We start from the raw sequence: 47,101 nt of genomic DNA, 5'->3' as shown, positions 1-47,101 counted from the left end.
GATGGGCAGGGAACGGTTGATTCAGTACATACAACACGACGGAAAACGAAAAATCTCGGTAGCGGTTGAAAACGACCGTCCCACGCTCCAATCGAAGTGGAGCGTGGGACGGATTTTTTTCTTGGAAAAGGGAATTGCGGTCAGAGCAGACCTGCCAACAGGCTCTTGAGATAGGAATCTGAGACATTGGCGAGTTCGCCCTTGTCGTAAATAGTGAGCAGGGTGATTTCGAGGTGGTCGTGTGTCGCAAACACATGGTAGGCTATCACCCTTGCACTACCGTCATACGCTTTCCTCAAATTCTCTGATGAAATCGTCAGCCTTTTGCATTTTCATGCCTTTATCTTTCGCAGCCTTCAATTCGGCGACTGCGCGTGTCTGCCGGGGGCCGCCAATTTTCTGCAAATATGCCACTTTTCCCTGTTAGTTCCAAATCTCCACCGTTGGATTTTCGTTTCCGTCGTGTGTGTCAGTATGTCAAAGAGTGCTGGTATTCCAGCGGGCGGCCTTGTAGCCGCCCGGAGTAAACCGAATGAATCAAATCATCGGATTATTCTGCCACAGGGCGGGCAGAGTACCCGTACGCCCGAAAAAAGTAGAACTTCGGAACCGCGTTCATAAGGCTGAAGCTCATGCAGCAACCGGTGTTCGTTCTGTACGAAACGGCCGTCCAATACATTCCGGGGCCAGTGTACACCGAACCGTTGAGGTAATCGAGCATACCGAAAGCGGGGAAATATACGGTGGCATCAGGACTGGTAATCTTGTTGTTGAAATTCCAGCCATAATCCCATGCGCCGTTGGTATTCACTGAAGTTGGTATATTTTCATCGGTGAGGCAGAAGGTGAAGGCGTTGGATGCGGGCATCTTGAAGCCGGCAGGACAAGGGTCGTAGATGGTCTTGACGACGGTGTTGTCGTTGTGCCCCATTTGGGTTAGGTCCATCGACCAAAGATTGAGATAAGTGTAGCCCGTGGGAGGAACACCTGACCAACGGTTGCCATTCGTGTAGAATGTCCCGGGATGCTGGATGCCGTTCTGGATGGACATGTTATTGCCGCCGTTCCCGGTGTAGGAGCCATCGCTCACAGTCCCAGCATCGGGCATGGCATCCTTGCGCCCGAACTGGTAATAAGTGGCGGAAATCCTCTTGACGTTATTGGGATTCTGAGTGATGTCGATATAGGCAAACCGCTTTGTGCCATTGTTGGCTACGGTCTGCTCCACCTTGACACGGGCCACACGTGGCTTGTCGTAGGTTGTCGCATCCCACTTGCGGTAAGTAAAACCGAGCGTCTGCTTGGTGAAGTAGTAATCGAATCCTTGGAAATTGGTACATTTCACGGTTTCCAAAACATCGTCGTGGTCGAACCACAGGTGCCACGACCACATGATGGTTCCGCTTGCGTTCTTGACGGCGACAACAGCGTTGCCGTTACGGATTTTGTTGGCCGGCACATGGAAGTTGAGGTAAGAGTCCTGGCCATTGTTGGTTACGGACAAGCCGTCCACGATTCCGGCTTGGTCGGTCCATACGATAGCGGCCTGTGTGGCAGGGTCCGCAGCATTCTGCACGTTGATGTAAGGCGAATGGATGTCTGCATTGTTGTGATCCTTGAAGTTGCGCAGGAAGAGATGTTCGTATAACGTGCCTGGTGCTTGCCTGATATAGGCATGCTTGTTGTCCTTCCCGTCCGTGATGGCGTTGCCGTAGACCAGTGGAATCTTGTAGTGGCCCGGGGCCGAGATGAGGTAGGAGTTGGCCGTGTTGCGCTTCGCCGTGGGATTGCCCTTGAAGTCGTGCATGGACAGGTCGTAGTAGCCGTCGGGGCCGGTTTTGGCCGTGGCCTCGCGCAACACCTTGTTGTAGGACTCCATTTTGTCGATTATCGGTGCAGCCTGGATCGTGGCCTTGCCGGTTTCTGGGCTCCATGCAGAGCCGTCGCCCTCCTCCGCGGTCAGGGCGGTGAGCCATGCGGGCTTGGCGGTGGTTTCGGGGCCGAATGTTGCGCCGCCGTCGGCACTCTCCTGATAGCCCACGACTTTCCACTTCACGGGCTGGCGTGTGCCCGAGGTCTCGCGGTAGCTCTGTATGCCGTAGTTGCCGGTCTGGGTGTCGGTGTACTCTGCGGCATTGGGGATGGGGGTGATGGTGAGCTGGTATTCCCACGAGGAGTTCTTCTGCGAGAGGGCGTAGGTCTTCGTGGTGCCGGGCTTCCACCTGCCCGAGAGGTCGGCCTCGATGGGTGTGGAGTTGTCTGAGAAGTAAACTTTCACCTTCACGCCCGTGAGCTCCTGCGGAATCATGTAGAACGTGTAGTTGTCGTTGTTGATGCCTGTGATGAGTTGGTTGGGAGACTGCGAGGTGCTCACGTTCACCGTGCCGTCTCCACCGAGGGTAAAGGTGGCCGTGGAGGCGTCGAGGCTGCTCCAGGTGCCGGTGCTGTTGCCGTCGGTGGGCAGGACGTAGCGGCCCTTGTTCCTGGCGCCGATGATCTCTATCTTGCTGATCCGCTTGTTGTACGAGAGGTTCTGTCCCACCTTGAAGCGCACGGCGGTGAGGGCGTGGCGGAACTTGAGGTCGGTCCGCGGGGCCACGTCGGGCGTGTCGTAATGCACGAGGCCCGAGCAGGCTGTCATGAGGTCTTTCTGGTTCTTCACGTTCGGCTCCACCTCGAAGTCCACGTAAGGCGTGCCGGCGTAGGTGTCGGGCGAGATCTTGAGCTTGGCGTAGCTTGCGGCCTCGCGCGGGGCAATGGCGAAAAACTTGGCGTAGGGCCGGATGATCCACCAGTAGATGGGACTCACGAGGGTGCCGTCGGGCCGCGTGTCCTTGTCGTGGAACCATGGCAGCTGGCCGATGTCGGTGGCCGAAGTGCCGCGGTAGCCGATGGTGGTGAAGTTGCCCAGCGTGGCCAGTGTGGTGACGTTGGCGCGGGTGGCCGGGCCGTCCGTGCTGCCGTTGTCCGGGGCCTCTGTGCCCTCTGCGGCATTAGCGGTGCCCGTGGGGTTGAAGATGCCGGGTGTGGTGGTCTCGATGAGGCAGAGGTCGGCCCCGGCGGCTCCCTGCACGGCGAGCTTCTGCGTGGTAAGGTCTGCGGGCGTGAGGTTCATCATGCCCAGTTGCTCGCTGAACGCCGCGCGCGTCACGGGCACGCCCGGCATGGCTTTGGCGGCGGTCTGCGCGTCGTCCTGCGCTTCGCTCACGTTGAAGGCCACGGCGGCGTTCCTGTCGCCCTCCTCGCCCAGGTTCTTGCCCAAGTCCTCGTTGGCGCACGAGCCGAGGAAGAACCCGCCGAAACCTGTGAGCCCCGCGAGGCACACACTCATGAACGCCGCCCTGCGGGCCCTGCGCTCCAGATATTCCTTGAATCTTATCATGGTTGTTGCTTGTTGTTTAATCGTTGTCTACTTGTCAGCTTGCTTGCTGACTCACTTGCTTGTTTTCTTAATGGTCTGCTTGTCTTAAGAGTGGCTCCGTTCCTGCTTCTCCTTTTCTCCGCGTCTCTGTGTGGGAGCTACACGAGTATGGCTCACGCAGAGGCGCAGAGGAAAGGAGGGATCGCGACAGCACCTTTTACTCTTTTACTTTTATCACTCTTCCCACGCGTCCCATCTGTTGATCCGTTTGGCTCCGGAGATTTCCGTGTCGTCATCATCCTCTACAAGGTCTTCGATGCTGACGCTGCCTTTGTTGCCTACGGGGCCTCCTCCACCAGGCTGAACCGCCGGGCTACCGGCAAGGATGGTGTTTTCGTTCTCCACGGCGATGATTTCGCAGTTGGGGCAGACATAGGGTTGCCTGTGCTTGTCTTGCTCTTTTTTTGTTTTCATGTTTATACGCTTCATTTTAGTTTGGATTTAACTTGCTTTTTGAGTGCTTAAAAGCTGCTTATTTCCGTTTTCGCTCTGCTGCGAAAAGGGCACGAAAAGTGGGGCAAAGGAAACTCCGGGGAGTCCTTTGCCTATTGGGGTTGCGCGAGGTTCGCCTCGCGCGCGTACGCGTGTATGTTTTAGAGAGAGGTTACGCCAGTGGCTTGAGAGAGAGAGAGAGAGAGAGAGAGAGTAGCAAATTATTTGGAACTACCAAACAATTCGACGAAAAATTTGCAGGAAATTTTGCGATTCCCTGCGCCTCTTCAGCTCTGTTGTATCTCTTAATGGTGTACATGTTTTGCGACAAATGCGGTGCAAAGGTAGTGAAAGTTTGCGGAACGGGCAAAAGAAAGTTGAAATAATCACGAAAATGACATCTTTTGATTAACTTTACAGCGCAAATCACTTATTCAACAAACAGAAATGAAACGAAACAATCTACTCTTCCTTGCACACCTCGTCTGCATGTTCATATCGGGAGTCCCGGCAAGGGCGCAGGGCACGGCTGCTGTGGCGCGCCCTACGTCTTATCTTCCCTCAGGGCTCGACATTGTGTGCATCAACGGCCGGCAGCGCTACACGCGGGCCCTCTATGGCGGCCCCACCGTCTTCCGACTGGAGACGAGCGACAGGCCGGTTTTCGCCACCTATTATAATAAGGGAGGTCATCGGCACATCGATTTTGCACTTCGTGTGGGAACGGCGAAACTGCCACTCGACTCCACGGCATGGTGCGAGGCCCGCTATCAGGGTGGCCGGCGCACTTATCGGCTGCGTGACCCACAATGGGGCGGGGGAGAGCTGCACGTCACGGCTCTGGCCGATGCCGACCGCGAAGGAGCCGTGTGGCAGCTATGGGCCACGGGGTTTGCCGCGCCGGTGACGGTGGAGGCTCGGCTGTCGGCCACCCGGGTGCAGAAGTTCCGTCGGGCCGGAGACATCGGCGGGTTTGATCGGGACGACGCTTTCGAGGCCGCACCGCCCGTTTTGCAAACCGTCAGTCTGGCACCATCTGCAGACCAGCCGGCCTATGTGGCCCTCGACACCACGGCCCTCACCGTGACCGACCAGCCGGCATTGGCCCGGCGTTACGACCGGGCCGAGCGTCACAGACAGGCACTTGCGAGCCGCGTCGTCGTTTCCACGCCCGATGTTTGGCTCAATCCCGTGGGCGGAATCCTCACGACGGCGGCCGACGGGGCCTGGGACGGACAGACGTGGCTTCACGGAGCCGTGGGCTGGCGGTCGCAGTTGCCCGGATGGCGTGGGGCTTATGCGGGCGACTTCCTGGGCTGGTCCGAACGGCAGCAAAGTCATTTTGAGGCCTATGCCCGCAGTCAGGTCACGGGCGTGCCCGCCGTGCTGCCCCATCTGCCGGACACGGCCAACCGGCTGGCCCGCGGGGCATACCGATGGGGCACGCCGATGTACTCGGACGGCTATATCTGCCGCACACCGGAAAACAACCACCAGTTTCACCACTACGACATGAATCTTGTCTACATCGACGAACTGCTGTGGCACTTTCAGTTCGATGCCGACACGGCGATGATGCGCCGGTTCTGGCCCGTCATCCGGCGGCATCTGGATTGGGAGAAACGCACATGGGACCCCGACGGCGACCATCTTTATGATGCCTATTGCTGCATCTGGGCCAGCGATGCCCTGCAATACAACAGCGGAGCAGTGACCCATGCCTCGGCCTACAACTACCGGGCCAACCGGCTGGCTGCACGCATCGCCGAACTTGTCGGCGAAGACCCGGAGCCTTATCGGCATGAGGCACAGGCCATTCTGCAGGCCATGAACTCCCGCTTGTGGATGGAGCCACAGGGACACTGGGCCGAGTTTCAGGACATGATGGGGCACAGGCTGGTGCACCCGGACGCCGCCCTGTGGACCATCTACACCGCCGTGGACAGCCGGGCCTGCACGCCCGGTCAGGCTTGGCGTGCCATGCAGTATGTGGATCGTCACATCCCTCACATTCCTTTTACTTATCAAGGCCAGCCGTATGCCACGCTGAGCACCAGCGACTGGGGCCCCTACGAGTGGAGCCTGAACAATGTGGCCATGGCCGAAGTGATGCACACCGCCTTGGCCTATTATGAGGCGGGACGGCCCGAGACGGCCACACGACTGCTGCGGAGCAATATCGTCGACTTCATGTATGCCGGAAAGTCGCCGGGCAACCTGGGGCAGCTCTCGGCCCTCGACCGCAATACGGGTGAGGGCTACCGTGACTTTGCCGACGTGACGGGCATCTGCAGCAGGGCCGTCGTGGGCGGTCTCTTTGGCATTACGCCCCAGGCTCTCGACGGGCAATGTGTCATTCGGCCCGGTTTCCCGGCCGAATGGGACAGCGCTGCCATCCATACGCCCTACCTGGACTACCGATTTGAGCGGCGGGATGGGCACGACATCTATACCATGAGTCAACGTTTTGCCCGGCCGCTTCAAATGGTGATCCGGCAGAATCTGGGCGGCGGTCGTTGCCGCGATGTGGCGGGTACGACCGACAGCGTGCAGACCATCACCCTGACATCGGTGCCCGCCGATTCCCTGCACGAGCCCTCAGACACGTGGCCGCAGCCCCTGCCGGAAGCCAGCGGCACGGCTTTTTGCGTGGACAGTGCAGCCCAATTCGCCCCAGTGCGCCTCACCCGCTACTTCAATGCCAATGTGACCGACATTTTCCGCAACAGTTATCTCTCGCCACGATCGCCCTATACGACGCTCGCCCTGCCCACGCAGGGCATCGGCGACTGGTGCTCCACCCTGCGCATGGCCGACATCGACGACTCTGGTCTGCGCACACTGGCCGGCCCACAGGGGCGGGTCATGCTGGCCGGAGTGCCATTTGCCACGCCGGCCCAGGGGCGCAACATCATATTTGCCAGTTTGTGGGACAATTATCCCGACAGTGTAACCGTACCGTTACATGGGCACGCCAACCAAGTTCTGCTGCTGATGGTCGGCTCCACCAACCCCATGCAGTATGCCATGGTGCAGGGCATCGTGCGTGTCGGCTATACCGACGGAACCGCAGACACGCTGGTGTTGCGTAGCCCGGACAACTGGTGCCCCATAGAACAGGATTTTGATGACGACGGTTTGGCTTTCCGTCTGCCCAAGCCTCGGCCGCTGCGTCTCTCGCTCCAGACAGGCCGGGTGAGCCGCACATTGGCCATCTCGCAAATCAAGGAATCGGCGCAGCCTGGTGATACGACGGGCATCAGGCATTCTTCTGCCGACCTGCCCAGTGGCAAGAAGCCCGTGCTCGACATTCCCGGCGGGGCTGCCCAGCTTCTCAGTCTTCCGCTCAATGCCCGCAAGAAACTCCGCAGCCTCACCGTCACCGCCGTGGCCAACGATGTGGTATTGGGGCTCATGGCCCTTACGCTGCAACGCTGATTAAATCATGAAGACGGTGGGGAACCGGCTTTTAGTTGAACGTCAGCCGGAAAGTGGTAAGGCAACGGTCGGGGATGCTGATGAGCACTACAGAACCATTGCTCACGCGCATGATTTGCCGCGAAATGGAGAGCCCGATGCCGCTTCCCTCGTTTTTCGTAGTAAAGAAAGGTATAAAGATATGTGACGCCACTTCTTCCGGAATCTGCGGACCGTCATTGCTGATGTCTATGACCACCGATTCCTGTGCATTGCTGTAGGCATGCAGCCAAATGTTGCCGCCCGGGCCCAAGGCCTGGGCGGCGTTTTTCATGATGTTGGTGACCACGCGTGTGATAAGCCCCTCGTCGGCATAGACCAGCAGCTCCTTGGGTTCCACCTGAATGTGTATCCGGGCATCGTGCTTGAGCAGCGGTTGCGTCAGCCGGGCCATGCGTTCCAGGAATGGCTCTACATAGAACAATGTAGGGGTGGGCGTAGGCACGTGGGTAAACTTGCGATAGTTCTCCACGAAAGCCATCAGCTCTTTGCTGGTTTGGTTGATGACGTGCAGCCCCTCGTGCTGCTCTCCCGTCGACTTGCGCAGCAGGGTGTCACTCAGTGAGATGATGGGGGTCACGGTATTCATTATTTCATGGGTGAGCACACGTGTGAGCTTCACCCAGCTGTCTATCTCCTGGTTGGCCAGTTCTCCGTGAATGTCGCTGAACCCAATGATGGTGACCCGACGGCCTCGGAGCATCGTGTGCGACTGGCGAATGGAAAATCCTGCCAGCTGCTCCCGAATCTGCTGAATATGAGAGACAGTCTCTCTCTGCAGCAATGTTAGCGCGGCCCTGTTGCTGCGCAGTACGATGCCACGCTCATCGTCCATGACGAGGATGCCAGTATCCACGCTGTTGAGAATCAGTTCAAAATATTTCTCATGTTCAATCTGCTGCTCGCGCGCATGCTGCAAGATGGTTTTGATGCGGTTGAGCGAGGTGTTGAGCAGTTGTTCGTCGGCCTGTCTCTTGTCTTCGGGGAACCGAAAAGTATAGTCGCCGTTGTCCAGTGCGTCGAACATGAAAGCCACCTTGCGGATATTTCGCCGGTACCGTCTCAGCAACCGCACATATCCGACCAGCATCACGACGAGTACCACAATCAGCCATCCCTCCATCTCCATCATCTTTACCTCTATCCAAATTTTGAATTTAGAATTCTAAATTTTGAATTACAAACCGTATCTCTTGATTTTGTTATAGAGGGTCTGGCGCGAGATGCCCAGCTGTATGGCCACTTGCGAAAGATTGCTCTCGCAAGTGCGTATGGCCTTCTCAATGAGCAGTCGCTCCATTTCGTCGAGTGTCTGTGCCTCCTCCCTCGGGTCTCGTTCTTGTCGGGCCGTGTCACCGCTGATGTCGCCGGCATCCACCATCTGCCCGCTGCTTAGAATCACGGCCCGCTCGATGGCATGCTGCAATTCGCGGATGTTGCCATACCAGGGCAGCATGGCTATTTTTTGTTCGGCTGCAGACGAGAACGTCTTGCCTTGTTTGTCATACCGATCGGCATACTGGTTCAGAAAGAGTCGGGCCAATGGAATGAGATCGGGCTGCCGTTCGCGCAAGGGAGGCAGGTGCAAGTGAATGGTGTTGATGCGATAGAGCAGATCTTCGCGAAAACTTCCTTCGGATACCATCTTGGACAGATCGCGATTGGTGGCACAGACCAGCCGCACGTCAATGGCAATGGGTTTCGATCCGCCTACACGCACAATGCTCCTCCGTTGCAGGGCTGTGAGCAATTTGGCTTGCAGCCCATAACTCAGGTTGCCTATCTCGTCAAGGAAGAGTGTCCCGCCTTCGGCCAGTTCAAACTTGCCGGGGCGGTCGGTCTTGGCATCGGTGAAAGCCCCTTTGACATGCCCGAAAAGTTCGCTCTCGAACAAGGTTTCCGTGATGGCACCCATGTCGATGGGCATGAGCTGGGCTTCGTGGCGGTATGACAGTCGATGAATTTCTCGGGCCAGCACTTCCTTGCCCGTCCCGTTCTCGCCTGTGATGAGGATATTGGCATCGGTGGCTGCCACTTTCTCGACCATCGTGCGCAGTTCGTGCATGGCCGGCGATTCGCCCCAGAACATGCCGTTGTCCGTCTGTTTCCTGTCCGTGGCATTCTGTTTCCGACCTTTCTGTGTCTTGCGATAGGCATTGACAAGCGTTTCGATGAGCTTGTCGTTTTCAAAGGGCTTGACGATGAAGTCGGCCGCCCCCTCCTTAATCCCTGATACGGCGAGCTCGATGTCAGCATAAGCCGTGAAGAGCACCACCTCTGTTGCAGGGCGCAGCCGCTTGATCTCGCGAAGCCAGAACAGCCCTTCGTTGCCATTATTGATGCCGCTGCGAAAGTTCATGTCGAGCAATACCACGTCGGGCTGGTCTTCGCGCAGTCGGGCTGGAATATGGTTGGGACTGGCTATTGCCACCACGTGGGCAAAGACACCGGCCACAAGCATTTTTACCGATGCAAGTACGTTACGGTTGTCGTCTACAATCAGAAGGGTTCCTTGGTTCATGATTTCTACTTTGCAACAAAAATAGCCATTATTTGTTGAACAGACAAACAAAGGGTATGCTTTTTTGCATACACGTCCGGCCGCCGGCGCGCTATCCCGTATTGTCCGAATCATCTGCATTGTCCAATACTTGGACGGGAGTGTCTAATTCTTGGACATCCCCTGCAACCATCCTTTTTTAATAACCGTCTATGTTACAGCGATATAGTTTTTTGGCATGGCATTGGCCCTGTAAATCGTGTATGAACAGAATATTTCAACTTTTCCTATTGTCCACCGTCCACATGCCGGTTGTTGCCCAGAGTTCTGTCTGGACCATGGAGCGTTGCGTCGGCTATGCGGTGGAGCATGGCATCGACCTGCACCGGCAACGGGTGGAGACTGAACAGAGTCATTACGATGTCCGCATGGCACGGCTGGAGCTGTTGCCCACGATAGCCGCCGAGACGACAGGGCAATACAGTTGGGGCCGCAACATTGATCCGGAAACCAACACCTACAACACCATTACCACATTCAATAACTATTATAATGTAGGGGCTGTGCTCAATCTTTTTGATGGCGGACAGGCCATCAAGGCCCTGCGTCGTGCCCGCCTTGCCCGTGCCCAAGCCGAAACCACTCTGCAAAAACTGGCCGCCGACAAGGCTATTAACGTAATGGCTCGATTCGTGGAGGCCGTGTACAGCCGTTGTTGTGTGGCTTTGGCCAGCCGCAAGCTGGCCGACAGCCATGCCTTGTTGGCCAAGACGCGCCGCCTTTTTGAGTTGGGCGAGAAGAGCCGACCCGATGTGGTGCAGATGGAGAGCCATGTAGCCGATGACGACTACCAGTTGCTCCATCAGCAGAATGTGGCCCGTCAGGCTCTGCTGGCCTTGAAAGCGGAAATGAATTACCCCACGGCCGATTCCCTGTGTCTCGACACCACGGTTGCCACAGCCTTGTCTTCCGCTTCCCTGTCATCGACAATTGCTGGGGCTGAAAGGCTCTATAGCTCTTTTGAAAGCCAGTCTCCCGCCGTGAGGGCTGCCCAGCTCTCTGTAGAACAATCCCGATACGACAGGCTCATCTGTCGTGCGCAGCAGCTACCCTTGCTGAAAGTGGGAGCTGGCTTGTCGACCAATTATTACCGTAATCTCTCTCAGGAAAGTGGCAGTGCGAACCCATTCGGCCGGCAGTTTCACAACAACTTGGGCGAATATGTCTACCTGTCGCTTTCCATTCCTATCTTCGCCCCCGGTCGGTGGCGTTCGGCCCGGCGGGCCAAGACCGACTGGATGAAAGCACGGCTCAACCTTGTCGAGGTGCAACGGCAACTGCACGACGACATAGCCAAGGCCGTGATGGATCGCGATGGTTATTGCCGTGAAATGAGACAGATGGAGCGCAAGGTGGTGGCCGACAGTCTGGCCCATTACCTCTGCTGTCGCAAGTATGAGGAGGGCATGCTCTCCACTTTCGACCTCCACACGGCAGCCCAAACCCTGCAGGAAAGTCGCATTCGGCTGCTGCAGATGCAACTGATGCTTGTCTTGAAACAGAAACTTGTCAATTATTATCAAGGAGAACCGCTATGGACATCCAAATAAAACAAAAGAAATTTCTCATTCCCCGTAAGTATTGGGCTTGGATAGCGGGAGGAAGCCTGCTGGCCGCCATCCTGCTTTGGCTGGCTTTTTCCAACTTTGCATCCACTCTGCGCGTAGACCGGCGCGGACTCACGCTCGGCAATGTACAGCGAGGACAGTTCGATGACTATGTGTCTGTCGATGGCAACGTGGTGCCTATCCAAGTGGTACAAATCAGTCCAGAGGAGGGGGGCATCGTTACCGAGAAAGTGATCGATGAGGGAGCACGCGTCCACAAGGGAGACATCATCGTTCGACTGAGCAACAGCAATCTTGACCTTGAGATTCTCAATGCCGAGAGCGAACTGGCCGAGAAACAGGACATGCTGCGCAACACTCAGATTTCGATGGAACAAGACCAGCTTAACAACCGCAACGAGGCGGCGCAGCTGGCCATGGATCTGCAAGCCAAGCATCGTGCCTACAGCCATCAAGAAGCCCTGCAGCAGGAGCAGCTCAACTCGCGTGAAGACTATCTCCGTGCCCAGGAGGATTACGATCTGGCTGTGAAGAAGAACCGTCTCATCCAGCAGCGACTTCAAAAGAGTCAACAGTTACGCCGGACACAGATGGATCAGATGGCCGACAACCTCAACTCCATGCAGCGCAATGTGCAGCTCGTGCGTGCCCGCAAGGCGCGTCTCGACGTACGTTCCACCATCGATGGCGAGGTGGGGCTGCTCGATGTGGAACTGGGACAGAGCATCATGCCAGGGCAGAAAATAGGAGTCATCAACGATTTGAGCGACTACAAGGTGGAGGCTCAGGTCGACGAGCACTATATCGACCGTGTGCGCAGTGGCCTCACTGCTGTCTTCGAGCAGAACGGTCGCAAGTATCAGCTTGCCGTCCGAAAGGTTTATCCCGAGGTGCGCGACGGTCGTTTTCGCATCGATTTTGTGTTTCATGGCTCCCGCCCAGCCAACATTCGCACCGGCCAGACCTATTACATTGACTTGCAACTGGGCGAGGCCAAGCCTGCCGTTCTCATCCCTAAGGGCACTTTCTACAGCGTCACCGGAGGCCAATGGATATTCGTTCTCGACAAGAGTGGGCGCAAGGCCTACCGCCGCAAGATTGTCATCGGCCGGCAAAATCCACAATATTATGAAGTCATCGAAGGTCTGGAGCCTGGCGAACGTGTTATCGTGAGTGGGTACGAGGGCTATAAGGACAACGAAGTGTTGGTACTGGAGTGAGGCAACTCCTCTAAAATAGAAGATAGCATAAAACAATAGAACGACATACGGAAGATGAAAAAGCGTATCATCCACTTACTGACGGCCATGATGGCCCTGCTTGCTGCAACCACGTCGTGGGCCGTAGACACCCCCACGCCCCTTGCACCGGCACACAGAATAAGAGGCACGGTGACCGATGGACGCGAGCCGCTCGCGGGAGCCTTGGTGCGGCTCATACGTCCGGACTCAACTTTGGTCACAGGCATTGCGGCCAATGCCGACGGTACATTCAGTCTGCGCGACTTGGACAAAGGCAACTATCTGTTGTCCATATCGTGCCTTGGCTACGAAACGGTGACACTGTCCCTGCACAATGTGGAGAGCGATGTGAACATCGGGCAAGTGGCTCTCTCCATGGAGGGCAAGATGCTGAACGATGTCGAGGTCACCGCCTCGCGGCAGGTCAACAAGATAGACCGCCAATTGCTTATTCCCTCGAAAGCACAGATTGCGAGTTCAAACAACGGCGTGTCGCTGCTTCAGCGTATGCAGCTCGATCGTATTCAGGTGGATGCCCTCAAAGGTAGCATCACCACCACGCTCGGCGAAGCCGTTCAGCTGCGCATCAATGGCGTACAGGCCACCATCAAGGAGGTGCAGGCATTGCAGCCTTGCGACGTGCTCCGTATCGAATATCACGACATGCCGGGTCTGCGTTATGGCAATGCAGCTGCCGTGCTCGACTACATCGTGAAACACAAGACGGCGGGCGGCAGCTTCTCTGCCAGTGGCAGACAGGGTGTTTCTTTGCCCGAAGCCGGAGATTACCAGACCAATGGCAGCTGGCACAACGGCCGGTCGGAAGTAAAGGCTTCCGGCAACTGGAGTCGGCGATGGCTGAAATGGACGCGCGAGAACTACGAAACCTTTGTCTATCCCACGGACACCTTATATAATCAGGAACTCGGAGAACCCACCCCTGTGGGCTACGACAATGTCGATTTGTCCGCTGCATATATCCACACCGGCGAGAAAAACATGGTGAGTATCACCCTCCGCGACCAACTCGACAACAACCCCGACGAGATGTCAAGCCGCGTCAGTACGCTGCATCAGGGCGGCAAGACCTACCATGTGAACGACCATCTCTCCACCTGGTCCAACAGCCCCTCGCTCGACCTGTACTGGCAGACCGACCTGCCCCGCAACCAGCATCTTTATTTCGACCTCGTGGGCACCTACATCGACAGCCGCAGCGATCGTGACTACACGATGGGCACCAGTGCCAACGACATCTCGTCTGCCATCACCAGCCACACGCGTGGAGACAAATATTCGCTCATCGGCGAGGCCATCTACGAGAAGTTCTGGGGCAACAGCAAACTCTCGTTCGGACTGAAACACACCTGGCAACATGTGCGCAACAGCTATGCTGGAAGCGTGGAGGCCAATGTGCGCATGCACACAGACGACACCTACGGCTACGGCGAGTACCAGCGGCAGCTCGGCTCACTTACGTGGAATGTGGGATTGGGCCTCACCCGTTCTGCCTACAATCAGGAGGGAAACAAGCGCACCACCTATGTGCCGCGTCCCAACTGGATGCTTGCTTATGGCATCGGCAAGCACGTATACCTGAAATACCACGGCTATGTCTCGTCCTATTCGCCCTCGCTTTCCGATTTGAACGACGTTTCCCAACCCATTGATGCCTACCAGATTCAGCGTGGCAACCCCCACCTGAAGACTGTTACGTTCGTCTCCAACGACCTCATGATTAGCTGGAACACGCCGCATTTCCGTCTTATGGCGGGTGGGCGTTACAGCTATGACCATCGGCCCATGATGGCATCGACGTACGATGAGGGTGGCACTTTTGTCCGCACTACGGAAAACCAGCTCGGTTTCCACCGTTTGCAAACGCAGCTTTCCCTCACCTACAAACCTTGGAAAGACGGGCTTTCCATCCGGCTCACGCCGTTCTTCAACCGATACGTCAGCCTTGGACATGCCTACACCCACACCTACAGCAACTGGGGACTGCGTGGATACATCACCGCCATATACAGGCATTGGGTGGCAGAAATGTCTTTCCGCACCCGCTACAAATCGCTCTGGGGCGAGACCATCACCGACACAGAAAATGGGCACAACCTTGCCTTGGGCTACAACCCCGGTCGGTGGAGCATCAGTCTGGAAGTTTACAATCCTTTCTCCAACCACTATTCGCTGACCAATGTCGACCTCTCCCGTCTTGCTCCGGCACGCAAGGTGACACGTTCCAAGGACTTCTGCCACCTCTTTTTTGTCAATGCATCGCTCAATCTCGACTTCGGCAAGAAGCATGAAGGGAAGCAGAAGCGCATCAGCAACCGTGATGAAGACACCGGCGTGATGATAGGAAAGAAATAATTTCTCTGTATTTTCCAAACAACCCATTTCCCATGAAGACTTTTGAGACCATACATAGAGGACTTTCCTCCTATCTCATTTTTCTTTCGCGCAACAAGGCCTACACGGCCATCAACGTTTTTGGCCTGAGCTTGTCCTTGCTTTTCGTGTTGCTCATCGGCGTGTACACCTGGCAGGAGAGCCGGGTGGACCGCCAGTTCACCAAGGCCGACCGCATTTATATCTATGGCTTGGAGATGCACGCCCAGGGCGTGTCAGAGCTGTACACTGGTGGCAACTGGCGGTTGCAGAAGTATTTTCGCAGCCGTTATCCCGAGATTGAGAGTTCGTGTGCCTTGGCCAATTACTATCAGGGCGTGGTTACGCGTCAGGGCGACATGCCCACCAACTGCCTGACGTCATTTACAGACAGCACTTTCTTCGACATGTTCGACGTGACATTCGTTTTGGGCGACCGTCGCCGGGCCCTTGCCGACCGTGCCTCTGTCGTGCTCACCACCGACATGGCCACGCGTCTCTTCGGATCTCCGGAGGCTGCGATCAACCGCAAGGTGTTGTTTCGCGACGACAAGGTCTTCCGCGTGACTGGCGTGGTGCGGGGAAAAGAGAACACGTGCCTGAAGCCGGCCGATGCCTTCATCCGTTTTGAAAACATCGAATCTATCAATTCTTCCATGTTCAACGAGCGGTTGAGCAATGCCACCGGAGCACAGCTTTTCTTCCTTGTGCGCCCTGGTTCCAACTTCACGCAGAAAGAGAACGACATGGACGAGTACCAGAAGAAGTTCTTTTGGATATTCCAATCAGACGACATGCCTGTCTATACTAAGTTCGTTCCTCTCAACCGTTACTATTTCTCGGGGATTCAGGGTGAAATGGAGAACACGCTGAGGCAGGGTGACAGCAAGCTCGTGCACACGCTCTTCCTGGTTGGGCTTGTCATCCTGCTGTTCTCCGTGTTCAATTATATCAACCTCACCAATGCCCAGTCGTCCTATCGGGCCCGCGAGATGGCTATGCTGAGGCTGCTTGGCTCGCAGCGCATCGACATCGTGGTGCGCCTCATTCTGGAGAGCATCATACTCTGCACGCTCTCGATGGCTGTAGCCCTGCTGCTGGCTTGGGCCGCTACACCTTATGTGGCCCGGCTGCTCGACACCACGCTTCTGCTTTCCGTCCTGTTCCATCCCGTTACGCTGTTGCTGCTTGTGGCCTTTGTGTTGCTGCTGGGACTGCTGGCCGGACTCATCCCCGCCACCATGCTGTCGGCCAGCAAGCCCATCGATGTGGTGCGGGGAACTTTCCGATTCCGCAGCCACCAATGGCTGGGCAAGGCATTCATTGTGGTACAGAGCACGGTGACGATAGTGCTCATAGCCACAGCTTTCATCATGTCGGGCGAGATCAGACACCTCATCGCCATTCCCCGCGGCTACAACACACAGGGGCTGATGGAGGTCTACGTCATGGACGATTCCACCAAGATGGCAGCTTGGTACGACGGTCTGAAGCAGTTGTCCTGTGTGCAGAACCTGACCACTTGTTGCGGAACGCCTCATAGTGGCGGCAACAACATCACGTTCAACTTCAACGGAAAGACGCTCTCCACCCAGTGGCTTGTCGGCGACGAACAGTATATGAAGATTTTCGGACTGACGCTGAAGTCGAGCACCGGCCTACGCGGCAGGAATGGCGAATACTATGTGAACCGGCGTATGCTGGCTGACGAGGGTCTGCCGCTGACGAGCAAGTTTTTCTATCAGTGGGCCGACAAGCACGGAGTGGGCGAGCGTGAGACCCTGAGCGGTATATTTCGAGATTTCAACATCCGCGGACTCGGATCGCGCCAGCACCCCATGGTAGTCAAAATTGCCCGGCGGGGCAGCTTCCAACCATGGGCCACAGTCATCCAGATACAGGGCGACCCCGTAGAGGCCTACCAGCAGGTGCAGCAACTTTTCAAGCGTATTTTTCATGAAGAACTTGATCTTGACGAGCCTTACCTCGACCAGAAAATCGCCGCCGAATACAAATCGGAGACGCGCATTGCCACCATTGTGCGCCTGTTTGCCCTCATCGCGGTTGTCATTTCCCTGTTGGGCTTGGTGGCCATGTCCACCTATCACATTCAGCAACACCGTCGCGAACTGGCTGTCCGCAAGGTGTTTGGTTCGTCGGGTCGTCAGGTTCGCATGCGGCTCGTCACCTCTTTCCTCGCCTATGTGGGCATGGCTTTCGTGATTGCTGTGCCTGTCGTTTGGTATTTCATGGCCGACTGGCTGAGCCGTTATCCCTACCGCATCACCTGGTGGCCCTGGCTTCCCGTGGCCGGGCTCATCGTCTTGGCCGTCAGTTTCTGTGCCGTGGCGATTCAAAGTTGGGCGGCCAGTAATGAGAATCCGGTGAACGTCATCAAGGAAAACCAGTAAATCCTACTGCAATCATGAACACATACAACGAATTACGCTCGGCCATACTCAACCTGCCCCGCCGTGGCCAGCACAATGTGGCCAAGATAGTCTGCCTGGCTTTGGGCTTGGCTATGAGTGCCGTTATCATTGCCGAAGTCTATTACGAGCAGACTTTCGACCAGTGTTATCCCGATTATCAGTGCATCTGCCGCGTGCAGGAGAGGTTTCGTCTGAACCAAGGCGAGCTTATGGAAAGCGCCAACACCTCAGGAGGCGTGGGCCCACTCATGCAGAAAACCATTCCGCAGGTAGAGTTGGCGACGCGTACCAATGTCATCGTGGGAAACGAAGAGCTCGTCCTTGACAGCATGGACCGCATCAAAGCCAGCATCTATACGGCCGACAGTTGCTTCTTCCGCATGTTCCCCACCCGGATATTGGAGGGCGATGCCGTAAAGGCTCTCACGGCTCCAGGCTGTTGTGCCGTGAGCCGTTCCACAGCCGAGCGGCTGGGAGGCCGCGTGGTGGGCCGCAGCATCTCTCCCGGACAATTCCCCCGACTGCGGTTTACCATCGTGGCCGTGTACGAGGATTATCCTCACAACTCCACGTTCCATGATTTCGATGTCATAGGAGCCATGAGCACCCAGCGCAATTTCGTTTACGACGGGCAGGACAATCTTGTGGGCAACGATCGTTACCAGAGCTTCGTGCGGCTGTCCAAAGGCACCTCGCCCGGCAGTCTCGCCAAGTCCATCCAGGCCATGATGAAAACACATTATCCCATGGAAGACCTCAAGAAAGCCGGTTGCTGGATGACGTATCTGCTCACGCCCATCAGCACCTATTACACCAGTCAGCCCAACGTGCACCAGATGTTCTGGATTCTTTCGCTGCTGGCCGGCGTGCTGCTGGTCACCTCCGTGCTCAACTATGTGCTCATCGTGGTGGGCAATCTCATTACCCGTACTCGCGAAATGGCCGTGCGCAAGTGCTTCGGTGCCGGCCGCGGCATTGTCTACAGCCTCACTTTCCATGAGGCGGCCCTTCACTTGTTACTGGCCGTGCTGCTGGCTGCCGCACTGCTGTGGGCCTGTCACGGCACCATCGAGCAACTGCTCTCGGCCCCGCTTTCCGTACTCATCTTCAACCGTGGGGCATGGATATTGGCCGCCCTTGCCCTGCTGGTGCTCGTCGTTGGCGGCTGGGTACCGGGTTGGCTCTACAACCACATGCCCGTGACTGCTGCCTTTCGCGGCTATGCCACGGCACGCCATCGCTGGAAGGTGCTCCTGCTCGGCGTGGAGTTTGCGGGTGTGGGATTCCTGCTGTCCCTGCTCTTGGTTACCGGCCGCCAGTACCAGTTGCTCACGGGTTACGACTTGGGTTATCGCTGCAACGACGTGAGTATGGTGAACATCAGTGCCTTCTCGGCAGCCGAGAAACGGACGGCCGCCGCCGAGGCGGCCCGGGTGCCGGGCATCCGGCAAGTGTCGGTATGCCACGATTTGCCCCTCTACAGCCATTCGGGCAACAACGTGTCGCTGCCCGGCCAGGACGACCAACTGTTCAATATAGCTGATTTCTATACCGTGGGCGACCACTACTTCGAGCTCATGGAGATACCTGTCGTTGCGGGCCGCACGTTCACCCAAGGGGGCGACAGCCTGCGCGAGGTGATGGTGAGCGAGTCGTTTGCACGCCAAATGCGGAAACTCTGCAAGTGGAAGAGCGTGGTGGGGCGCCAGGTAGTCATCAGCGAGCACAGCGAAAACGGCCGTCCGCTCACCATCATCGGCGTGTACCGCGACGTGCATGTGGGCAATGCCACCAGCAATGCAGTCAACCGTCCCTCGGCCATGTTCTATGGACGCGCCGACCATGTCATGACGCAGACACTGCTCCTGCGGCTCGACCATGCGGACACGGAGACGCTGACAGCCCTGCACGACCGGCTGCAACGCTTCTTTCCCGGCAAGACCATTCTGGTGGAGAACGTGGAAAACCTGCGCAACAATGCCTATGCGCCCCAGCTCCATTTCCGCAACGGAGTCATGACGGCAGGGTTTGTCACCCTGCTCATCGCCTTGGTCGGCCTGGTGGGATACGTGACCGACGAGGTGAACCACCGCCACAAGGAGATAGCCCTGCGCAAAGTGAACGGTGCCCAAGGCCGCGACATCCTGCGGCTCTTCGAGCGCGGCATCATGCTCACGGCCGTGCCTGCCGTGGTGGTGGGCGCGACGGGGGCCGCCTATGTGGCTGCCCAGTGGATTCAGCTCTTCGACAACCGCATCACGCTCTCGCCGGGGCTGTTCGTCGGCGCCGCCCTGTCGGTGCTGGTCATTGTGGCCATCGTGGTGGCCCTGAACTGCCGCCGGGTGGCCTGGGGCAACCCTGCGGTGTTCCTCCAGCAGGAATAGCCGTGCCTCTCCACGCCGGCAGTCGGGCTGAACAGGCTGCCATTGAAGCGGCAAACAACAACAAGACAACACTAACAACAACCAAAATGATAGAAGTAGAGAATCTCAGCAAGTCGTTTCGCACGGAAGAAGTGGAGACGATTGCACTCAACCAGGTGTCGTTCCGCGTGGACGACGGAGAGTTTGTAGCCGTGATGGGGCCTTCCGGTTGCGGCAAATCCACACTGCTCAACATCCTCGGACTGCTCGACAATCCCACGAGCGGGGCCTACCGGCTCGACGGCACCGAGGTGGGCGGACTGAAAGAAAAGGAGCGCACCGACGTGCGCAAGGGCAAGATTGGCTTTGTGTTCCAGAGTTTCAATCTCATTGACGAGCTCAACGTCGAGGAGAACATCGGACTGCCGCTCACTTATCTTGGCGTGCCCCGCAACGAGCGGCGGGAGCGCGTCCGGGCCATGATGAAGCGCATGGACATCAGCCATCGCGCCAAGCATTTCCCCCACCAGCTCTCGGGCGGACAGCAGCAGCGCGTGGCCATTGCGCGGGCGGTGGTCTTCGGCCCCAAGCTCATTCTGGCCGACGAGCCTACCGGCAATCTCGACTCGAAGAACGGAGCGGAGGTGATGCAGCTGCTCACCGAGCTCAATACCGAGGGCACCACCATCGTCATGGTGACTCACAACGAGCACGACGCCCAGCGGGCCCATCGCATCATCCGCCTGTTCGACGGCCGGATTGTGGGTTGAGGCTGCCGCGTGCCGCATGCCGATGGGAGTGGGAGCGCGTGTCCCGAACCCCCGAGGGCATGGTGTTGAATTTGACGACAACGGAAACAACAAACATCAACATGAAACCGTATGGGTCGGCCTATGTGCCGATCCATACGGTTGGAACAAGCGTTTGTCAGTGCAAGGGGCTTGGGGAATGTCTCACTGGGGCATGCTTGTACATACGGGGCAGGGGAGTACATTAAAATTCTGGCTATATGTTTGGCCGACATCCTGCCGCAATTGATAGGCCCCATAGCCTAAACAGGGAGTTAAAGATTGGTTAAATAAAACACAAGGCTTTGTAGTTGCCCTCTATTTTATCTACCTTTGCAACAACAAATTCATATAGTGATAACAGCATAATCGAGGTTTTAAAGGAAAGACAGCCTTTGCCTTGTTTTAATTTATCCACTGACAAAAGAAAGATAACATGACGAAAGAAAAGTTTTTTGGAACTATGGGATGGATCGGTATGGCGACATCGGTATTAATGTACATCTTTTATTTTCCACAAATAGAAAACAACTTAGCCGGGCACAAAGGTACTTTCATTCAGCCATTTATGGCAGGCGTCAACTGTACACTGTGGGTTGCTTATGGACTCTTTAAGGAGAAGCGCGACCTTCCCCTTGCCATAGCCAACACTCCTGGCATCATATTCGGCTTCGTTGCTGCTTTCACAGCATTGTAACCCCGATACGTTCAAGCGCAATTACAAGGCCCCGTGTTGCGCATGGACGTTTTTTTTGAGGATTTCGTCTTCCCTGTCGTATATCGTTGTCGATGCCGTTTGCTATAAACGTTTTGCCTTTCTGGCATTTAGTAGACGGCAAAGGCAAGCACAGCACCTATGGAGCGAAGTGATTAAGGAAAGTTAAACCCCGAGCTTCCTTCGTTTTTTCGTGCAAGGTTTCGGCCTGTTTCTCCTTATTTATATAGCGTAACCTAAAAAGTACGAACCATGAAGGTATTCTCAAAATCAATGATGGGGAGCATGGTGGCCTTGGCCACCATCGCTCTTTTCGGCGCCTGCCTCACCGATGAAAACGACAAACCACAACTCATCATCGACCCTATCGAGCCCTATGTCGTGCTGGATACGGCGGGTGTGGCGAGCATCCCCCATCTGGAATCCTATTCGGAAGAGGAGTTTCGACAACACATCGTGGGGCGTTGCTGGTATTGCGAGGCGACATACGAGATAAACGACAAGGGCGTAGCCTTCGCAATGAACATCTGGGAGAACATGATCGGCATGGGCCCCACACACTATTATTTCGACGCCGACTCGGTGACCATGTTCTACTACGACGACGCACACGCCAACATCAACTTGGGGCGGCGTACCAAAAAATATGCCTACAGCTATCGTGCAGCCGACAATGGCGTCTACATCAATGGCTATAGGCAATGGCAGATTGCTCCTCCGGCAAAGGGGGACAACGCGTATTTAAGTGCTGTCGACTTTATCGGCACGCGCTCGGACCACAGCCTTTCGTATGGCTGGAGCGCGTATCGGTTGTTGAGTGCGCGCGAGGTGCACGCGCTGTGTAGAGATTATGGCCTCACGGCCAAGCCCTGAACTCAGTCGAGCACCGTGCCGCGGGTCAGGGCATACCTGCCCGCACCCGTGAAGCAGAGGGCCAGCTCACCCGTAAAGTGCCTTGTGCATGCCATGAAAAAGCATGAGCACGCCTATGCCCAGCCGGAGAACCAGCAGTCCCAAGTCGGGATTGCACATGAAATCTTTGTCTAAATTCATCATCTTGCTTGTTTTTGCGCCTCTCGCGAGGCTGATTATTGAAAAGTGTACCACTCGAAGTGGGGTGCAAAAATAATGAAAAAGAGACGACGAAGCAAGAGATTCGGCGAAAAGATGGGGTGGTTTTTTATTTTGTAACATTTACAAAACAAAAAGTCTCCAAATCGTTTTGAATCTGAAAAAAATCGCTTATCTTTGCAGCGTTGAAGGGTTGTCGTGTCTGCTGGAACGCCAGCCGGACAAGCGACCATCCCAACAACGACAAGCGAACAAGAACATATTATTTTTAAAAATTACACAAAAAGATTATGAAGAAGTACGTATGCGACGTGTGTGGCTGGGTGTACGACCCCGCAGTGGGCGACCCCGACAATGGTGTTGAACCCGGAACGGCCTTTGAAGACCTGCCCGAAGATTGGGTGTGCCCCGAGTGCGGAGTGGGCAAGGAGGACTTCAGCCCCGTTGAAGACTAAGCCCCTTTTTATATGACAACAGCCCGCCTGGCTTTCGAAGAGCCAGGCGGGCTGTTGCGTTGATACGCTACCGTGTGGGCGACAAACGTGCAGACGGCGTGCGACGACACCGTAAACGCGTCGCGATCAGCCCGTAATCGCAACGCGTTTGCGGCGTTTTCGCGGGGCCGTTGCGCCGTGAAGGCAAAGCCCTTGCTGCGGAATGGTTGCCACTCTACTCGGCCAAGAGGCGCTCGGCCATGGCTCGTCCGAGTGCCTCGCACTGGGCCGTGGTCTCCGGCGAGAGCGACTGCTTCATCTCTACCGGCGTGCCTACAGGCTCGAAGTGGAGCTTGTTCTCGTTCCACTCGCCGATGGTGGCCACGGCCTTGCCGGCCCAGCAGTAGCTGCCAAACCAGCCGAGGAGGTGGTTCTTGATGTCGCGGTTGGCGATGGCAGAGAGCAGAAGCTCCATCTTGGGGAAGAGGCTGTTGTTGTAGGTGGGGGCGCCGACAATGAGGCCGCGGTAGCGGAAGATGTCGCGCAGCACGTAGGAATAGTGCGTCTTGCAGAGGTTGACCAGGCTGATGTTGGTGAGTCCGGCCTGCGAGGCGGCGCGGGCGATGCCCTCTGCCATCTGTGCGGTGTTGCCGTACATGGTGCCATAGGCAATGACGAGTCCGCGTTCGGTCTCGTATTTGCTCATCTTGTCGTACATCTCCACCACCTTTTGGACATGCTTATGCCACACCGGACCATGGGTGGGGCAGAGGTAATCGAGCTGCACGCCGGCCAGTTTCTTCAGCGCATTCTGCACCGGAGTGCCATAGCGGCCCACGATATTGGAGTAGTATCGCACCATCTCAAGCCAGTAATCTTCGGTGTGGATGTCGTCGTCGAGCACGCCGCCGTTGAGCGTTCCGAAGCAGCCGAAGGCGTCGCCGGTAAAGGCTACGTGGGCGTCAACATCGATGGAGACCATCGTTTCGGGCCAGTGCACCATCGGAATGAGCGTGAAAGAGAGCGTGCGGGAACCCAGCGAGAGGGTGTCGCCCTGCTTTACTTCGATGCCGCCGTCCTTGATACCGTAGAAGCCTTCCATCATGTCGAAAGTCTTTTTATTGCCCACAACGCGCACGTCGGGATAGAACTGGCGGAGCAACGAGAGGGAGCCGCTGTGGTCGGGCTCCATGTGATGCACGACGAGATAGTCGATGGGGCGGTCGCCTATGACCTCGCGGATGTTGGCAAGGAACTGTGGAAAGAAGTCCACCTCGACGGTATCCATGAGGCATACTTTCTCGTCGACGACGAGATAAGCGTTGTAGGTAACGCCGGCGGGCAGGGGCCACAGGCCTTCAAAGTAGGCCTTGTTGGTGTCGTTGACGCCAACGTAATATACCTTGTCGGTAATCTGTTTCATAGTTGTGGGATGTTTATGTGTTATACTGTGATGATACGTTTCTCGATGCGGCGCACCTTGGCCGTGCCGTGGCGGTTGCTGCGTATCAGATGGAGGTCTGGAGCAGGGGCGTCAGGTCGCGGCGCAGCTGGGGAGTGTCGCGGAATACCAACCCCGGCATGCCCACGGCTCTGGCCCCGTCTATGTTTTCGGGCTTGTCGTCGATGAAGACACACTCGGCTGGCTCCACGCCGAATTTCTCGAAAAAACTGTGATAAATGGCGGGCTCGGGCTTCAGTTGGTGCACGTCCTTGGAGAGCAGGTAGCCGTCGAGCAGGTCGAAAATGCTGAACTTTTGCATCACTTCGTAGACCCGCGACGACCAGTTGGAGAGGCCCAACAGGCGGTAACCTTGGGCGCGGAGCTCGGTCATGAGCGTGCGCATGCCCTCCATTTCGGCGGTGAAGATGTCGGTATAGTGCTCGTCGAACTGCTGCAAGGCATCGGCATAGTCGGGCCAAAGGCGTTTCTGCTGCTCAAAAAAGTAGGCCGGTTCGTGCTCGCCGCGATCCATCTCGGCATTGATTTCGCCTGTGAAAACATGTTGCATGAACCATCGGGCCCGTTCGCGGCTGCCCAGGATGGACGTAAAGAAAACCGTGAAGTCGTACTGCACGAGCACGCCTCCAAAGTCGAATACAATATTCTTGACCATAAATGGAAAGACGTTTTAGCGTGGGGCAAAGGTACGAAAATAGGGGGACGTGAGCAAGGAACGGCGTATGAAAAGTGTACGAACCGCGGTAAATGGCAACAAAAAGAGGGTATGCCTGTCGGCATACCCTCCGGATGTGTGGTTGGAAAGTGCTTACTTCAGCTTGGTGTAGCCGTACTTGGCAGAGCAGCAAAGCTCTTCCTCGATGCGGATAAGCTGGTTGTACTTGGCCATGCGGTCGGTGCGGCTCATCGAACCTGTCTTGATTTGGCCCGAGTTGGTGGCCACGGCGATGTCGGCAATCGTGGTGTCCTCGGTCTCGCCAGAGCGGTGAGAGGTGACGGTGGTGTAGCCGTGACGGTGTGCCATCTCGATGGCCTCGAGGGTCTCGGTGAGCGAACCAATCTGGTTCACCTTAATCAGGATGGAGTTGGCAGCACCCATCTTGATGCCCTTCTCCAGGAACTTCACGTTGGTCACGAAGAGGTCGTCGCCCACGAGCTGGCAGCGGTCGCCGATTTTAGCGGTGAGTTTCACCCAGTTCTCCCAGTCGTTCTCGTCGAGACCGTCCTCGATGGAGTCGATGGGATACTTGGTAATGAGCTCCTCGAGGTAGGCAATCTGCTGCTCGGCAGTGAGCTTCTTGCCGTTCTTCACGTCTTTCGGCATGCCGTTCTTGAGCTGGCGGTAGTCGTAGAACCACTCGCCGTTCTCCTGTACGGCAAACTCAGAGGCTGCGCAGTCCATGGCAATCTTCACGTCCTTGCCGGGCTCGTAGCCAGCATCCTTGATGGAAGCGATGATGGTGTCGAGTGCATCCTCGATGCCGTCGAAGTTGGGGGCGAAGCCACCCTCGTCGCCTACAGCCGTGGAGAGGCCGCGCTTCTTCAGGTTCTTGGCCAGAGCGTGGAACACCTCAGCACCCATACGGATGGCCTCTTTCTCGCTGGCAGCGCCAACCGGACGAATCATGAACTCCTGGAAAGCGATGGGAGCATCGGAATGGGCGCCGCCGTTGATGATGTTCATCATGGGAACGGGGAGGGTATAAGTGTTGCAGCCGCCGATGTAACGGTAGAGAGGAATGTTGAGTGCCTTGGCAGCGGTCTGGGCAACAGCCAGGGAAACACCGAGGATGGCGTTGGCGCCGAGCTTGCTCTTGGTGGCGGTGCCGTCGAGTTCAAGCATCTTGTAGTCGATCTTGCGCTGCTCGAGCACGCAGAAACCTTTCAAGGCGGGAGCGATGATGTTGTTTACATTGTCCACGGCTTTCAGGACTCCCTTGCCGCCGAAACGGTTCTTGTCGCCGTCGCGGAGCTCCAGAGCCTCGTTCTCACCGGTAGAAGCGCCGGACGGAACACTGGCACGGCCCATGACTCCATTCTCCAACGTTACTTCAACTTCCACTGTAGGATTGCCGCGTGAGTCGAGAATCTCACGAGCGTGCACTTTTTCAATTTTCATCGTTTTACCTTTTATAATTAATGAATAACAATAAGTCCTTTTCTTATCTTGTGCAAAGTTACGGCCAAAAAATGGGTTAAACAACTTTTTACCCCGCTTTTTTACGGGTAATTGAGTCCTGTTTTGGGACGCGTGCAATAAAAAAAGTTAAAAGGAAAAGCGCAAAAACAGGCCTCGGGAAGAATGTCGGACAGAATCGGTAAATTTGTGCTGCACAAGGGTTCAGGCAGCCCGACGAATGCCCGACTTACCTATAAAACAAAACATAGAATGATGAAAAGAACTGTTCTGATCGTTGCATTGTCTGTTGTGACGGCCTGGGGGGCAAACGCCCAGCAGGCCCGGCAGCGAATCCAAGCCAACATCAACCTGGCCGCCAGCAACTATCTGGCTTATCCCGGACCGAAGAAAGCCCTCACGCCCACGCCGAAAGGCTACGAGCCTTTCTACATCAGCCACTACGGTCGACACGGATCGCGCTACCTCATTGGCCGTGGCGACTATGACAAGACCTATGAAACGCTGCAACAAGCCGACTCACTGGGCAAGCTGACGCCCCGGGGGCGTGAGGTGCTGGACAAAGTGAGGATGATTCGCAACGAGGCCATGGGGCGGGACGGCGAGCTGACGCAGCTCGGTGCCGAGCAGCACCGGCAGATTGCACGCCGCATGATCGGACGCTTTCCGCAGGTGTTTGCCGGCGAGACAAACATCGACGCGAAGTCGACAATTGTGATTCGTTGCATCCTCTCCATGGAGAATGCGCTGCAGGAATTGGCCAGCATCAATCCGAAATTGCGCATCCGCCACGATGCCAGCTACCACGACATGTACTACATGAATGACGAGAACAGCCGCTACAACAAGCTGCGCGATACTCCAGAAGCCCGGGAGGCCGTGCAGGCATTCAACCGCAACCACGACAGCCATGCCCATCTGATGACCGTGCTCTTCAACGATACGGCTTTTGTTCGCAGCATCAACGGCAGCAGCCTGGCCAACCATCTGTTGCGCCTGGCCGCCAACGTGCAGAGCACGGAACTGCGCCACAAGCTCTCGCTTTGGGACATTTTTACCGAGGAGGAGGTCTACGACTTCTGGCAACGGACCAATGCTTTCTGGTACACCTACTATGGGCCGAGCAAGCAGGCAGGGCAGGCCGGCATCTATACGCAGGTGAACCTGCTGCGCAACATCCTGGCCACGGCCGACAGCTGCATCAGGCTGCCGCACCCCGGAGCGACATTGCGCTATGCCCATGAGTCGGACGTGATGCCGCTGGTGTGCCTCCTTAACCTGAACCGCTACGGCGAAACCATAGACGATTTGGAGGAGCTGGATGACAGGGGATGGAACAATTTCGACATTTATCCCATGGGATGCAACGTCCAGTTCATTTTCTACAAGCCGACAAAAGGCAGGCTCGACGGGGCCGACATACTGGTCAAGGTGTTGCTGAACGAAGACGAGGCAACGCTTCCGCTGTCAACGGATTGTGCGCCTTACTATCATTGGAAAGACGTGCGGGAGCATTACATGACCAAGATACAGGGCAAGTAATGCCCGGTCAGCGAAGACGGGTGCCGACAGTGCGCTCATGTTGACGGGCCGATTACTTGCAACGGTCGTACCATTCGCGCAGGGCCAGGCGCGGTGTGCCCAGCTTGACAATGGCGTCAAGGTCGCGGCGCGCCTGGCCGAACCGCCGGAGCCGGATGCGGACGTCGGCCCGCGAGAGCAGGTAGTCGGCATTCTGCGGGTCGCGCTTCAGGGCTTCGGTAAAGTCATAGTCTGCCGGTTCGAGCATGTCCTGCTGCTGTTCGATGCCCGCGCGCGCCGCCCAGGCGGAAGCTGAATCTGGAAAAGCCGCCACCAGTCGGTTGATGCCGTCCATCGCTTCGGTATAATGACGGTCTTTTTGATTGAGCAGAGCCAGTCCCAGCTGGGCCTCGAAATTGCCCGGCACCATCTCCAACAGACGCTCGTAATCGAGGCGGGCAAAGTTGTAGCGATGGAGTTTGCCGTTGACGTAAGCCCGATAGTAGAGCGCAGCAATGCTGTTGGGCTGGTGCTGTAACACGATGTCGTACTCGTCTTTGGCGTATTGCCATTGCCCCAATTCCACATTCCAAGCTGCCTTTTTCAGTCTCAAGTCGATGGAGTCGGGGTGATAAGCCAGTGCGTCGGTGGCCTTGGCCAGGCTGTCGCGCAGGGGATTGCGATTGTCCTGGGCCTGTATAGGTAGGGTGACTCCTAAAACAAGGAGCAGGGCTGTAAGGGTGTGGGAAGTATTCATACCTTATTATATATAGTGCAAAGTTACGTGTTCTCTGGGCAAAGAGTGTGCTTTCTGCCGTTAAAAAAGTCTTTTTCAGTGTCGTTGCACACTATTTTTGCAATTATTTGGCAATATCGTTGCGGGGTAAAAGAAATAGTATTAATTTTGCAGTCCCCCTACAAACAAACTCTTGTAATAGAAGCAAGGGCTTACTTCACGACAACAAGTAAGAAAATTTATAAACATGACACAGGAACAGACCCGTCATACTGACCAAGCAGAAAAAGACAAACAAGCAAAAATCCGGGAGCAACGCCATGAGGCTTTTGCAGAAAACGTACTCACAGTACTGCTTTCTTTGATAGCCATAGCGGTGATTTCTTTCCTGGTTTGGAGCATCATCGCCGACTGACGACACTGAATGTGCGTTGACTTCAGGCGGTAGTGACTGACGGTAGAGGGGTAAGGCTCCCTTTCATGTTGTCGGTCAGGCTGTCCTTGGATACGTCCAATAGAAAATCAATATCAGAAACGATAAACCAGTCCGGCCCGAACCTCAAAGGTGCGGGCCCGCACTTCGTCGTGATATTTGTAATGGGTGTTGCGTGCATAATAGGCTCCTGCCAGTTCTATGCCCAGGTTGTGCTTCAAATGGAACAGGAACATGGGGTTGATGACCAATAGTTCTGCATTGCCCCGGTCGCCTTGAGCGTTCAGATAGAGTGGGTTGACGGTGGTCAGATCCTTGCCTTCATAGCCTTTCCAAGTGAAGATACGGTAGTAGTCTACGTGGAGAACGAAGCGTCCCAGACGGGGAAATTCCATCAGTGTGTTGGTCTTGAGGCTGAAGCCTGACCCCATGTTATAGTCGCGGTCGATGATGTTGTAATAGTCGCTCTTGGTGCCACCCAACAGAATAAGGTCGGCAAACAGCCGTTGTTCGAGTCGTGAGAGATTACCCACGCGTGGAAACTGCCAGATGATGCCGGGGCCGAAAGCAGCTGCTTCGGATATGCGGTAAGGCGTGAGCGTGGTGCCATCTTTCACCGGTTTGGAATCGTAGTAGTTGAAATGCTGGAACAATCCGACGAGCGTTTGTCCTTCCTTGCCACTGTAAACAATGCTGCTCCACAGACGTCCCATGAGGTGCAGGCCGCTGAACAGCGGCTGACTGCCCGAGAACCCCATACTGACATTGGCACAAAAATAGCTGTAAGGCTGGGTGTCGGCCTCCTCGAAAGGATCGCCATACTCTAAATTAAATGAGAGATAGGGCAACCGTTCTCCCCGAAAGAGCCCACCATTGTCGGCCAGATAACGGCCCCCCAAGGTCATTGTAAACTCCACCGGGATGCGACTGAAGTCGTGATAGAGATACTTGTCGCGGCGAATGTGCCAGGCGTCACCGTCCATGATGCGGGTGAGTCCCTGCATGGGATTGACCACCATGGCCGCCGCTTCGCGCAGGAAACGGGAGAAGCCCCGGCTGCGGTCGTTGAGAATGAGGGCCGAAATGCGGTGGGTAATCTCGCCCAAGCAGATTCCGCCAAAGGTTGTAGCTATGAGATCGTTGATGGCGGGTGGTTCCACCTCACCGCAAAGTTCCCACATTGCACTCCCTCCCAGTGCGTATGGTGTGCTCTGCCAGAAGCCAAGTCCGTTGCTGCGCGCCGAGTTGAAATACAAATTTCCGTGATAAGGATGGGCAAAAAGGTTGGTAGAGAACTGGTCATTGTCCCAAACGAAAGCGTGTCGCCAGTTGTGGGCAATGCTTTTGAAGTTGACTCGTGCAAACTCTTCGTTGAGAACGAAGCGGTCGAAGCTATGCACAAACACGTTGATGCCTGCTGTTTCGGCTGCGGCACGCCACCAGCGGTGCCGGGTGTAGGCAGGATCGGTCATTCGATACAGGCGGTCGGCGGGTGTGTCGCGCAGTTGTCCCAGCTGGTATTGTTGGTCACGCAGCCGCTCTGATAGCCATTTTTCTTCCTGTGTCGCATTGTGATGGTAGCGGAAACTCAGGCCTGCCTGGAGGATCGGACGCGTCCGATAGTTGTGGTTGGAGCCATAGAGGCGTGTCGTTCCGTAGCCGGCAGAAACAAATGCACCCAGTGTCAGAGTCACTTGATAGTCCAGATTGACATGTCCTTGCAGGGAGTAAAGCCGCTCTGGGGCATCTTCTGAATTCTTCTTGAAGCTCTCGACATGGTAGAATCCCAAGTCGCCGCTGATGGTCCAACGTGGAGAAAGCGTAAAGTACTGCCCGATACGGTAATAGATGGCTCCGGAGAAGCCTTCGTCGAATCCCATGTAATGCGACCCCACGCCCACGATGCTGTAGGTGCTGCGATTGCGGAAACGCAGGGCAGCGTTCAGTTTTGAGGCGGTGCCCAAGCTGGCGAGCAGGTCAATGCGCGTCTTGGGATTGACATTGACCAGCCCTATCTTGCGGGCAATGGTGTCGCGTGTGTAATTGAAGAAGCCCACCTGCACCCCACGCGGATGGCTCAGTGCTACGTTGATGATGCCGATTTGGGAACCGGTCAGCGTGTCTGCATAGTTGTAAGCACCCAGTTGAAGACCGTGCATCTGCCCGGAACTGACATTGGCTGTAGTGGAGATCTGGGTTCCCTTGCGCACACCCATGGCGATGTTTGTGAGCATGCTGAGCTGCAGCCCACGCATTGGCGTGAAGACAATATTGCTGAAACCGGCCAGTTGGATGCCGCTCATGGCATGGGCGGCATTGGCTATTCCTGCCACTATCAAGCCTTGGGCATCCCTACGGATACCGCCATAGAACAGTCCGAATTGAAGTCCATGCAGACTGTCCACTTCGGTGCGCAGACCCACATTGAGCCGACTACAAAGCAGGGAATCATGGTGGTGGTTCAGCCCGACTCCTATGTTGGGCAATCGGTGACCGGCGGGTTCTTGCACAGTCTGGGCCCCAAGTGAACCTGAACACAGGATAGAAGCTATTGCCAAAACTCCATATCCTGTGGCATCATGACGCTTCATGAACCTCGGAATTAGGGTTCTTGCCCTGCCTTTTTGGCCGTCACGTAGCTGGCAAAAGCCTCGTCGAAAGCAGCAAACTGCTCTTGGCTCAAGTTGCCGAGCGTGCGGCGCAGTCCCTTATAGTAAGCTGCGACCCGCCTGTGCACGGCAGCGGCATCACCGCCACGCGCATAAATCTTGTCCAAATCAATGTGCATCTGCGGTACGAGGCGGTTCAGAAATTCCATGTCGCCGGTGTACTTTCCGCCTGTCTGACCAGCGGATGTGGCCTGTTCGGACGTTGCCGGAGCATCGTCTGTAGGCTGGGCCGTTTCGGCCGGAGTATTTGCCGCAGCCGCTTCCACGCCTGGAGCCGCTTGCACAGAGTCGGCCAGCTCACTGGTGGGCTGGGCCATTCCAGCGGTTTCATTGTTTTTATTGAACCAAAGCAGTACGGCCACTGCCAGTACTGCCACGACAGCGGACATAAGGATGGCCAGTTTCTTGTTTCCCGAAGAGGAGCTGCGGGCTGTGCTTCGGCTATAGTGACGATGCTCAAGTGCATCGAGAAAGGCATCCACGTCGGCATAACGCTCACTGCGCCCATAGCTGCAACAGCCGGCCACCACCTGCTGATAGTCGTCGCCCAGCCCCATTTCCCGAACCATGACACCCAGTGAAAAGATGTCGGCACGGGCGTCGATGGCCACCGTTCCATCCTTGGCCTCGGGAGCCCGAAACTTGAGAGTTGCAGCCGGCTCATAGAGATTGTCGGCGTAGCGCAACCTGAAGTTCAGCACTTTGACCTCGTCTCCCTTTGTGGTTACAAACACCACGGCGGGTGTCAGTGCGCCGTGCACCTTGCCCATCCGGTGCATGAAGCCCACGACCTCGGCCACCTGGCGTACAATTTTCTTCTTTTCCTCCTCGGTATGGGCCTCTTGCATATAGTCGGACAGCGGACGTGCCGGCTCCCATTCCATCACAATGCAATGGCCGAATCCTGCCACTTTCTTGAGTTCCAAATATCGCAGGATGTGCGGATGTTCCGTCTCATGGCACTGATCGAACTCTCGTTTCAAAGCCTTCTGGTACTGCGGCTTGTCCTGATAGGCCGCTTTCAGACCTACGAGCAGCACCTCGCGGCCCTCCTCCTTGCCTGTCACGAGGGCATTGATTCCTGCTGTCTTGATTTCGTTTGTTTCTGTCATGGCATTATCTTTTTCTGTTGCGGTTCAACCTTTGGCGTTGGCAGTCCCGGACTCGTCCATGGGAAAGAGGCCATAGAGCTTGGCATCGATCATATCGGTGACCTTGCGAAAATCCTCGGGCGTATCCTCAAAGCTGATTTTATCGCCGTCAACAATAATCAGATCACCCTTGTAACCGGCTATCCAGTTCTCGTAACGCTGTTGCAATCCCGTGAGATAATCTATGCGAATACTCTTCTCGAACGACCGCCCTCGCTTCTCAATGTGGTTCACAAGTGTGGGAATAGACGAGCGGATATATATCATGAGCTGCGGCAATTTTACCAGCGACATCATCAGATCGAACAAGTTCGAGTAGTTTTCGAAGTCGCGATCGCTCATGTATCCCTGGGCGTGCAGGTTGGGTGCAAAGATGCGGGCATCCTCAAAAATGGTGCGGTCCTGAATGATGGTCTCCTTGCTTTGAGCTATTTCCACTACTTCCTTGAAGCGTTTGTTCAAGAAATAGATTTGGAGATTGAACGACCATCGGTTCATGTCGTGATAGAAATCGTCCAGATAAGGATTGTTGTCCACGGGCTCAAAACGGGGTGTCCATCCATAGCGTTTGGCGAGCATGCGGGTCAGTGTGGTCTTGCCGCTGCCTATATTTCCTGCGATAGCAATGTGCATTGTAGAAGTGTCTAATGAGAATTAAAGGGTGGATAATGAATGTGAGAGGGGCGGCGGGCTATGTTGCAAACAACAAATTCTCCTTGTGCTCTATTTCGGCTAGCTGTCGGTCTATCCTGCTGATGACCGAAGCAAAGTCTTCCCGCGAATAAAGTATGTCGAGATCGTCCACGTCTATGGTGAGCACGCGCCCTTTGTATTTGTTCTGAATGAAGTCTTCGTAGCGGTCGTTTAGGTTCTTCAGGTAGTCCAACTGCATGTTCTGTTCGTAGTCGCGGCCACGCTGGTGAATGTGCTCCACAAGATGCGGAACCGAGGCACGCAGGTAGACCATGAGGTCTGGCTCGCGCGCCACCATCATCATCGACTCGAAGAGCCCCATGTAAGTTTCATAGTCGCGGTCGCTCATGTTGCCCATATCGTGGTTGTTGGCCGTGAAGATATAGACTCCCTCGAATATCGACCTGTCCTGAACGATGGTGTTTGGGGAGCGGACTATCTCCAGAAGATCGCGGAAACGCTCTTTCAAGAAGAACACTTCCAGATTGAGTGACCAGCGTTTCATGTCTTTATAATAGTCACCGAGGTAGGGGTTGAACTGCACACTCTCCAGCCGTGGTTCCCATCCATAATGCTGCACGAGCTTGTGGGTGAGTGTGGTTTTCCCGCTTCCGATGTTTCCTGCAATAACAATGTGCATGTGCTGTGAGTAGTTCCGGCCCTACTTTCTCAGGGCCAGATTGTAATTATAATAGTTGCGGTCGCCCGTGATGTCGCTCACCACCTTGATGAATGGTGGGAAGTTCACATCCTCGGTGCTGGTAATCCCTTTGGTCTCCAAAATGACGAGTCCCTGCAATTGATTTAGATAGGTGTCGAGTTCAAAGTACTGGCCTTTCCAGATGAAGCTGCGACGCTTCTTGGTGATGGTGTGGCGGTAGGGGTCGGCTTGGGAAAGCAGCGAGTCGTAGAGCGCATTGCTCACCTGCCGCTCGGTCTCCACCTGCTTGTTGCCCTCGACCGTTTTCTTCATCGTGTGCACGTTGACGCGCTTGCCGTTCGACCAGTTGCGCCGACGAAGCCTCACCTCACTGTCGGGGTCGGCCACGAGATAGGTCTGCGTGATGTCGCTGTCGATGGTGGCCGGCATGCTTCCTGTCACCTCCACGATATACTTGCGCTCCTCGGTGATGGGCTGCGGCAGCCCGAGAACAGCCGATATTTCCATGAGTACCCGGTTGAGCTTGGTGTCGAAGTCCTGGTGATTGTTGATGACACGCAGGTGCGGATGCCCGCTCCAGGCATTGACCACGCGCTTGTCCAGCTCCCGGGCCACGCGCAGTCCTTCCTCGTTTTTCTGTTCCAGCCGCTGGGCGTTGCTGCTCGTGGTGTAGAATTCCTCGGCGCCGTCGGCGGCCGACACCAGGTGGAGCACGGCATCGTAGCGCCCGATGAGCTGCTGTGTGGAAGTGCCCACCAGCCCTGTAATGTCCTCCCACATGGTGGCATCCATATAGGCCGAAATGTCCATGGCACCCCGATCGCACACGATGACAGACGGTTCGTCCACCTGTTCGGCCATCTTCATGAACTTGTCTTCGAGAGCCAGCTGTATCTCCAGCGTGGCTTTCTCGCCCTCATAGAAGAAGTTGCGGTTCTTGGTCAGATAATCCATGCCCGCTTGCAAGAACAGCGTGGGCACCTCGGGGATGGTGAAAACCTTGAAGCCCATGCTGGAAAAATGGTCTATCACCTTGACCAAGGCCGTGGTCTTGCCGGCACAGGGACCGCCGGTAAGTACTATTTTCTTGATGTCTTTACTCATGATGAACGTGTCATAACAGCGTGAACGCTTGGGGCAAAGTTACTGAATTTATCGCGTTTCTGCAACAATTGCACCGTATTTTACGGCAAAAACATGGAAGAACTTCAAAGAAATAGTGTATCTTTGCACCCAATCAACTTGTTATTCAACCATCGGGACACCAGTCCTCCATTCAATCCAATCCTAAAATGAAACAACCTCAAGGACTATTGCTGTCTGCCGTGCTGGCCATGAGCGCCGCCGCCCCCGTCCATGCCCAAAGCATGCTTTATCCCCATCACTTCGATTTGAGCGAGGTCACCTTGTTCGACAGCCCGTTCAAGACCGCCATGGAACTGAACTTCAAGGTGCTGTTGGACTATGATGCCGACCGTTTGCTGGCCCCCTTTGTGCGTCAGGCAGGGCTCAATATGGGCGATTATGCCGGCTGGCAGACCCTGCATCCCAACTTTGCCAACTGGGGCGGAAACGGTTTTGACCTGTCGGGCCACGTGGGCGGACACTACCTGTCGGCCCTGGCCCTGGCCTATGCAGCCTGTCGGGATGCAGGCATGAAAGCCCGGCTGAAACAGCGGCTCGAGTATATGCTGAAGGTTCTCAAAGACTGTCAGGATGCCTACGACGGCAACACAGAGGGCCTCCGCGGGTTCATCGGCGGACAGCCTATCAACGAAGCCTGGAAGAAACTCTATGCCGGCGACGTGTCGGGCTTCCGCAGCGTGCGTGGCTGGGTGCCGTTCTATTGCCAGCACAAGGTGTTGGCCGGCCTCCGTGACGCCTATGTTTATGCCGGCAACAAGGAGGCTCGGGAGATGTTCCGCAAGCTGGTCGACTGGAGTGTCAACGTGGTGGCCCGGCTCGATAACGCAGCCATGCAGTCGGTGCTCGACACCGAACACGGCGGCATGAACGAGAGCCTGGCTGATGCCTACACCCTCTTTGGTGACCAAAAATATATGGATGCCGCTCAAAAATACTCCCACCAGACCATGCTCAACGGCATGCAGATGCAGAATGCCACCTTTCTCGACAATCGGCATGCCAACACACAGGTGCCCAAGTATATCGGTTTTGAACGGATAGGAGAGCAGGGTGGGAGCGAACTGCAGAAGAAATACGAGCTGGCGGCCGGGAACTTCTGGAACGACGTGGCCCTCAACCGCACGGTGTGCATCGGCGGCAACAGTGTGGCCGAGCACTTTCTCTCGGCGGCCAACAGCCACCGATACATCGACCATCTGGACGGCCCGGAGAGCTGCAACTCCAACAACATGCTCAAACTCTCGGAGATGCTCAGCGACAATACCCACGACGCACGCTACGCCGACTTCTACGAATACACCACTTGGAACCACATTCTCTCCACCCAAGACCCCAAGACGGGCGGCTACGTCTACTTCACCACCCTGCGCCCGCAGGGTTATCGCATCTACTCGCAGGTGAACCAGGGCATGTGGTGCTGCGTGGGCACCGGCATGGAAAACCACAGCAAGTACGGGCACTTTGTCTATACGCACGACGGCGACTCCGTCATCTACGTCAATCTCTTCACAGCCAGCAAGCTGGCTAACGCCAAGTTTGCCCTCACGCAGCAGACCGCCTATCCCTATGAGCCCCAAACCCGCATCACCATCGACAAGGGCGGCAGCTACACCCTCGCCGTGCGCCATCCCTGGTGGACCACCGAGGGCTATGCCATCCTCGTGAACGGCGAGAAGCAGCAGGTGGCCGTCACGCCGGGCAAGGCCGGCTATGCCCGCCTCACGCGCAAGTGGAAGAGGGGCGACGTGGTCACCGTCGCGCTGCCCATGCAGCTCCGCACTGTCGAGTGCCCCAACTACACCGACTACGTGGCCTTTGAGTACGGCCCGCTTTTGCTCGCCGCACAAACCACGGCCGTGGACGCAACCGATGCCGACACCACCGGCCTCACTGCCGAACGACTGCCCAACGAGTTTGCCGGCGAGGGCCGCATGGACCATGCCCCAAGTGCCATGGCCTCCAGTCGGAGCCTCACGGCTGCACCCTTGCTCATTGGCGAGCGTGCCCATGTGCTGGAACGCATCGCCCCCACACAGCCCTCACGGCTGCAGTTCAGCATTGACGCCAGCCGAAGCGACGCCCCGGACTACAAGTGGAACAGGCTGACCCTCAAGCCTTTCTACGAGATTCACCACAGCCGCTACATGTGCTACTGGTATCAGCAGACCGCCGAAAACTATGCCGCCAGCGACATGGCGGCCAGCGAACAGGCCAACAAGAAGTTGCAGGAACGCACCATCGACTTTGTGGCCACGGGTGAACAGCAGAGCGAGGCCGGCCATGAGTACAGCTACAGCGACGACTCCTCGACGGGCAGCTACAATGATGAGACCTACCGTGATGCTAAGGCCGGAGGCTACATTCAGTACTCGCTCTTCAATCCCGGCGGCGTGACCGACAGTCTGGCCGTGCTCTGCCGTTTCACCACGGCCGATGCGGGCCGCAGGGCCACGCTCACCGTCGATGGCGAAAAGCTGGCCGACATCGTGATTCCGTCCTCTGTAAAGGGGGCCGTCAACGACTTCTACAACGTGGAGTTTGCCATCCCCGCCAGTCTCGCCACCGTCAAGGGCAAGGCCAAAGACAAGTTTGTGGTGCGCCTGTCGGCATCGTCCGGCACCCTGTGCCCGGGACTCTACTACCTCCGTCTCATGCGCAACCACACGGACTATACCTATCGTTTCACGGCCGGCGACTGGAAGTCGGGCGACAAGGGCCGGCTGCAGCCCGCCAACATCAGCTATGATGCGGGCCGGAATATCATCACCGTGAACCAGGGAGGCGACAACAACGTGTGCCTGATGCTCGACTACAACAACCTGAACTACAGCATCTCGCCCCGGCAGAAATACCTCATGGTGCTGGGCCGGAACCTCAGTACGCGCGCCGGCGCCTCCTACCTGTGGTGGCTCAACGGCAAGAACCGGGGCACACAGGTGCCTCCCACCATTGCCCGGGACGTCACGCTCAACGGGGAAGCCTACCAGGTCATTGCCTGGGACATGGCCAGAAGCGGCATCGCCGACAATATCTCGACCACCGGCAACACCGACATCTGCCTGGGCCAGACCATTTTCGGCCTGACCTCGACCACCGGCACGTCCTATATCCACGACATCGACTTTGTGGCTGATATCGATGCAGCCACCGGCATTCGGCTGCCCCATGCAGCCGGCACCCCTGCCACCTACAATCTGCAAGGCATGAAAGTGGCGCACCTCACGAGGGGCGTGTATATCCAGGGCGGCAAGAAAATCCTCCTGTAACCAATCCGTCAAATCCCCGACAGCCCCCAGCCGACACAGAAAATGGGGGCTGTCGTCGTCTTTTTTCCGGGATATGCTTGGGCGTTAAAAGATTTATTCGTACTTTTGTCCAAGAAACTTTAGAAACTTCCCCTATAAACCTATTCACAATGAGACAGCTCAAAATCACCAAAAACATTACCAGCCGCAACAGCGAGGCCCTCGATCGCTATCTCACGGAGATAGCGCGCGAGCCCATGCTCACGCCCGACGAGGAAGCGGCCCTGGCCCAGACCATCCACAAAGGCGGCAAGGAGGGAGAGAAAGCGCGCGACAGACTGGTAAGCGGCAACCTGCGTTTTGTTGTCTCTGTGGCCAAACAGTATCAGCATCAAGGCATTACTCTCACCGATTTAATCAATGAAGGCAACATGGGTTTGGTGAAGGCAGCCGAGAAATTCGACGAGACGCGAGGCTTCAAATTCATATCCTACGCCGTGTGGTGGATTCGTCAAAGCATCATGGAAGCACTGGCGGTGAAGAGCCGCATTGTGCGCGTGCCCCTTAATCAAGTGGGCATTGCCGGCAAGGTGAACCGGGCCACGGAGCAGTTTCTCCAGCAACACGGCCGCATTCCATCCACTCATGAGCTGGCCCAACTCACCGGAATCGAGGAAGCACAAATAGAGGCAGCGATGGATGCCGCCTCGCATACCACCAGCATTGACGCCCCGCTGGGCAACGAAGACGATACTTCGATGGCTGACATCCTCTCGTCCGACGACATCGGTTCCAAGTCCGACAGCCAGCTCGACCGCCAGTCGATGAACCAGTTTGTCAGCGACTTGCTTAAGGAGGTGCTCAATCAACGCGAGCAGAAAATCATCAAGGAGTCGTTCGGTATCGGAGTGATGGAGAAGAGTCTGGAGGAGATTGCCGACGAAATGGGCATGACACGCGAGCGTATTCGCCAGGTGCGCGAGAAAGCCCTGCGCAAGATTCGTTACAGCAACTACGCCTCCACGCTGCGGCAGTACTTGGGATGAACAGTTAATTAGACAGTTTTTTGTTTGATTATCAGCCTTTCATAAAGATTTCTTCAAGCAATCATCCATAGTTCACCTCGCCCTCAAGGCGGGGTGATTTCGTTGGTGAACAGCCCTCGTTCCGGCAGTTTGCCCGAATTATTACGATGGAACGGTGCTGCCTTTATGCCGTAATGGCGTTGCGTTTGCGTTGTAATGGCGGTGCGTCTACGGTCAAACGGGTCTGCCTTTACGGCGTAACGGTAAGGCCGTTTTCACCCCGAGCAGCCAACGGTTCCGGCAGCAGACATCCCTGTCACAGCCAAACGGGCCTGCTTTCAACAAACAGGCCGGCAGACTCTCACGAGTCTGCCGGCCTCAAAATTAACCTAAATAATCTAATACCATGAAAAACATGTTGCAAAGTTACACGAATATTTTGAAGAGAATCCGTTTTTGAAATTGTTTTAAGTATTCTTAAAGCTTGGCCTTATGGCCAAAACTCAGAGTGCAAGCAGATGAAGGCAACACGCCTTGCTTGTGCAGACGGCAATACAATATATATAATAAGGTGAAGACAATACGAGCTATTGACATTAAAAAATCAATGATTTCCAACGAAAGCTACTTGAAAAATTATTGTTTATCAATATTTTAATGTGCTCTTATGAAAAATTGGTCAAAATGCTTTGGCAGGTTAGAAAAAATACCTAATTTTGCGCACAGAAATGCCAAAAATACTTTTCCGGCTTGGCAACCATAAATCGAAGTGATATAAAAAATGTATATAAACGATAAACATACGGATAATTTGTAGTTACATAAATTAAGTTTCAATGAAAAAGAGAATTACTAATTGCCTTCTTGTTGCCGCTATGTTGTCGGCAACGGCAGGAGTATTCGTTTCCTGCAAGGACTATGACGGAGATTCTGCTTGGAACGAGCGCACGGCCCAGAACACAAGCCTGATCGAAGCGCTGACCCAGCAGGTGAACAGTTTGAAAACAGCCCAGGCAAACTGCAAGGCACAGTGCAGGGCCACGCAGGACTCTTTGGCCGCCGTTACCAAGGTTAACGAAGCTGCCATCAACAAGAATGCCACGGACATTAAGACCAGCGTTGATGCCTTGACAGCACTCATCAATCAGAACTCTACCGACATTGCTGCCAACAAGGCTTCCATCCAGACCGCTGAGCAAGCCATCGCCCAGCACAAAGATGCTATCGACCTGCTCAACCAGACTGTGGCTGCCAATGGCCGGACCATTGCCCAGAACAGTGCCGACATCATTAGTCTGACTGCCCGCGTGCAGGCTCTGGAAAGTGCCGATCAGGTGTTGGATCAGAAAATCAACACGCTGAGTACAACGCTGAACACGCGCACGGACTCCGTGGTGAACGCCATCAACGAGGTGAACTTGACCGTTCTCAACGTGCTGAACAAGGTGAACACGCTCGATGCTACACTGACAAGCGCCCTCGTGCGGCTGACCAATGTAGAGGCCACTGCCGGCGAAGCTCTGACCAAAGCAAATGACAACAAGACACTCATTAGCACGCTTCAAGGCACGGTGACAGGTCTGGAGACCCAAGTGGCTGAGCTCTTCCGGAAAGCACTGGCCGACTCCACGCTGGCTGCCCAGGCCTATACCTTGGCCGACAGTGCCGCCAAGCTGGCCAATGAGAATCTTGACAAGATCAATGCACAGAATGTAACCATCGCCAACTTGGAACAGGCTTACAAGGATGCCGACAAAGTGCTGAAGAATCAGATAGACGCTTTGAGCAGTCGTGTGGAGGCTTTGGAGAACGCCTACAAGAAGCAGGTGACCAGCATCATGGTGAATGGTGCCATCAATCCGCTCTTCGGCTACTATGCCGTTCCTACGGGCGACGTGCGTTCTACGATTGTTGCTGCCTACTATGGCACCCCCGCACAGTTCCAGTTCCCGACGGCCAATGCCGGTTACTATGCTGACGCCACCTCTAAACTCTCTGCTGTCGACCTCGACATTACCGGCGTAACCTCAGAGACTCTGGGCGGCGGTACTATTGTGACCGAAGACGGTGCCGTGGGTAATGCAGGAACAGTCTACATGACCCTGAACCCCGTGGGCACTCCGCTTGACGGCAAGACGTTTGCACTGGTGAACAGCCAGGGCGAAGCCTCGCCCGTGACACTCTCAGCAGTGAAGTCTTCTGATGCTGTGCTCAACTTCGGCTATACCCGTGCCAACACCAACGGCTTCTATGAGTCCCAGGCTACCGTGAAAGCTGCCGATGTGCAGAGCATCAAGCCCGCCGTGAACCTTGGCGAACTGAAAGAAGCTGCCACCACCCTGCTCAAGGAATTACGCCACAACAAGCCCTTGAGCCTGACCAAGATATCTAGCCTCGTTTACAACAACATGACCAACGTGCTTCCCGCACTGGCCCTGAAGACCACTTGGAACGACGGCACCGGCAACCAGAGCGTACTCTCGCAGTATGTCGTTGCCGCCACTGCAGTGAAGCCTCTTTCGTTCAGCTCTCTGAGAAACATCTCTTATCGCATCCCCACCATCAGCGCCCTGCAGCAGTTGAACCTCAATATTAAGAACATAACTGTGGAGAAACTCACCGGCAGTGACTACAACATTGTTGTGGAGAATGCCAGCGGTGACAAGACCAAGTACACCGCAGAGGGTGTGGACAAACTCGTAGACGACCTGAACAAGCGCCTTGGTGATCTGGAGAAGGACGTGAACGAGCAGATCGACAATGCCGAGAACAAGCTGAACAACAAGGGCAACAATTATGTGAACAAGGCCAACAGCTTGATTAGCAAGTACAACAAGTTTGCCAATCGCTTCAACCATTTCATTGCCCATATCAACGATTACCTGCAGCCCTCTCTGCTCTGCGGCAAGGGTGATGCCCAGCTTTATCAGGTGAGCGGTACGCCTTACGGTGCTGATGCCTTGGCTACGGGTTCCAGTCTGCTGCTGACCACTCATTCTTTCGAGTATTTGGCTCCCGCCTATAAGAAATGGATTGCAGTGACCAATGTTTGGGAAAACTCCAACGATGCCGTTAAGGATGTGGTCCTCAACCAGAGCGTTACCAGTGCCCAGAACGGTAGTGCCGCCCTCCAGGCTGCCCTCCGGGCTGCCAATGGTGGTGAGAACATGAACAAGGTGGTATTCGGTACCATCCGTCATGCCAAGCTCGGCACTCTCCAGAGCGGCAAGGTTTACGAGATTTCTTACAGTGCCGTAGACTACTCCGGTAAGGTGGCAGCCCGCAAGTACTACGTAAGAGGTAAGTAATAAACATAGGTAAATACATAATAGACTCAACGATATGAAACTCAATAAAGTATTTATGTCCGGCTTGATGCTGATGGCTGCCATGACTGCATCTGCACAGGAGCCCGAGGCAAAGACGGTATACGATTTTAATCCTCACTGGTATATCCAGGGACAGGTTGGTGGTCAGTACACATTGGGTGAGGTGAAATTCAAGGATTTGGTTTCGCCCAACGCACAGCTGGCCGTGGGTTACAACTTCACGCCGGAGTTCGGTCTCCGCCTGGCAGCAAATGCCTGGCAGAGCCGGGGCGGCTGGGAGATTGGCAACAACACCTACAAGTGGAAGTACAAGTACGTGGCACCGGGACTTGACCTGATGTTCAACTTGAGCAATGTCTTTGCAGGTTTCAACCCCAACCGCGTGTTCAACGTGTCAGCTTTCGTGGGTGCAGGTGCCAACATCGGTTTCGACAACGATGAGGCCAAGGACGTGGCTGCCAAACTGGGTACAGTGTTCCCCTTCAGCCACCAGAATCTTGACTACCTGTGGGACGGCACCAAGACACGTTTCTTCGGCCGTGCAGGCATGGACTTCGATTTCCGCGTGAGCAAGGCTGTTTCTGTGGGCATTGAGGTGAACGCTACAGCGCTGAGCGATCGCTACAATTCCAAGCAGGCAGGCAACCCCGACTGGTACTTCAATGCACTGGCTGGCATCAAGGTGAACTTGGGCAAGACCTATACCGCACGTCGCGTAGAGGCTCCCATGCCTCCGCAGCCTGTGGAGCGCATTGTGGAGCGCATCGTCGAGAAGCCAGCTCCTGCACCTGAAAAGGTGGTGGAGCAACTGCGCAAGGACGTGTTCTTCACGATTGGCAAGTACAATGTGACCGCAGCCGAAGAGACTAAAGTGAAAGAAATGGCCGACTTCCTGAATAGCCATCCCGATGCCAAGGTTTCTGTGACCGGTTATGCTGATGCCGGTACGGGTAACAACAAGATCAATGACCGCCTGGCAGCACAGCGTGCTCAGTCGGTAGTGACCTTGCTCCGTACCAAATATGGCATTGCGCAGGCCCGTATCACGGCAGACTCTAAAGGTGCCTATGTTCAGCCTTTCCAGGAGAATGACAAGAACCGTGTGTCCATCTGTATTGCAGAATAGTCCTTTTTATAAATAGAATCCAAGGGACCCTGCCCGACTTTCAACATGAAAGAAAGTCTTGGGCAGGGCCCTTTTATATAGATATGAAATGAGAAAAAAAGTCTCTTTGTTTGCCCTGCTGCTGGGTATGGCCCTCATGGCCAAAGCCCAGATTGCTGACGGCTATTATCGTGTGCAGAACACAAAGACCAAGCGCTACATGGCCCTGTACGACAACAAGGCCAAATTGGACAAGGTGGCTACCGATGCCGATCTGAAAGCCATCCGCTCATTCCACGATTACAATCGCATCGTCTCTGATCCTGCATCCATCATTTACTTCAAAAACATCAAGGGAAAGGGATACGAGCTGGCTGCCCAAGGGGCAAACACCACCAAGATGCTGGGCGAATATTACCTGCAGCTCAAGCCTGTGGGCAAGACCTACATGGCCTACGGCACCTACTCGGGAGTCAGTGTGTTCCTGAGCGACGAGGTGTTCGACAACGAGAGAAAAGGATATACGGAGCCCTATGATTCCATGGGCTACATGCTGACGAGTGGCGAAGCCTACAAGTATTGGTTTGTCAAGCCAGTAAGTGCCGATGACGACAGCAATTATTTCGGATTCTCACCCGACCTTCAAGTAGGTTCCGACTACTATCAAAGTTTCTATGCAGATTTCCCATTCTCGTTTTATTCGTCGGGCATGAAAGCCTACTACGTGGACAAATTCAGCGATGAAAAAGCCATCGCTGAGCTTAGGGAGGTGGCAACAGAAGTCATTCCGGGAGCCACACCCATTATCGTCAAGACTGCATCGGGCAACGCTTCGGACAACCGAATCCTCTTGCAGAGGACAGTGTCATCGCCATTGACCGACAACAAGCTGACCGGTGTGTACTTCTGTTCGTCCAAGGATTTGGTGGCCAGCTACGACCAAATTCTCAACCACGAGAATTATGTCAGGAACGATCCGGCCACCATGCGGGTGTTGGCTGTGGAAGACGGCGTGCTGGTGCTGAAGAAATCTACCGGCAAGTATATCCCTCGCAACAGTTTTTATCTGAAAGTAAAGGCTGGTTCGCCAGAGGTCTACCGCCTGTTGCTTCCCGAAGCCTATGCTACAGGCATCAGCATGACGACGGCCGACCAGCGTGGTACATCATCGGCGGTCTATACGGTCTCCGGCCAAAAGGTGTCGGATAATGGCACGCAGCATCTGCCTCATGGCCTGTATATACAGAATGGAAGAAAGATTGTCGTCAAATAACGGCGACAAACCGACAAGCATCAAGAAAGCCTTGCACCCGGACAGTCCGAGTGCAAGGCTTTCTTGATGCCTTGGGTTTTTGGTGAAGAGACTGAAAAAACTGGCTTTTTTATTGTTCGTTTGGAGAATTGTTGTTACTTTTGCATTTGTCAAGTCGACCTTACAAAATAGCGAATGAGCAATAAGATAACACACTCGGGAGTTATCACGGACATCGGGCAGCAGCGATTGACGGTGCGCATCGTGCAAACGGCAGCCTGCGCCACCTGCAAGGCGAACGGCCATTGCACGACATCGGAATCGGCCGAGAAACTGATAGACGTCTATACGGCAGACACCGACGGGCGCAGGATGGGGGAGCAGGTAACGGTCTCCACGGATGTTCGGTCTGGGTTTCGGGCCGTGACATGGGGTTTCGGCTTCCCGCTTGCGTTGATGACAGGCACTCTCGTCATCGTCATGCTGCTGACCGGCCGAGAGGCATGGGCCGCCTTGGCCAGCATCGGTGCGCTTATACCTTATTATATATTGCTCTATCTGCTACGCCACAAGATACGCAGCCAACTTTCATTCTACATCGAATAGATACAAGAATACAAAACAACAAACCTACTTATATCAAGAAAAACGAATACAAAAAAGTTATGGATTTTATTTTGAATGCAGTCATTGTTCTTGGATCCATTGCACTGGTTGCAGCCGTGGTGCTCTACCTGGTCTCCAAGAAGTTTGCTGTAGATGAAGATCCGCGCATCGGACAGGTGCAGGAGGCACTGCCCGGCGCTAACTGCGGCGGGTGTGGTTTTGCCGGTTGTTTGGGCATGGCCGACGCTCTTGTCAAAGGGGCCGACCAAGGTTCCATCGACGGACTGATGTGTCCTGTCGGTGGGCAGGAAGTGATGGGACAGGTAGCCGACTTGTTGGGCATGGCCGTGGCCAATGCGGAACCGCAGGTTGCCGTGGTGCGCTGCAATGGCACGTGCGAGCATCGGCCGCGCATTGCTCAATATGATGGACTGATGACCTGTGCCGCCATGCACGCCACAGGTGCCGGCGAGACGGCATGCGGCTATGGTTGTCTGGGCTGTGGCGACTGCGTGCAGGCCTGTCAGTTCGATGCCATCCGCATGAACCCGGAAACCAGGCTGCCCGAAGTGGACGATGACAAATGCACTTCGTGTGGTGCATGCGTCAAAGCCTGTCCGCGTCATATCATCGAATTGCGCAAGAAAGGACCCAAGAACCGCCGCGTCTACGTGCAGTGTGTGAACCAAGACAAGGGAGCCGCGGCACGCAAAGCGTGCCAGGTGGCTTGCATCGCTTGTGGCAAGTGCGAGAAAGCGTGCTCATTTGATGCCATTACGATTGAGAACAACCTGTCCTATATCGATTTCAACAAGTGCCGTCTGTGCACCAAGTGTGTCGACGAATGTCCGACAGGGGCCATCGTCAAAGTGAACTTTCCCGTGAAAAAGAAGATTGAAATCAAGGAGGCAGCCGTATGAAATTGCACACATTCCGTATTGGAGGCATCCATCCCGAAGAGAACAAATTGTCGACCGATGCCGTAACCGTGGCAGCCGAACTGCCCAAGACAGCCATCTTCCCCTTGGGGCAGCACA

At 55.4% G+C, this 47,101-nt stretch carries 34 protein-coding genes (1 of these 34 running past the window's edge); 20 read left to right on the top strand and 14 right to left on the bottom strand.

The window, feature by feature from the left end; all coding sequences use genetic code 11:
* Positions 1-140: 140 nt before the first annotated feature.
* The 3 genes from L888_RS13455 to L888_RS0106740 all read right to left on the bottom strand — a co-directional run bounded on the left by L888_RS13455 (position 141) and on the right by L888_RS0106740 (position 3,850).
* Entirely contained in the window at positions 141-299 is a 159-nt protein-coding gene (locus L888_RS13455; RefSeq protein ID WP_245594838.1) for a hypothetical protein, read from the bottom strand.
* Positions 300-550: 251 nt separating this feature from the next.
* Positions 551-3,382, bottom strand: a complete 2,832-nt coding sequence (locus tag L888_RS0106745; RefSeq protein ID WP_027952340.1) for a fimbrillin family protein — start codon at positions 3,380-3,382, stop codon at positions 551-553.
* 213 nt (positions 3,383-3,595) lie between these two features.
* The gene (locus L888_RS0106740) at positions 3,596-3,850 is read right to left on the bottom strand and encodes a hypothetical protein (RefSeq protein WP_027952339.1); all 255 of its coding nucleotides are present in this window, start codon (positions 3,848-3,850) and stop codon (positions 3,596-3,598) included.
* Positions 3,851-4,300: 450 nt separating this feature from the next.
* On the opposite strand from L888_RS0106740, the gene L888_RS0106730 reads away from it, so the two are divergent.
* Complete coding sequence (locus L888_RS0106730; RefSeq protein WP_027952337.1) at positions 4,301-7,291, top strand: DUF4450 domain-containing protein; 2,991 nt, start codon at positions 4,301-4,303, stop codon at positions 7,289-7,291.
* Between the two features lie 31 nt (positions 7,292-7,322).
* Here the strand turns inward: L888_RS0106730 and L888_RS0106725 are convergent, their stop codons facing one another.
* Both L888_RS0106725 and L888_RS0106720 read right to left on the bottom strand, forming a co-directional pair.
* Positions 7,323-8,453 (bottom strand): sensor histidine kinase, encoded by a 1,131-nt coding sequence (locus L888_RS0106725; RefSeq protein ID WP_084567349.1) that lies wholly within the window; start codon positions 8,451-8,453, stop codon positions 7,323-7,325.
* Positions 8,454-8,507: 54 nt separating this feature from the next.
* Positions 8,508-9,851, bottom strand: coding sequence for a sigma-54-dependent transcriptional regulator (locus L888_RS0106720; protein ID WP_027952335.1), 1,344 nt, complete (start codon positions 9,849-9,851; stop codon positions 8,508-8,510).
* Between the two features lie 242 nt (positions 9,852-10,093).
* Here L888_RS0106720 and L888_RS0106715 point away from each other — a divergent pair, with 242 nt between their 5' ends.
* The 9 genes from L888_RS0106715 (at position 10,094) to rd (ending at position 22,914) form a co-directional block, all read left to right on the top strand.
* Positions 10,094-11,440 carry a TolC family protein gene (locus L888_RS0106715; protein WP_027952334.1) on the top strand — a complete coding sequence of 449 codons (1,347 nt, stop codon included), beginning with the start codon at positions 10,094-10,096 and terminating at the stop codon, positions 11,438-11,440.
* Positions 11,425-12,678: an efflux RND transporter periplasmic adaptor subunit gene (locus L888_RS0106710; protein ID WP_027952333.1), complete on the top strand. Its 1,254-nt coding sequence runs from the start codon at positions 11,425-11,427 to the stop codon at positions 12,676-12,678. The genes L888_RS0106715 and L888_RS0106710 overlap by 16 nt, the downstream gene beginning before the upstream one ends.
* 54 nt (positions 12,679-12,732) lie before the next feature.
* Positions 12,733-15,072, top strand: a complete 2,340-nt coding sequence (locus tag L888_RS0106705; RefSeq protein WP_027952332.1) for a TonB-dependent receptor — start codon at positions 12,733-12,735, stop codon at positions 15,070-15,072.
* 32 nt (positions 15,073-15,104) lie between these two features.
* Positions 15,105-17,501 carry an ABC transporter permease gene (locus tag L888_RS0106700; RefSeq protein WP_027952331.1) on the top strand — a complete coding sequence of 799 codons (2,397 nt, stop codon included), beginning with the start codon at positions 15,105-15,107 and terminating at the stop codon, positions 17,499-17,501.
* A gap of 14 nt (positions 17,502-17,515) precedes the next feature.
* Positions 17,516-19,906 carry an ABC transporter permease gene (locus L888_RS0106695; protein ID WP_027952330.1) on the top strand — a complete coding sequence of 797 codons (2,391 nt, stop codon included), beginning with the start codon at positions 17,516-17,518 and terminating at the stop codon, positions 19,904-19,906.
* An 86-nt stretch (positions 19,907-19,992) separates the two neighbouring features.
* Entirely contained in the window at positions 19,993-20,655 is a 663-nt protein-coding gene (locus tag L888_RS0106690) for an ABC transporter ATP-binding protein (RefSeq protein WP_027952329.1), read from the top strand.
* A gap of 454 nt (positions 20,656-21,109) precedes the next feature.
* Positions 21,110-21,370, top strand: coding sequence for a membrane protein (locus tag L888_RS0106685; RefSeq protein WP_005843245.1), 261 nt, complete (start codon positions 21,110-21,112; stop codon positions 21,368-21,370).
* A gap of 270 nt (positions 21,371-21,640) precedes the next feature.
* A complete protein-coding gene (locus tag L888_RS0106680; protein ID WP_027952328.1) occupies positions 21,641-22,261 on the top strand; it encodes a hypothetical protein in 621 nt (206 codons plus the stop codon).
* A 488-nt stretch (positions 22,262-22,749) separates the two neighbouring features.
* Positions 22,750-22,914, top strand: a complete 165-nt coding sequence (gene rd / locus L888_RS0106670) for a rubredoxin (protein WP_005843250.1) — start codon at positions 22,750-22,752, stop codon at positions 22,912-22,914.
* 214 nt (positions 22,915-23,128) lie between these two features.
* On the opposite strand, the gene L888_RS0106665 is transcribed toward rd, so the two are convergent.
* The 3 genes from L888_RS0106665 to eno form a co-directional block, all read right to left on the bottom strand.
* Positions 23,129-24,316 (bottom strand): FprA family A-type flavoprotein, encoded by a 1,188-nt coding sequence (locus tag L888_RS0106665; RefSeq protein WP_027952327.1) that lies wholly within the window; start codon positions 24,314-24,316, stop codon positions 23,129-23,131.
* 85 nt (positions 24,317-24,401) lie between these two features.
* Positions 24,402-25,010, bottom strand: a complete 609-nt coding sequence (locus L888_RS0106660; RefSeq protein WP_005843253.1) for an HAD family hydrolase — start codon at positions 25,008-25,010, stop codon at positions 24,402-24,404.
* Positions 25,011-25,163: 153 nt separating this feature from the next.
* Positions 25,164-26,474 (bottom strand): phosphopyruvate hydratase, encoded by a 1,311-nt coding sequence (gene eno, locus L888_RS0106655; RefSeq protein ID WP_015298439.1) that lies wholly within the window; start codon positions 26,472-26,474, stop codon positions 25,164-25,166.
* Between the two features lie 273 nt (positions 26,475-26,747).
* Here eno and L888_RS0106650 point away from each other — a divergent pair, with 273 nt between their 5' ends.
* Positions 26,748-28,034 carry a histidine-type phosphatase gene (locus L888_RS0106650; protein ID WP_027952326.1) on the top strand — a complete coding sequence of 429 codons (1,287 nt, stop codon included), beginning with the start codon at positions 26,748-26,750 and terminating at the stop codon, positions 28,032-28,034.
* 52 nt (positions 28,035-28,086) lie between these two features.
* Here L888_RS0106650 and L888_RS0106645 read toward each other — a convergent pair whose 3' ends face one another.
* A complete protein-coding gene (locus L888_RS0106645) occupies positions 28,087-28,770 on the bottom strand; it encodes a tetratricopeptide repeat protein (protein ID WP_027952325.1) in 684 nt (227 codons plus the stop codon).
* Between the two features lie 226 nt (positions 28,771-28,996).
* Between L888_RS0106645 and L888_RS0106640 the strand changes: the two genes are divergently transcribed.
* Positions 28,997-29,164: a hypothetical protein gene (locus L888_RS0106640; protein ID WP_027952324.1), complete on the top strand. Its 168-nt coding sequence runs from the start codon at positions 28,997-28,999 to the stop codon at positions 29,162-29,164.
* Between the two features lie 113 nt (positions 29,165-29,277).
* On the opposite strand, the gene L888_RS0106635 is transcribed toward L888_RS0106640, so the two are convergent.
* The 5 genes from L888_RS0106635 to L888_RS0106615 are packed head-to-tail and all read right to left on the bottom strand — an operon-like array spanning position 29,278 to position 35,460.
* Positions 29,278-31,773 (bottom strand): DUF3943 domain-containing protein, encoded by a 2,496-nt coding sequence (locus L888_RS0106635; RefSeq protein ID WP_027952323.1) that lies wholly within the window; start codon positions 31,771-31,773, stop codon positions 29,278-29,280.
* Positions 31,774-31,784: 11 nt separating this feature from the next.
* Entirely contained in the window at positions 31,785-32,963 is a 1,179-nt protein-coding gene (locus L888_RS0106630; RefSeq protein WP_027952322.1) for a serine/threonine protein kinase, read from the bottom strand.
* A 24-nt stretch (positions 32,964-32,987) separates the two neighbouring features.
* Complete coding sequence (locus L888_RS0106625) at positions 32,988-33,635, bottom strand: deoxynucleoside kinase (RefSeq protein WP_005843265.1); 648 nt, start codon at positions 33,633-33,635, stop codon at positions 32,988-32,990.
* Positions 33,636-33,693: 58 nt separating this feature from the next.
* Positions 33,694-34,335 (bottom strand): deoxynucleoside kinase, encoded by a 642-nt coding sequence (locus L888_RS0106620; protein WP_005843267.1) that lies wholly within the window; start codon positions 34,333-34,335, stop codon positions 33,694-33,696.
* Positions 34,336-34,356: 21 nt separating this feature from the next.
* The gene (locus L888_RS0106615) at positions 34,357-35,460 is read right to left on the bottom strand and encodes an AAA family ATPase (protein ID WP_027952321.1); all 1,104 of its coding nucleotides are present in this window, start codon (positions 35,458-35,460) and stop codon (positions 34,357-34,359) included.
* Between the two features lie 188 nt (positions 35,461-35,648).
* On the opposite strand from L888_RS0106615, the gene L888_RS0106610 reads away from it, so the two are divergent.
* The 8 genes from L888_RS0106610 to rsxC form a co-directional block, all read left to right on the top strand.
* Complete coding sequence (locus tag L888_RS0106610; protein WP_027952320.1) at positions 35,649-38,768, top strand: glycoside hydrolase family 127 protein; 3,120 nt, start codon at positions 35,649-35,651, stop codon at positions 38,766-38,768.
* A 149-nt stretch (positions 38,769-38,917) separates the two neighbouring features.
* Complete coding sequence (locus L888_RS0106605) at positions 38,918-39,793, top strand: sigma-70 family RNA polymerase sigma factor (RefSeq protein WP_005843273.1); 876 nt, start codon at positions 38,918-38,920, stop codon at positions 39,791-39,793.
* 815 nt (positions 39,794-40,608) lie between these two features.
* Entirely contained in the window at positions 40,609-43,080 is a 2,472-nt protein-coding gene (locus tag L888_RS0106600) for a coiled-coil domain-containing protein (protein ID WP_027952319.1), read from the top strand.
* Between the two features lie 34 nt (positions 43,081-43,114).
* A complete protein-coding gene (locus L888_RS0106595) occupies positions 43,115-44,227 on the top strand; it encodes an OmpA family protein (RefSeq protein ID WP_005843279.1) in 1,113 nt (370 codons plus the stop codon).
* 88 nt (positions 44,228-44,315) lie between these two features.
* The gene (locus L888_RS0106590) at positions 44,316-45,479 is read left to right on the top strand and encodes a hypothetical protein (RefSeq protein WP_027952318.1); all 1,164 of its coding nucleotides are present in this window, start codon (positions 44,316-44,318) and stop codon (positions 45,477-45,479) included.
* 174 nt (positions 45,480-45,653) lie between these two features.
* A complete protein-coding gene (locus L888_RS0106585) occupies positions 45,654-46,064 on the top strand; it encodes a SoxR reducing system RseC family protein (RefSeq protein ID WP_027952317.1) in 411 nt (136 codons plus the stop codon).
* Between the two features lie 59 nt (positions 46,065-46,123).
* A complete protein-coding gene (locus L888_RS0106580; protein ID WP_027952316.1) occupies positions 46,124-46,984 on the top strand; it encodes a Fe-S cluster domain-containing protein in 861 nt (286 codons plus the stop codon).
* Positions 46,981-47,101 carry the start of an electron transport complex subunit RsxC gene (gene rsxC, locus L888_RS0106575; RefSeq protein WP_005843287.1) on the top strand. Its footprint extends 1,229 nt past the window's final position, so 121 of the gene's 1,350 nt are visible here — the first part of the coding sequence; it begins with the start codon at positions 46,981-46,983; its stop codon lies beyond the right edge, outside the window. Before L888_RS0106580 ends, rsxC begins: the two co-directional genes overlap by 4 nt.

The sequence above is a fragment of the Hallella seregens ATCC 51272 genome (assembly GCF_000518545.1).
GTDB classification, from domain to species: Bacteria; Bacteroidota; Bacteroidia; order Bacteroidales; family Bacteroidaceae; genus Prevotella; species Prevotella seregens.
This window is presented reverse-complemented; position numbering and strand designations above follow the sequence as displayed.

Excerpts from the sequence above, each read along its gene's own strand:
- L888_RS0106685 (WP_005843245.1), top strand. The coding sequence starts at position 21,110 with ATGACGAAAGAAAAGTTTTTTGGAACTATGGGATGGATCGGTATGGCG.
- L888_RS0106580 (WP_027952316.1), top strand. The coding sequence starts at position 46,124 with ATGGATTTTATTTTGAATGCAGTCATTGTTCTTGGATCCATTGCACTG.
- L888_RS0106600 (WP_027952319.1), top strand. The coding sequence starts at position 40,609 with ATGAAAAAGAGAATTACTAATTGCCTTCTTGTTGCCGCTATGTTGTCG.
- L888_RS0106635 (WP_027952323.1), bottom strand. The coding sequence starts at position 31,773 with ATGAAGCGTCATGATGCCACAGGATATGGAGTTTTGGCAATAGCTTCT.
- L888_RS0106725 (WP_084567349.1), bottom strand. The coding sequence starts at position 8,453 with ATGGAGGGATGGCTGATTGTGGTACTCGTCGTGATGCTGGTCGGATAT.
- L888_RS0106590 (WP_027952318.1), top strand. The coding sequence starts at position 44,316 with ATGAGAAAAAAAGTCTCTTTGTTTGCCCTGCTGCTGGGTATGGCCCTC.
- eno (WP_015298439.1), bottom strand. The coding sequence starts at position 26,474 with ATGAAAATTGAAAAAGTGCACGCTCGTGAGATTCTCGACTCACGCGGC.
- L888_RS0106710 (WP_027952333.1), top strand. The coding sequence starts at position 11,425 with ATGGACATCCAAATAAAACAAAAGAAATTTCTCATTCCCCGTAAGTAT.
- L888_RS0106740 (WP_027952339.1), bottom strand. The coding sequence starts at position 3,850 with ATGAAGCGTATAAACATGAAAACAAAAAAAGAGCAAGACAAGCACAGG.
- L888_RS0106660 (WP_005843253.1), bottom strand. The coding sequence starts at position 25,010 with ATGGTCAAGAATATTGTATTCGACTTTGGAGGCGTGCTCGTGCAGTAC.
- L888_RS0106665 (WP_027952327.1), bottom strand. The coding sequence starts at position 24,316 with ATGAAACAGATTACCGACAAGGTATATTACGTTGGCGTCAACGACACC.
- L888_RS0106650 (WP_027952326.1), top strand. The coding sequence starts at position 26,748 with ATGAAAAGAACTGTTCTGATCGTTGCATTGTCTGTTGTGACGGCCTGG.
- L888_RS0106630 (WP_027952322.1), bottom strand. The coding sequence starts at position 32,963 with ATGACAGAAACAAACGAAATCAAGACAGCAGGAATCAATGCCCTCGTG.
- L888_RS0106690 (WP_027952329.1), top strand. The coding sequence starts at position 19,993 with ATGATAGAAGTAGAGAATCTCAGCAAGTCGTTTCGCACGGAAGAAGTG.
- L888_RS0106695 (WP_027952330.1), top strand. The coding sequence starts at position 17,516 with ATGAACACATACAACGAATTACGCTCGGCCATACTCAACCTGCCCCGC.
- L888_RS0106605 (WP_005843273.1), top strand. The coding sequence starts at position 38,918 with ATGAGACAGCTCAAAATCACCAAAAACATTACCAGCCGCAACAGCGAG.
- L888_RS0106620 (WP_005843267.1), bottom strand. The coding sequence starts at position 34,335 with ATGCACATTGTTATTGCAGGAAACATCGGAAGCGGGAAAACCACACTC.
- L888_RS0106680 (WP_027952328.1), top strand. The coding sequence starts at position 21,641 with ATGAAGGTATTCTCAAAATCAATGATGGGGAGCATGGTGGCCTTGGCC.
- L888_RS0106745 (WP_027952340.1), bottom strand. The coding sequence starts at position 3,382 with ATGATAAGATTCAAGGAATATCTGGAGCGCAGGGCCCGCAGGGCGGCG.
- L888_RS0106640 (WP_027952324.1), top strand. The coding sequence starts at position 28,997 with ATGACACAGGAACAGACCCGTCATACTGACCAAGCAGAAAAAGACAAA.
- L888_RS0106585 (WP_027952317.1), top strand. The coding sequence starts at position 45,654 with ATGAGCAATAAGATAACACACTCGGGAGTTATCACGGACATCGGGCAG.
- L888_RS0106715 (WP_027952334.1), top strand. The coding sequence starts at position 10,094 with ATGAACAGAATATTTCAACTTTTCCTATTGTCCACCGTCCACATGCCG.
- L888_RS0106730 (WP_027952337.1), top strand. The coding sequence starts at position 4,301 with ATGAAACGAAACAATCTACTCTTCCTTGCACACCTCGTCTGCATGTTC.
- L888_RS0106705 (WP_027952332.1), top strand. The coding sequence starts at position 12,733 with ATGAAAAAGCGTATCATCCACTTACTGACGGCCATGATGGCCCTGCTT.
- rd (WP_005843250.1), top strand. The coding sequence starts at position 22,750 with ATGAAGAAGTACGTATGCGACGTGTGTGGCTGGGTGTACGACCCCGCA.
- L888_RS0106615 (WP_027952321.1), bottom strand. The coding sequence starts at position 35,460 with ATGAGTAAAGACATCAAGAAAATAGTACTTACCGGCGGTCCCTGTGCC.
- L888_RS0106595 (WP_005843279.1), top strand. The coding sequence starts at position 43,115 with ATGAAACTCAATAAAGTATTTATGTCCGGCTTGATGCTGATGGCTGCC.
- L888_RS0106625 (WP_005843265.1), bottom strand. The coding sequence starts at position 33,635 with ATGCACATTGCTATCGCAGGAAATATAGGCAGCGGCAAGACCACACTG.
- L888_RS0106700 (WP_027952331.1), top strand. The coding sequence starts at position 15,105 with ATGAAGACTTTTGAGACCATACATAGAGGACTTTCCTCCTATCTCATT.
- L888_RS0106610 (WP_027952320.1), top strand. The coding sequence starts at position 35,649 with ATGAAACAACCTCAAGGACTATTGCTGTCTGCCGTGCTGGCCATGAGC.
- L888_RS0106645 (WP_027952325.1), bottom strand. The coding sequence starts at position 28,770 with ATGAATACTTCCCACACCCTTACAGCCCTGCTCCTTGTTTTAGGAGTC.
- L888_RS0106720 (WP_027952335.1), bottom strand. The coding sequence starts at position 9,851 with ATGAACCAAGGAACCCTTCTGATTGTAGACGACAACCGTAACGTACTT.